Source organism: Variovorax sp. Soil_C_17 (assembly GCF_057657265.1).
The window spans coordinates 53,393-108,835 of sequence record NZ_JBDGIT010000008.1 but is presented as its reverse complement, the minus strand read 5'-3'; the positions used below and the strand labels follow the sequence as shown (position 1 = coordinate 108,835).

At 68.7% G+C, this 55,443-nt stretch carries 50 protein-coding genes and 2 tRNA genes (2 of these 52 only partly in view); 28 read left to right on the top strand and 24 right to left on the bottom strand.

Going from position 1 to position 55,443, the window contains the following annotated elements:
- Both AC3A6Y_RS27995 and AC3A6Y_RS27990 read right to left on the bottom strand, forming a co-directional pair.
- Positions 1–1,559, bottom strand: the 5' portion of a protein-coding gene (locus AC3A6Y_RS27995; protein WP_487871503.1) for a bifunctional alpha/beta hydrolase/class I SAM-dependent methyltransferase. 205 nt of this gene lie to the left of the window's left edge; 1,559 of the gene's 1,764 nt are visible here — the first part of the coding sequence; its start codon is at positions 1,557–1,559; its stop codon lies beyond the left edge, outside the window.
- Positions 1,556–2,194 carry a CDP-alcohol phosphatidyltransferase family protein gene (locus AC3A6Y_RS27990; protein WP_487871502.1) on the bottom strand — a complete coding sequence of 213 codons (639 nt, stop codon included), beginning with the start codon at positions 2,192–2,194 and terminating at the stop codon, positions 1,556–1,558. Before AC3A6Y_RS27990 ends, AC3A6Y_RS27995 begins: the two co-directional genes overlap by 4 nt.
- A 108-nt stretch (positions 2,195–2,302) precedes the next feature.
- Here AC3A6Y_RS27990 and ruvB point away from each other — a divergent pair, with 108 nt between their 5' ends.
- From ruvB to AC3A6Y_RS27965, 5 genes are all read left to right on the top strand, one after another.
- Positions 2,303–3,358, top strand: coding sequence for a Holliday junction branch migration DNA helicase RuvB (gene ruvB, locus AC3A6Y_RS27985; RefSeq protein WP_487871501.1), 1,056 nt, complete (start codon positions 2,303–2,305; stop codon positions 3,356–3,358).
- Positions 3,359–3,369: 11 nt separating this feature from the next.
- Positions 3,370–4,338 carry a CDF family Co(II)/Ni(II) efflux transporter DmeF gene (gene dmeF / locus AC3A6Y_RS27980; RefSeq protein ID WP_487871500.1) on the top strand — a complete coding sequence of 323 codons (969 nt, stop codon included), beginning with the start codon at positions 3,370–3,372 and terminating at the stop codon, positions 4,336–4,338.
- Positions 4,339–4,425: 87 nt separating this feature from the next.
- The gene (locus tag AC3A6Y_RS27975; protein WP_487871499.1) at positions 4,426–5,304 is read left to right on the top strand and encodes a UDP-2,3-diacylglucosamine diphosphatase; all 879 of its coding nucleotides are present in this window, start codon (positions 4,426–4,428) and stop codon (positions 5,302–5,304) included.
- 91 nt (positions 5,305–5,395) lie between these two features.
- Positions 5,396–6,607: a glycosyltransferase gene (locus AC3A6Y_RS27970; protein WP_487871498.1), complete on the top strand. Its 1,212-nt coding sequence runs from the start codon at positions 5,396–5,398 to the stop codon at positions 6,605–6,607.
- A 113-nt stretch (positions 6,608–6,720) separates the two neighbouring features.
- On the top strand, positions 6,721–6,924 hold the full coding sequence (locus AC3A6Y_RS27965) for a hypothetical protein (protein ID WP_487871497.1): 204 nt from the start codon (positions 6,721–6,723) through the stop codon (positions 6,922–6,924).
- A 75-nt stretch (positions 6,925–6,999) separates the two neighbouring features.
- Here the strand turns inward: AC3A6Y_RS27965 and AC3A6Y_RS27960 are convergent, their stop codons facing one another.
- The 3 genes from AC3A6Y_RS27960 to AC3A6Y_RS27950 form a co-directional block, all read right to left on the bottom strand.
- Positions 7,000–7,446: a hypothetical protein gene (locus tag AC3A6Y_RS27960; RefSeq protein ID WP_487871496.1), complete on the bottom strand. Its 447-nt coding sequence runs from the start codon at positions 7,444–7,446 to the stop codon at positions 7,000–7,002.
- 214 nt (positions 7,447–7,660) lie between these two features.
- A tRNA-Met gene (locus AC3A6Y_RS27955) sits at positions 7,661–7,737 on the bottom strand.
- A 33-nt stretch (positions 7,738–7,770) separates the two neighbouring features.
- A complete protein-coding gene (locus AC3A6Y_RS27950; protein ID WP_487871495.1) occupies positions 7,771–9,345 on the bottom strand; it encodes a vWA domain-containing protein in 1,575 nt (524 codons plus the stop codon).
- Between the two features lie 133 nt (positions 9,346–9,478).
- Between AC3A6Y_RS27950 and AC3A6Y_RS27945 the strand changes: the two genes are divergently transcribed.
- The gene (locus tag AC3A6Y_RS27945) at positions 9,479–10,147 is read left to right on the top strand and encodes a sigma-70 family RNA polymerase sigma factor (RefSeq protein WP_487871494.1); all 669 of its coding nucleotides are present in this window, start codon (positions 9,479–9,481) and stop codon (positions 10,145–10,147) included.
- On the top strand, positions 10,144–11,319 hold the full coding sequence (locus AC3A6Y_RS27940; RefSeq protein ID WP_487871493.1) for a hypothetical protein: 1,176 nt from the start codon (positions 10,144–10,146) through the stop codon (positions 11,317–11,319). The genes AC3A6Y_RS27945 and AC3A6Y_RS27940 overlap by 4 nt, the downstream gene beginning before the upstream one ends.
- A 1-nt stretch (position 11,320) precedes the next feature.
- On the opposite strand, the gene AC3A6Y_RS27935 is transcribed toward AC3A6Y_RS27940, so the two are convergent.
- Genes AC3A6Y_RS27935 through AC3A6Y_RS27920 form a run of 4 tightly spaced genes read right to left on the bottom strand, consistent with a single transcriptional unit; the run spans position 11,321 to position 15,791 of the window.
- The gene (locus AC3A6Y_RS27935; protein ID WP_487871492.1) at positions 11,321–12,100 is read right to left on the bottom strand and encodes an enoyl-CoA hydratase; all 780 of its coding nucleotides are present in this window, start codon (positions 12,098–12,100) and stop codon (positions 11,321–11,323) included.
- A gap of 49 nt (positions 12,101–12,149) precedes the next feature.
- Complete coding sequence (locus tag AC3A6Y_RS27930) at positions 12,150–13,943, bottom strand: M61 family metallopeptidase (RefSeq protein WP_487871491.1); 1,794 nt, start codon at positions 13,941–13,943, stop codon at positions 12,150–12,152.
- On the bottom strand, positions 13,943–14,653 hold the full coding sequence (locus tag AC3A6Y_RS27925) for a DsbC family protein (protein WP_487871490.1): 711 nt from the start codon (positions 14,651–14,653) through the stop codon (positions 13,943–13,945). Before AC3A6Y_RS27925 ends, AC3A6Y_RS27930 begins: the two co-directional genes overlap by 1 nt.
- 28 nt (positions 14,654–14,681) lie before the next feature.
- Positions 14,682–15,791 (bottom strand): FAD-dependent monooxygenase, encoded by a 1,110-nt coding sequence (locus AC3A6Y_RS27920; protein ID WP_487871489.1) that lies wholly within the window; start codon positions 15,789–15,791, stop codon positions 14,682–14,684.
- 70 nt (positions 15,792–15,861) lie between these two features.
- On the opposite strand from AC3A6Y_RS27920, the gene AC3A6Y_RS27915 reads away from it, so the two are divergent.
- From AC3A6Y_RS27915 to AC3A6Y_RS27905, 3 genes are read left to right on the top strand one after another with little or no spacing between them, the layout of a single operon-like run.
- Positions 15,862–16,746, top strand: coding sequence for an MOSC domain-containing protein (locus AC3A6Y_RS27915; RefSeq protein WP_487871488.1), 885 nt, complete (start codon positions 15,862–15,864; stop codon positions 16,744–16,746).
- Between the two features lie 58 nt (positions 16,747–16,804).
- The gene (gene ychF, locus AC3A6Y_RS27910; protein ID WP_487871487.1) at positions 16,805–17,896 is read left to right on the top strand and encodes a redox-regulated ATPase YchF; all 1,092 of its coding nucleotides are present in this window, start codon (positions 16,805–16,807) and stop codon (positions 17,894–17,896) included.
- A gap of 2 nt (positions 17,897–17,898) precedes the next feature.
- Positions 17,899–18,573: a glutathione S-transferase gene (locus AC3A6Y_RS27905; RefSeq protein WP_487871486.1), complete on the top strand. Its 675-nt coding sequence runs from the start codon at positions 17,899–17,901 to the stop codon at positions 18,571–18,573.
- 22 nt (positions 18,574–18,595) lie between these two features.
- On the opposite strand, the gene AC3A6Y_RS27900 is transcribed toward AC3A6Y_RS27905, so the two are convergent.
- Entirely contained in the window at positions 18,596–19,066 is a 471-nt protein-coding gene (locus tag AC3A6Y_RS27900; protein WP_487871592.1) for a YqaA family protein, read from the bottom strand.
- 166 nt (positions 19,067–19,232) lie between these two features.
- Between AC3A6Y_RS27900 and dusB the strand changes: the two genes are divergently transcribed.
- Genes dusB through purH form a run of 3 tightly spaced genes read left to right on the top strand, consistent with a single transcriptional unit; the run spans position 19,233 to position 22,141 of the window.
- Positions 19,233–20,291, top strand: a complete 1,059-nt coding sequence (gene dusB / locus AC3A6Y_RS27895) for a tRNA dihydrouridine synthase DusB (protein WP_487871485.1) — start codon at positions 19,233–19,235, stop codon at positions 20,289–20,291.
- Positions 20,292–20,320: 29 nt separating this feature from the next.
- Positions 20,321–20,557, top strand: a complete 237-nt coding sequence (locus AC3A6Y_RS27890; protein WP_068683508.1) for a Fis family transcriptional regulator — start codon at positions 20,321–20,323, stop codon at positions 20,555–20,557.
- A gap of 6 nt (positions 20,558–20,563) precedes the next feature.
- Complete coding sequence (purH, locus tag AC3A6Y_RS27885) at positions 20,564–22,141, top strand: bifunctional phosphoribosylaminoimidazolecarboxamide formyltransferase/IMP cyclohydrolase (protein ID WP_487871484.1); 1,578 nt, start codon at positions 20,564–20,566, stop codon at positions 22,139–22,141.
- A 151-nt stretch (positions 22,142–22,292) separates the two neighbouring features.
- Here the strand turns inward: purH and hemL are convergent, their stop codons facing one another.
- Positions 22,293–23,597 (bottom strand): glutamate-1-semialdehyde 2,1-aminomutase, encoded by a 1,305-nt coding sequence (gene hemL / locus AC3A6Y_RS27880; protein WP_487871483.1) that lies wholly within the window; start codon positions 23,595–23,597, stop codon positions 22,293–22,295.
- Positions 23,598–23,621: 24 nt separating this feature from the next.
- Entirely contained in the window at positions 23,622–24,587 is a 966-nt protein-coding gene (gene thiD, locus AC3A6Y_RS27875; RefSeq protein ID WP_487871482.1) for a bifunctional hydroxymethylpyrimidine kinase/phosphomethylpyrimidine kinase, read from the bottom strand.
- A gap of 109 nt (positions 24,588–24,696) precedes the next feature.
- On the opposite strand from thiD, the gene AC3A6Y_RS27870 reads away from it, so the two are divergent.
- From AC3A6Y_RS27870 to AC3A6Y_RS27845, 6 genes are all read left to right on the top strand, one after another.
- Complete coding sequence (locus tag AC3A6Y_RS27870; protein ID WP_007838397.1) at positions 24,697–24,867, top strand: rubredoxin; 171 nt, start codon at positions 24,697–24,699, stop codon at positions 24,865–24,867.
- 78 nt (positions 24,868–24,945) lie between these two features.
- Positions 24,946–25,344, top strand: coding sequence for a response regulator (locus AC3A6Y_RS27865; protein ID WP_106559656.1), 399 nt, complete (start codon positions 24,946–24,948; stop codon positions 25,342–25,344).
- Positions 25,344–25,709 carry a response regulator gene (locus AC3A6Y_RS27860; RefSeq protein ID WP_106559655.1) on the top strand — a complete coding sequence of 122 codons (366 nt, stop codon included), beginning with the start codon at positions 25,344–25,346 and terminating at the stop codon, positions 25,707–25,709. The genes AC3A6Y_RS27865 and AC3A6Y_RS27860 overlap by 1 nt, the downstream gene beginning before the upstream one ends.
- 28 nt (positions 25,710–25,737) lie before the next feature.
- Complete coding sequence (locus AC3A6Y_RS27855; RefSeq protein ID WP_487871481.1) at positions 25,738–26,268, top strand: chemotaxis protein CheW; 531 nt, start codon at positions 25,738–25,740, stop codon at positions 26,266–26,268.
- A 40-nt stretch (positions 26,269–26,308) separates the two neighbouring features.
- Positions 26,309–28,636, top strand: a complete 2,328-nt coding sequence (locus AC3A6Y_RS27850) for a methyl-accepting chemotaxis protein (protein ID WP_487871480.1) — start codon at positions 26,309–26,311, stop codon at positions 28,634–28,636.
- Positions 28,637–28,652: 16 nt separating this feature from the next.
- Positions 28,653–34,694 carry a hybrid sensor histidine kinase/response regulator gene (locus AC3A6Y_RS27845; protein WP_487871479.1) on the top strand — a complete coding sequence of 2,014 codons (6,042 nt, stop codon included), beginning with the start codon at positions 28,653–28,655 and terminating at the stop codon, positions 34,692–34,694.
- 18 nt (positions 34,695–34,712) lie between these two features.
- On the opposite strand, the gene AC3A6Y_RS27840 is transcribed toward AC3A6Y_RS27845, so the two are convergent.
- Positions 34,713–36,218, bottom strand: coding sequence for a cryptochrome/photolyase family protein (locus AC3A6Y_RS27840; protein WP_487871478.1), 1,506 nt, complete (start codon positions 36,216–36,218; stop codon positions 34,713–34,715).
- Here AC3A6Y_RS27840 and AC3A6Y_RS27835 point away from each other — a divergent pair.
- The 8 genes from AC3A6Y_RS27835 (at position 36,217) to AC3A6Y_RS27800 (ending at position 41,927) form a co-directional block, all read left to right on the top strand.
- Positions 36,217–36,816, top strand: a complete 600-nt coding sequence (locus tag AC3A6Y_RS27835; protein WP_487871477.1) for a YqgE/AlgH family protein — start codon at positions 36,217–36,219, stop codon at positions 36,814–36,816. The two genes, AC3A6Y_RS27840 and AC3A6Y_RS27835, sit on opposite strands and share 2 nt — an antisense overlap.
- An 11-nt stretch (positions 36,817–36,827) precedes the next feature.
- A complete protein-coding gene (gene ruvX, locus AC3A6Y_RS27830; RefSeq protein WP_487871476.1) occupies positions 36,828–37,250 on the top strand; it encodes a Holliday junction resolvase RuvX in 423 nt (140 codons plus the stop codon).
- 140 nt (positions 37,251–37,390) lie between these two features.
- Complete coding sequence (gene pyrR, locus AC3A6Y_RS27825; protein ID WP_487871591.1) at positions 37,391–37,822, top strand: bifunctional pyr operon transcriptional regulator/uracil phosphoribosyltransferase PyrR; 432 nt, start codon at positions 37,391–37,393, stop codon at positions 37,820–37,822.
- Positions 37,822–38,784 (top strand): aspartate carbamoyltransferase catalytic subunit, encoded by a 963-nt coding sequence (locus AC3A6Y_RS27820; protein WP_487871475.1) that lies wholly within the window; start codon positions 37,822–37,824, stop codon positions 38,782–38,784. Before pyrR ends, AC3A6Y_RS27820 begins: the two co-directional genes overlap by 1 nt.
- Positions 38,781–40,052 (top strand): dihydroorotase, encoded by a 1,272-nt coding sequence (locus tag AC3A6Y_RS27815; RefSeq protein WP_487871474.1) that lies wholly within the window; start codon positions 38,781–38,783, stop codon positions 40,050–40,052. Before AC3A6Y_RS27820 ends, AC3A6Y_RS27815 begins: the two co-directional genes overlap by 4 nt.
- Positions 40,053–40,068: 16 nt before the next feature.
- Positions 40,069–40,812 (top strand): lysophospholipid acyltransferase family protein, encoded by a 744-nt coding sequence (locus AC3A6Y_RS27810; RefSeq protein ID WP_487871473.1) that lies wholly within the window; start codon positions 40,069–40,071, stop codon positions 40,810–40,812.
- Between the two features lie 385 nt (positions 40,813–41,197).
- On the top strand, positions 41,198–41,578 hold the full coding sequence (locus tag AC3A6Y_RS27805) for a hypothetical protein (protein WP_487871472.1): 381 nt from the start codon (positions 41,198–41,200) through the stop codon (positions 41,576–41,578).
- 199 nt (positions 41,579–41,777) lie between these two features.
- Positions 41,778–41,927 (top strand): hypothetical protein, encoded by a 150-nt coding sequence (locus AC3A6Y_RS27800; RefSeq protein ID WP_487871471.1) that lies wholly within the window; start codon positions 41,778–41,780, stop codon positions 41,925–41,927.
- A 25-nt stretch (positions 41,928–41,952) separates the two neighbouring features.
- Here AC3A6Y_RS27800 and AC3A6Y_RS27795 read toward each other — a convergent pair whose 3' ends face one another.
- The 9 genes from AC3A6Y_RS27795 to AC3A6Y_RS27755 form a co-directional block, all read right to left on the bottom strand.
- Positions 41,953–43,050 carry an NUDIX domain-containing protein gene (locus AC3A6Y_RS27795; protein WP_487871470.1) on the bottom strand — a complete coding sequence of 366 codons (1,098 nt, stop codon included), beginning with the start codon at positions 43,048–43,050 and terminating at the stop codon, positions 41,953–41,955.
- 103 nt (positions 43,051–43,153) lie between these two features.
- Positions 43,154–43,228 (bottom strand) — tRNA-Arg (locus tag AC3A6Y_RS27790).
- A gap of 33 nt (positions 43,229–43,261) precedes the next feature.
- Positions 43,262–47,305, bottom strand: coding sequence for a translocation/assembly module TamB domain-containing protein (locus AC3A6Y_RS27785; RefSeq protein WP_487871469.1), 4,044 nt, complete (start codon positions 47,303–47,305; stop codon positions 43,262–43,264).
- Position 47,306: 1 nt separating this feature from the next.
- Positions 47,307–49,202, bottom strand: a complete 1,896-nt coding sequence (locus tag AC3A6Y_RS27780; RefSeq protein WP_487871468.1) for an autotransporter assembly complex protein TamA — start codon at positions 49,200–49,202, stop codon at positions 47,307–47,309.
- 68 nt (positions 49,203–49,270) lie between these two features.
- Positions 49,271–50,191, bottom strand: a complete 921-nt coding sequence (locus tag AC3A6Y_RS27775; protein WP_487871467.1) for a 2OG-Fe(II) oxygenase — start codon at positions 50,189–50,191, stop codon at positions 49,271–49,273.
- A gap of 157 nt (positions 50,192–50,348) precedes the next feature.
- Entirely contained in the window at positions 50,349–51,536 is a 1,188-nt protein-coding gene (locus tag AC3A6Y_RS27770) for a vWA domain-containing protein (protein WP_487871466.1), read from the bottom strand.
- 6 nt (positions 51,537–51,542) lie between these two features.
- Complete coding sequence (locus AC3A6Y_RS27765) at positions 51,543–52,151, bottom strand: GNAT family N-acetyltransferase (protein WP_487871465.1); 609 nt, start codon at positions 52,149–52,151, stop codon at positions 51,543–51,545.
- A 5-nt stretch (positions 52,152–52,156) separates the two neighbouring features.
- Positions 52,157–52,399 carry a hypothetical protein gene (locus AC3A6Y_RS27760; protein WP_487871464.1) on the bottom strand — a complete coding sequence of 81 codons (243 nt, stop codon included), beginning with the start codon at positions 52,397–52,399 and terminating at the stop codon, positions 52,157–52,159.
- Positions 52,396–53,238, bottom strand: coding sequence for an AAA family ATPase (locus AC3A6Y_RS27755; RefSeq protein ID WP_487871463.1), 843 nt, complete (start codon positions 53,236–53,238; stop codon positions 52,396–52,398). The genes AC3A6Y_RS27760 and AC3A6Y_RS27755 overlap by 4 nt, the downstream gene beginning before the upstream one ends.
- Positions 53,239–53,458: 220 nt before the next feature.
- On the opposite strand from AC3A6Y_RS27755, the gene AC3A6Y_RS27750 reads away from it, so the two are divergent.
- Positions 53,459–54,142, top strand: coding sequence for a c-type cytochrome (locus tag AC3A6Y_RS27750; RefSeq protein WP_487871462.1), 684 nt, complete (start codon positions 53,459–53,461; stop codon positions 54,140–54,142).
- Between the two features lie 82 nt (positions 54,143–54,224).
- Here the strand turns inward: AC3A6Y_RS27750 and pcaG are convergent, their stop codons facing one another.
- Both pcaG and pcaH read right to left on the bottom strand, forming a co-directional pair.
- Positions 54,225–54,830, bottom strand: a complete 606-nt coding sequence (gene pcaG, locus AC3A6Y_RS27745) for a protocatechuate 3,4-dioxygenase subunit alpha (RefSeq protein WP_487871461.1) — start codon at positions 54,828–54,830, stop codon at positions 54,225–54,227.
- A 20-nt stretch (positions 54,831–54,850) separates the two neighbouring features.
- A protein-coding gene (gene pcaH, locus AC3A6Y_RS27740; protein ID WP_487871460.1) for a protocatechuate 3,4-dioxygenase subunit beta crosses the window boundary here: on the bottom strand, positions 54,851–55,443 show its 3' portion. The gene runs 136 nt beyond the window's last position; only the last 593 of its 729 coding nucleotides appear in the window; the start codon falls outside the window, past its right edge; its stop codon occupies positions 54,851–54,853.

Here is a 55,443-nt window from a genome sequence, read left to right as displayed (position 1 = left end):
TAGACCAGGTAGCCGCGGTCCTCGACCGCGTCGCCCACGCCGGCCAGCGAGCGGCTCACCATCTCGTTGTCGGGGAAGAGCTCGTACAGCCCAGAAACCACCGCGAGCGTCGGCCGCGGCGTCACGCTCGCCAGGCTCACGCGGTCGAAGGCATCGGCCTGCACGAACTGCGCGCTGCCCTGCAGCTCCTTCTCGGCGATCAGCGCACGGCCGTCGCGCACGTTGATGTCGCTGTAGTCGCGCAGCAGGATCGAGCTTGCCTTGACCGGACTGCCCAGAACCGCGTCGAGCACGTAGCGGCCATGGCCGGCGGCGATGTCCATCAGGCGCACTTCGCGGTGCTGATCGGCCAGCAGCTCCATGGCCTTGCGCAGCAGTTCCTCGACGTGCAGCTTGCGCTGGCGGATGCCGCGCCAGCCGATGGAATCGAGGTAGGTCCGGTCGATCATCCGGCCCAGGGGGCCGGCGCCTTGCGCCTGGTTGCGATAGACGTAGTCCAGCGTGCTGCCCGAATCGAAGCCCGTTTCGTGGCCCAGCCGGACGCCGCGCGACAGCAGGCCGCCGAAGCGCAGGCTCGCGCGCGTGAGTCCCCAGTACGCGCCGCGCGGGGACAGCGCGGGCAGCGGCTCGGCCAGCGCGCGCGACTCGTCGGCGGTCGCGCCGCTCAGATGGGCGCCGCGCAGGTCCACCGGCGCCGGCGCCTGCTCGAACAGTTCCAGCACGAAGTCGCGGATCGCCTTCACGGCCGGGCCACGGTCCTTCTCGCCCAGCGTGTCGTGGAAGAAGCCGGGCAACTCCAGCTTGCGCTTGACCGCGCTGCCGAGCCGCTCGAAGAAATCGTGCTGGGGCTGCTGGTGCACCACCCAGTCGGCCCCGGAGATCAGCAGCTGTGTCGGCAGCGTGATGGCGTGGGCATCCGCCACCACGCGCTCCGCGGCTTCGTAGAGGCCCAGCAGGATGTTGACGGCGATCGGCCGCGAGATCAGCGGGTCGCTCTCGTAGCCGGCAATGCGCGCGGGGTCGTGCGTGAGGAACTTCGCCTTCACGTAGCTGTTGACGAAGAAGAGGCCGCGCAGCTTGTGCATGAGCGCGAGCCCGGGGCGCGCGAACGGAACATAGAGCTTGACCCGGAAGGCCGGCGAGGCGAGGGTGAGCCCGCGCACCTTGGGCGCGTAGTCGTGGGCCCAGGTCGCGACCAGCACTGCGCCCACGCTCTGTGCGATGACGTGGATGTCTTCCGGCGGCACGCCGTGCGCGCTGCCGATGTGCTCGATGAAGGTCTGCACGTCGCGCACCGACGTCGCGAAGCTGGGGCTGAAGCCGCGCTGCCCCGGCGAGCGGCCGTGGCCGCGCGCATCCCAGGCGAAGAAGTCGAAGCCGGGCAGGCCCAGCTCGTCCACCAGGTGGGCCATGCGCGCGCCGTGCTCGTGGCCGCGGTGGAACAGCACCACGGCGCCGCGCCGCGCGCCGCCGGTCGCGGGCCAGTGCCGGTAGAACAGCGAGACGCCGTCGTGTGTCTGGAATTGGTGTTCTTGTGGCACGCGGGGGGTGTCGCTCATGATGGGTTCGGGTCTCCTCGGCTGTGCGATGCGGCGCCGGCCTCGGCCAGCGCGCGCCGGATGCGATTGACGATCGTCCATGCCACCAGCACGGCCAGCAGTGGCATCAGCCCGGCGCTCCAGGCCGGCAACGGCCCGCCGAGCGCGACATACAGGCCCAGCGCGCCGAACACGAAGGCGCGGTCGCTCTTGCCGAGCGGGCCGTCGTAGCGGCGCGAGGCGCCCACCGTCGGACCCAGTGCCCCGGTGAACTCGGACAGGCCTGCCAGCACGATCACGGCGCCGACCCAGAAAGGGCTGAAGGGCGCGACCAGCGCGAAGGGCAGGTAGAGCGCCGCGTCCGAGAGCACGTCGGTCAGCTCGTTGAGAAAGGCGCCGAGCGCGCTTTGCTGGCCGTGCTCTCGCGCCAGCATGCCGTCGATGGCGTTGAAGGCCATGCGCAGGAACATCCACAGCGGGATCAGCGCGAAGGCGGCCGCGGAAGGTGCGGCGAAGAAGAGCCCGAGGCCGAGCGCGACCGAGATCACGCAAGCCGCGACCGTGACCTGGTTGGCCGTCACGCCCATGGCATGCAGGCGCCGGACCAGCGGGCGCAGCAGGGCCTGGAATCGCGGCTTCAGCTCGTAGATGGACACGCTCACTCTCCTCGGTGGCGCATTCTGCCGCAGGGGCGCGCGGCCCAAGCCCTGCGCCGACCCACGGCCTGCCGTTCGGCCGACTAAACTGTCCGTCCAGCCTACGCCATGACCATCCAGACCGACGACTTCGCCCCGGCCCCGCAACGCGTGGTCTCCGCCGCACCGGCCTCGCCCAACGAAGAGGCGATCGAGCGGGCCCTGCGCCCCAAGCTGCTCGACGAATACGTGGGACAGGCCAAGGTGCGCGAGCAACTGGAGATCTTCATCGGCGCGGCACGGCACCGCGCCGAGGCGCTCGATCACGTGCTGCTCTTCGGCCCGCCTGGCCTGGGCAAGACCACGCTGTCGCACATCATCGCGCACGAGCTGGGCGTCAACCTGCGCCAGACCTCGGGCCCGGTGCTCGAGAAGCCGAAGGACCTGGCCGCGCTCCTGACCAACCTGGAGCGCAACGACGTGCTCTTCATCGACGAGATCCACCGCCTCTCGCCCGTGGTGGAGGAAATCCTCTACCCCGCGCTGGAGGACTACCAGATCGACATCATGATCGGCGAGGGCCCGGCCGCGCGCAGCATCAAGCTGGACCTGCAGCCCTTCACCCTGGTCGGCGCCACCACGCGCGCCGGCATGCTGACCAATCCGCTGCGCGACCGCTTCGGCATCGTGGCGCGGCTGGAGTTCTACACGGCCGAGGAGCTGGCGCGCATCGTGCGCCGCAGCGCCGGCCTGCTCGCCGTGCCGACCGACGACGCCGGCGGCCTGGAGATCGCGCGCCGTTCGCGCGGCACGCCGCGCATCGCCAACCGCCTGCTGCGCCGGGTGCGCGACTACGCGCAGGTCAAGGGCGACGGCCGCATCACCGAGGCGCTGGCGCACAAGGCGCTGGCCATGCTGGACGTCGATCCGCAGGGCTTCGACCTGATGGACCGCAAGCTGCTGGAGGCCGTGATCCACCGCTTCGACGGCGGCCCGGTCGGCCTGGACAACATCGCGGCCAGCATCGGCGAGGAGCCGGGCACCATCGAGGACGTGATCGAGCCTTACCTGATCCAGCAGGGCTACCTGCAGCGCACGCCGCGCGGGCGCATCGCCACCCTGGCCGCCTACCGGCACCTGGGCGTCGCCGCGCCGCAGCGCGACGGCGACATGTTCGGCCACTGAGGGGCTTCCTCATGCACACCCGTGACCTCAGCGGCTGGCAGCACGAGCACCGCTTCCAGAAAGACAACCGGGCGGCCGAGCGCAGCACGCGGCTGGTGATGTGGATCACCGCGGCCGCGATGGTGCTGGAGATCGGCGCCGGCTGGTGGTTCAACTCGATGGCGCTCTTGGCCGACGGCTGGCACATGAGCTCGCACGCGGTGGCCATCGGGCTCAGCGCCTTTGCCTACGCGGCGTCGCGGCACTATGCCGGCGACCGGCGCTTCGCCTTCGGCACCTGGAAGATCGAGGTGCTGGGCGGGTTCGCGAGCGCGCTGTTCCTGCTCGGCGTGGCGGCGCTGATGGTGGTGGGCTCGCTCGAGCGGCTGTGGTCGCCGGCGCCGATCCACTACCAGGAGGCGATCGTGGTGGCGGTGGCCGGTCTGGCGGTCAACCTGCTTTGCGCCTGGCTGCTCGGCAGGACGCATCACCAGCACGGGCAGGGCCATGACCACGGCCACCATCACCACGCGCACGCGCACGCGCACGGCCATGGCCACGACCTGAACTTGCGCTCCGCCTACCTGCATGTCGTGGCCGATGCCGCCACCTCGGTGCTCGCCATCCTGGCGTTGGCCGGCGGTTGGCTCTATGGCTGGGGCTGGCTCGACCCGCTGATGGGCATCGTCGGCGCGGTGCTGGTCGCGAGCTGGGCGCGTGGCCTCCTGGTCGACACCGGCAAGGTGCTGCTCGACCGCGAGATGGACCATCCGGTGGTCCAGGAGATCCGCGAGGGCGTGGAGCAGGGCCTGGCGGATTCGCAGACTCGCATCGCCGACCTGCACGTGTGGCGTGTCGGCCAGGGCGCTTACGCGTGCGCGATCGCCGTTGTCACGCATTCGTCGACGCTGACGCCCGACGAGGTGCGGGCCACCTTCGCGATGCACGAGGAAATCCGGCACTCGACCATCGAGATCCACCGCTGTCACGCAAGCGCGTGACGCCGGGCCGCAACGTTCGCGGCCCTGTCACCGAAGCTTCACTGCGCCGCCATGGCGCCGTCATCCGCCCTGGCGACGATGACCCCCATGCAACGCGATGACGCCTTTCTCCGTGCATGGCGCGACACGGCCGGTGCCTCCCCCGGCCTGGAGGAGGACGACCTCACCCGTCCGCCCCAGCGCTATCGGACCCTCTGGATCTCCGACCTGCACCTGGGCACGCCCGGCTGCCAGGCCAAGGCGCTGCTCGACTTCCTGAAGCACACCGAGTGCCAGACGCTGTTCCTGGTCGGCGACATCATCGACGGCTGGCAGCTGCGACGCCATTGGTTCTGGCCGCAGGCGCACAACGACGTCATCCAGAAGCTGCTGCGCAAGGCGCGAAAGGGAACGCGCGTGATCTTCATCCCGGGCAACCACGACGAGTTCGCCCGCAAGTACCTGCACCACAACTTCGGCGGCATCGACGTGGCCGATGAATGGATTCACGAGACCGCCGATGGCCGCAAGCTCTGGGTCATGCACGGCGACCTCTTCGATGGGGTCATCCAGTGCGCCAAGTGGCTGGCCTATGTGGGCGATTCGCTCTACGAGTTCACGCTCAAGCTCAACCGCCACCTCAATTCGCTGCGCGCGCGCATGGGATTGCCCTACTGGTCGCTGTCGAAGTACCTGAAGCTGAAGGTCAAGCGGGCGGTCAGCTACGTGGGCGATTTCGAGGGCGCGGTGGCGCGCGAAGCACGCAAGCGGGGGATGCAGGGCGTGGTCTGTGGCCATATCCACCATGCCGAGCTGCGCGACATCGACGGCATCCTCTACGCCAACGACGGCGACTGGGTCGAGAGCCTCACGGCATTGGCCGAACATGCCGACGGATCGCTCGAGATCCTGCACTGGGCCGAGCACATGCCGGCCACGACGCGGGCCGGCCGCGCAGCTTCGCGGCACCAGCCGGCGCACGCGTGAGCGCCGCCCGGCCGCCCGAAGGCGCTCGCCCCCTCCTTCGCGAGGGGGTGGGCGCAGCACACCCCATGACCAGCCCGGGGGAGGTCATCCAATGACGCGGGCGCCGTCGCCGAAGCCGGCCTCCGCGGCCCACCGAACCGTCGACCTCGTGTACTTCAACGCCGGCGGCGGGCACCGCGCCTCTGCACTGGCGCTCGAGGCGGCGATCCACCGCGCGGGCCTGCCGTGGACCGTGCGGCTGGTCAACCTGCGCGAGGTGCTCGATCCGAACGACGGCTTTCGCAAGCTGACGGGCATGGACCCGGAGGACGTCTACAACAAGCGGCTCGCCCGCGGCTGGACGCTGGGGCTGACGCACGAGCTCAAGCTCCTGCAGGCGGTGATCCGCTGGGCCAAGCCGAAGCTGGTGCGCCCCCTGCAGCAGCACTGGCTGGCGACCGAGCCCGACATGGTCGTGTCGCTGATCCCCAACTTCAATCGCTCGCTGTGCGAGTCGGTCGCCGCCGCGCTGCCGGGCGTGCCCTATGTGACGGTGCTCACTGACTTGGCCGACCATCCGCCCCATTTCTGGATCGAGAAGGGACAGGACCAGTACTTCGTGTGCGGCTCGGCCAGGGCCGTGCAGCAGGCGCGTGCGGCGGGGTATGCGCAAGACCGCATCCATCAGACCTCCGGGATGATGATCCGCTCGGCCTTCTACGAGACCCGGCCGATCGACCGCGCCGAGGAGCGCCGCCGCCTGGGGCTCGACCCGGACCGCCCGACCGGCCTGGTGTTGTTCGGCGGGCAGGGCTCCAGGGCCATGATCGGCATTGCCAAGCGTCTGCCCGACATGCAGCTGATCCTGGCCTGCGGCCACAACGAATCGTTGGCCAAGGCCCTGCGTGCGCTACCGGCTCGAGCGCCGCGGGCGGTACTGGGCTTCACGCAGGACGTCGCGCACTACATGCAGCTGTCCGATTTCTTCATCGGCAAGCCTGGGCCCGGCAGCGTCAGCGAAGCGGTGCAGCTGCACCTGCCGGTGATCGTGGTGTGCAACAGCTGGACCCTGCCTCAGGAGCGCTACAACGCCCAGTGGGTGCGCGAGCAGGGCGTGGGGCTGGTGCGCTCGAGCTATGCCAAGGTGCCCGGCGCCGTGGAGGAACTGGTGCGCGATCTGGACCGTTATCGCGCCGCCACGCACAAGGTGCACAACCGTGCGGTGTTCGAGATGCCGGGCATCCTGCAGGGCATCCTGGCGCAGGCCGAGGCGCGGGTGACAGGGGAGGTGCAGATCGCGGAATTGATTCAAGCTGAAAAGTAGTACTTGCTTCTAGTCTTTATTCAAAAAAGGAGAACTTAGGTTTAAATATTTGGGTTAGCATCGGCCGCCGGTCGCAGCCCCGCGCTGCGGGGTGAAACCGAGGGTTCTCAAATATGAAGAAGACAGTGTGGATGGGGATCGCGGGCCTGGCCTTGGCGCTGGGCTTGAGCGCCTGCAAGAGCAACGGCACGGGAGCAACGGCGCCGTCGGTCAGCGCGCCGGCGAACGCTTCCGGTGTTTCGACCCCCGTGACGGCGACTTGGCGGCCGGCGGACAAGACCGCCGAGTTCCTCAGCGCGTTCCGCCGCCAGGAATAGTCCGGCGCCGGTTGCGGCGCGCCCCCAACGTCCAAGCCCGCTTCGAGCGGGCTTCTTCACGCCTGTGCTGCTTGTTCAGTGCGCGTTTCCGTGGACTTTTCGCGCGGAAGTGGCGTGGCGACGATGCCTGCCGGGGACCTGGGGGCGCCGGGCGGGCGCCGGCCAGGCGCCGGTGTGTTCGGCCGCGAGCCAGTTGATGTGATCCTGCCGCTTGAGGGCGAGCTCCACCGCAGCGCGGACCCGGGTGCGGCGTCGATCGATCCAGGCCAGCGGCATGGTCACGACCAGTCCCGCCAGCGAGGCGAAGGCGGCGATCAGCGCCGTCACGGTCAGCAGAAGCTGCAGGTCATGCAGGTCGAACCCGCCTGCGGCTGTCGCCGGCACGGCCGTGAGCGGTGGGGCGGGCGAGGGCGGAAATGCGAGCTCGATCCCGACGAGCGCGAAGACCGCCACCATCGCCAGCACGAAAGTCCAGGCAAAGAATCGCTGATAGCTGTTGTGGACGGGTCCGGGGAAATCCATCGTGCCCTCCGGCAAATGAAGGTGCTCGATGGTGGGAGGCGGCGCCTGAAAGCGTGTCGGACAAAGCGCACGTCGCTTGCCGGAGCGCGGCCACGTTACCGGGACTGGGCGGGGCCGCCCTGCGGGCGCCAGTGCCGCTGGCGGGGGGAACTCCCCGGGCAGACGCCGCGACATGAAAAAGCCTGCTATCGATTCGATAGCAGGCTTTCCTGGATGGTGGCTCTTCACGGACTCGAACCGCGGACCTGTGGATTATGATTCCATCGCTCTAACCGACTGAGCTAAAGAGCCGAGCCCAAAATTATAACGCGGCTTGCAAAGGCCTCAACCCGCCCTCGGCAGTTTCGCGAGTTCCTCGCTCACCAGCCGCACGATCAGCCGGTCCAGCGTCTGCACCGAATAATTGATCACGTCGTGCACGGTCTCGCGTCCGGGCCCGCTGCCCGGGTTGCGCGCCTCCCGGTAGGTCAGGAACACGAAGCGCCCGCCGGTGTACTGCGCGATCTGGCGCTGGATGTACTCCCCCTGCTTGTCCAGCCCGCTCGCACCCACGCTGAACACCTTGATGCCTTTGCCGAGCGCGACCATCATGTCCTCGTCGTACTGCGGCCCGCCGTAGTCCAGGTGCGGGGGCGCGTCGGCCAGCAGCACCACCATGCGCGTCGCGCCGGTGCCGCGCCAGCTCAGCCGATGCACTGTCTCGTGCAGCGCCTCGTTCAACGCCTCGGGATAGTCCCCGCCGGCATTGGCTTGCAGCGCATCGAGCACGGACTGGAAGGCGCTTAGATCGTTGGTGAAATCATGGCGGCGCACCAGGAATTCATCGCCGCGGTCCCGGTAGGCCACCAGGCCGAAGCAGATGTCGGGCCGGCTCGGCAGTCGGGCCACCTCGTTGGCGATGCTGCGCAGGCTGGCCTTGAGCTTGCCGATCTCGTCGCCCATGGAGCCGGTGGCGTCGACCAGGAAGACCAGGTCCAGCCGGGCGCGCTGCGGCGTCGCCATCTCGTCGATCACCAGTTCGACGGCGCTTTTCTGGCCACGGCGCAGAAAGGTCGTGCCCTGCCGGCCGTTCTTGCGCACGGCCACCTCGTAGACCGCGCTCCCCGAGGGATCGAAGGCCCGGGGATGCAGCCAGGCGCGGCCTGCCGCGTCCGTGCGCGCCCACATGGCGGCACCGCTGGCGGCTTGCACCGCGACCTCGGCGTCGGGCACCGGATCGCCGTGCCGGTTGCGCACCTGCAGCAGATGGCGCTCGCTCACATCGCGTTCACGGTGAGCGACCGGGGTGCGCTGGCGGAACTGCAGGTAGGTGCTGAAATCGGCGTTGTCATCCACCATGCCGGCGGTCACGGTCTCCTGAACCGGCCGCGGGCGCTGGCTCGGTTGCGGGCTGGGCGCGGGCGGCGCGAAGCGAGGCGCCGCCTCGGCCTCGGCGGGCAGCGCTTCCTTGGCGGCGGATGCGGGCGGGCTGGCGGGCGCCGGCATCGTGGCCGCTGCATCCGCCGAGGCCTCGCCGGACGCCATCCGGCGGGCCCGTTCCTCGCGGGCCAGCGAGGAGCGGCCGGTACCGTAGCCGCCCATTGCCGAGGCCTCGTCGCGCTGGCCCGCCACCCGGCCCGGCGTCTCGAAGGTCTGCACCGGGCGCGCGCAGTGCGTGGCCGAGGGCGCCTCGAAGTTCGGCACCGTGCGCGCCACCACCGGGCTGGGCCACTGCTGCGACGGGAAGCTCGGCGGCTCGGGCTGCGGCGCGGGCGTGGGCCAGCGCGCGGTGCCGGGCGCGATCTCGGTCGCGCTGCAGGCGCTCAGCAGGAACTGGGCGCACAGCAGCGCGGCGAGCGAGCGTTGGAAGAGGCGGGAAGGGCGGGAAGGGCGGGAGGGGACGGAAGGGCGGGAAGTCATCAGCGGCTCCGGTGGTTGATGCAGGCTGATACGGCGAGCACCGGCGCCGCGGGTTAACGCGGGACGTTTTTTTGAGCTATCGCTAACCCCGCGCGCCGCCGTCGCCCGTAGAAGGAGAGGTGAAAATCTGCCGATGCTTGCGCCACCCGCCGCGAACCCCGCCCTGCACGACACCATGCCGGACGACCAGCTGATGCTCGCCTATGCCGATGGCGACACGGGCGCCTTCGACGTGCTCTATGCGCGCCACGAGAGCGCGCTGTTCCGCTTCGTGCGGCGCCTCATGGGCATGCGGCTGGCGTCCGAGGTCGAGGAGGTGTTCCAGGAAACCTGGATGCGCATCATCGCGGCGCGACAGGGCTTCTCGCCGCAGGGCGCGAGCTGGCGCACCTGGGCCTTCACCATCGCGCACAACCTGGCCATGGACCGCCTGCGCCTGAGCGGTCGGGAAGTCGCTTTCTATGCCCACGACGAAGACGGCGACGGCCTCGAAGCCGCACGCCTGTTCAGCCGCGGCCTGGTGGGCGGGGGCGGAGCGTCTTCCGATGCCGCGCATCCCTCGGCCGAAGAGCAGGCCTTCTGGCGCGCCGCCGGCCGACGCCTCCTGGCCTGCCTGGACGAACTGCCCGACGAGCAGCGCTCGGCCTTCCTGCTGCACCACGAGGAAGGCTTCACGGTGGAGCTGATGGCGGAAACGCTCGACGTCAACTTCGAGACGGTCCGCAGCCGCCTACGCTATGGGCTCAAGAAGCTGCGCGGCTGCATGGAGCGCTACCTGGTGGTGCTGGAGCGTCGGGCATGAGCAGCACGATGGATCAGGGCGACGGCGAGTTGCGCGACGAGGCGCTGCATCGCGCGCTGCTGAACGCGCCGGACCACACGGCAGCGCCGAACTGGCGCCTGCGCAAGGCGATCCTCGACCATGCGCACGATGCGGTGACGCCTTTTGCGGCCGCGGCCGAACCGGAAGGGCCGGCGCGGACGTGGTGGCAACGCTTGCTGGGCCTGGGCGGGCAGGGCGGTGGTGCGCGCATGCCCTGGAACGCCGCCTTTGCGACCGTGCTGGTCGGCGTGCTGGTGACGGTGCTCTGGCAGCGCGAACCGGTGCCCGGCGCACGGCCCGCCGGCGAGGCGCAGGTCAGCGCACCCGCGCAGCGCAGCGAGGCGCCCGCAGCGCCGGCGTCCCCGCCGCCGGCTGCACCGTCGCCGTCGCCCGCACCCTCGCCTCAGGCGCCGGAACGGGCGCTGCCGTCGAGCCAGGACATCGTCGGCGGCGCGGCGCCTGTGCCGGAAGCGCCGGCGGAATCTGCCACGGCTCCGGCGCCGGCTCCGGCGAAGGGTGCACGCTCCTCGCGCTCGGCGGAACGCCCTGCACCCACGCCCGCACCCTCGGAGCTTGCGCGCCGACAAGCCGACGACGCCGCGCTGTCCGGATCGGCCGCCGCAACGGCGAAGGAGGCGAGAAAGAAAGAAGCTGCCGCGCCCGCAGCCGAGCCCGCGCCCGCTGCCGCACCACCCGCTGCGGCACCACCCCCGCCCAGTGCATCGCCTGCACTGCCCACCTTCTCCGCGCTCTCGCAGTGGAGCCGCATCACCATCACGCAGCGCGGCGGCGCGAGCCGCACCCTGTCCCGCGCCGAGGCGCAGGACCTCAACGCCCTCCTCGGTTCCGCCGCGATCTCGGCCATCGGCTCGCAACCGCTGGCCGGGACGCCCGAGTGGCGAGTCACGCTGGAGCGCAGCAACGGCGATGTGATGGCGACCTTCGAACTGGGCCGCAACCAGGTGCGTTGGCGCGAGGGACGCGGGGCAGCGGCGACGGGGATGCCCTCGGCCTCGTCTCTGGCTGCCTTGCGCGAGGCCCTGCAGCACGCGGTGGAGCCGCCGGCGCAGCCATCGTCACCGCCCCAGTGGCGCTTCAAGCCGCAGCCGCCGGCCGAACCCGAGCCGGCGCCGGCCGCACCGAGCCGCTAGCTCATTCGTGCTTGAAGGCCGCCTTGCGCTTGTTGACGAAGGCGTCCATGCCTTCCTTCTGATCGGCGGTGGCGAAGAGCGCGTGGAACAGCCGGCGCTCGAACATCACGCCATCGGAGAGCCCGCTCTCGAACGCGCGGTTGACCGATTCCTTGGCCGCCATCACCGCCACCTGCGAGAAGTCGGCAATGACGAGCGCGGCGCCCAGCGCCTCGTCCATCAGCTTGTCGTAGGGCACCACGCGGCTCACCAGGCCCGCGCGCTCGGCCTCGGCCGCGTCCATCATGCGGCCGGTCAGCGCCATGTCCATGGCCTTGGACTTGCCTACCGCGCGCGGCAGGCGCTGCGTGCCGCCGGCGCCGGGAATCACGCCCAGCTTGATCTCGGGCTGGCCGAAGCGCGCGTTGTCGGCGGCGATGATGAAGTCGCACATCATCGCCAGCTCGCAGCCGCCGCCCAGCGCGAAGCCGCTCACCGCCGCGATCACCGGCTTGCGCACGCTGCGGATGGTCTCCCAGTTGCGCGTGATGTAGTCGCCCTTGTAGACGTCGGTGAAGCTGTAGCTGGCCATGGCGCCGATGTCCGCGCCCGCGGCGAAGGCGCGCTCGCTGCCGGTGACGATGATGCAGCCGATGGCCGGGTCGGCGTCGAAGGCCTTGAGCGCATCGCCGAGCTCGGTCATCAGCGCGTCGTTGAGCGCGTTCAGGGCCTTCGGCCGGTTCAGGGTCACGATGCCGACCTTGCCGGCTTCGGTGCGGACTTCGATGTTTTCGTAGCTCATGGGGGGTCTCCTGAGGGAACAAAGCGGGGAAGGTGCGTCGACGGCTGTTTTACTGCGGTGCCAGCCAGCGCGCGATCTTCACGGGATCCTGCGCGGCCAGCCGCCAGGTGGTGACGCCGGTCGGCAGCGTGAGCGGCAACCGAAGCAGCCGCCGGTCGCGCGCCACCAGCGCCGTGATCTTCTTGAGCGGCCCGAGGTAAAGCCCCAGGTCGTCGAGCCGGGCGATGCGCCAGCCCTGTGCCGGACGGTCCTTGGCGGCGGCGAGCTCGATGCCGATCCACTCGTCGTTCGCCGAAAAGCCGGCCTGCTCGGCCGCACCGCCGCGCAGCACCATCTTGACATGCACGCTGCCGCCGGCCTCCGCCACGCGCAGGCCCAGCTCCTGGGCGCGCTGCGCCGGATCCTCGTTCGCGGCGACGCCGTGCCGGCCCAGCAGATCGGCCAGCGGCAACTCCTCGGTCGAATGGACCCAGCGGGCGATCTCATCGGCGTACGAGCGGCCGCCGACGGCTTCGAGGGCCGCAGCGAAGTCGGCCTCGCCCACCGGGCCGCCACCGCTGCGCTTCCACAGGAGCCGCATCACGTCGTCGAGCGAGGCCTGGCCCTCGGCGCGCAGCGTCAGGTCGAAGCACAGCGCCACCAGTGCGCCCTTGGTGTAGTAGCTGATGGTGGTGTTGGCCGTCTGCTCGTCCTGCCGGTAGTACTTGACCCAGGCGTCGAAGCTGGCCTGCGCCACCGATTGCACATGGCGGCCCGGCGCCTGCAGCACCTGGTTGACGGTCTTGTTGACGAGGCGCAGATAGGCCGCATCATCCAGGCGGGCGGCGCGGCGCAGCAACAGGTCGTCGTAGTAGCTGGTGAAGCCTTCGAACAGCCACAGCAGCTGCGTGTAGTTTTCCTGGCCGTAGGCGTAGCGTTCGAACTCGGCCGGGCGCAGCCGCTTCACGTTCCAGGTATGGAAATACTCGTGGCTGACCAAGCCGAGCAGCGTGGTGTAGCCCTCGCCCTGCTTCTTGAGGCCAAGCTGCGGCAGGTCGCGCCGCGTGCAGATCAGCGCGGTCGAATGGCGGTGCTCGAGGCCGCCGTAGCCCTCGTCCACGGCGTTGAGCATGAAGACGTAGCGGTCGTGCGGCGGCTTCGGCCCGCCGCGCTTCCCGACCTTGGCGCCGTGCCAGAAGCGCATCTGCGTCTCGCAAATGGCGCGGGTGTCGGCGATCAGCCGCTCGCCGTCGAAGGAGGGCTGCGCGCCGGCGACCACGAAGCGGTGCGGCACTCCGCAGGCCTCGAACTCGGCACTCCAGAAGGCGCCCATCTCGACCGGGCTGTCGGCCAGCTCGTCGTAGTTGGCGGCGATGTAGCTGCCGAAGCCCTGGCGGTCGGTCTTGGCCGGCTTCAGGGCGGTGGCGCAGGACCAGCGCTCTTCATTCGGCGAGCGCGCGGGCGCAACGATCTCGATGCCGTGCGGTTCATCGGCCTGGCCCTCGACGCGCAGGCACAGGCTGGTGCCGTTGAAGAAGCCGCGCGCACTGTCCAGCCAGGCGGTGCGCACCGAGTTGTCGAAGGCGCAGACCTGGTAGCGCAGCTCCAGCGGCTTGCCCGGAACGCCATCGATCTGCCAGCTGTGCTTGTCGAGCTGCTGCACGGCGAGCTTGCGCCGGCCCTGGCTCGCCTGCAGCTGCTGGAGGTTCTTCGAGAACTCGCGCACCAGGTAGCTGCCCGGAATCCAGACCGGGAGCGAGACGCGCTGGCGTGCGGCGGGCCGTTCGATGCGCAGGGTGATGGCGAACAGGTGCGCGTTGCGATCCGCGCATTCCACGCGGTAGTGGATGGCCGGCCCCGCCATCAGTTGATCGCGGCGAGTTGCTTTTCGACCTGCGCTGCGGGGATCGCTCCCGGTGCGCGCGTGCCGTCGCTGAAGATCAGCGTCGGCGTGCCGGTGATGTTGTACTTCTGGCCGAACTCGCGGTTGCGGGTGAGCGCGGAGGTGTCGCATTCGGCCGCCTCGGGGGCGATGCCGCGTTGCATCCAGTCGGCCCAGGTTTTGGCCTTGTCCTTGGCGCACCAGATGTTGCGCGATTTGGTCACCGAGTCGGGCCCCAGCACCGGGTAGAGGAAGAGATGGATGGTCACGTTGTCGACTTTCGCGAGGTCGCGCTCGAACTGCTTGCAGTAGCCGCAGTTCGGGTCCTCGAAGACCGCCAGCTTGCGTTTGCCGTTGCCGCGCACGATCTTGAAGGCGTCCTTCACCGGCAGCTTGTCGAAGGCCACCTCGCTGAGCTTCTCGACGCGCTCCTCGGTGAGGTTGCGGCGCGCCTTGACATCGATCAGGTTGCCCTGCAGCAGGTAATTGCCCTGCTCGTCGGTGTAGAAGATCTCGAAGCCGTTGATGCGCACTTCGTAGAGCCCGGGCATCGGGGCCTTGCGGATCTCGTCGATCTTGGCGAACTGCGGGATGCGCGCGGCCAGGTTCTGGCGGATCTCGGCTTCGCCGGCCATGGCGCCCAGGCTGCAGCCGAGTGCGAGCGCGGCAAGAAGTGCGGATGCGGGTTTCATGATGGTGGTCTTGCTTGCGAAATTCAGTTCATGCCAGGCCCATGGCCTGCTTCGCGATCCAGTTCTTGATGAGCCGCGTGCGATCGAAGCCGCGCATGCCCCAGTTGCGCAGGGCCGGCAGCGGGTCGGCGCTGTGCGCGAAGAGCTGCTGCAGGCCGTCGGTGGCGAGGCTCATGGCCAGCACCTCGGCCCGGCGGGAGCGTTCGTAGGCGCGCAGCAACCGGGCGTCGCCCACGCTGCGCCAGTAGTCGCGGTTCTTGATCACGTTCGCCAGCGCGGCGGCATCGGCCAGGCCCAGGTTGAGGCCCTGGCCCGCCAGCGGATGCACCGTGTGCGCCGCGTCGCCGGCCAACGCCCAGGCATTGCCGTCGGCGAGCCGGCCGGTCCAGCGGTCGGCGATGGCGCGCTGCAGCGGCCAGGAGGCGCGATCGCTCACCACGCGCAGCGCGCCCAGCGCGCCGTAGCTGGCCTCGTGCAGGGCGGTGTTGAACTGGTCGGCCGTCAGCGCCAGCAGCTCGGGTGCGCGCAGCTGGTCGACCGACCACACCAGCGCAAGCTGCTTGTCTTGCATCGGCAGCAGCGCGAAGACCTCGCCCCGGTCGTTGAACCATTGGCGCGCGGCGCCGTCGTGCGGCTCGTCGGCAACCAGGCGGGCGGCGATCGCGTGCTGCGGATAGCGCGTGACCTCGTAGCGCACGCCCAGCGTTTCGCGGGTGGCGCTGATGCGGCCTTCGCAGACGACCGTGAGCGGCGCCTGCACGGGCTCGGCCACGATGTCGATGCGGGACTGGAAACGCACGGCATCGGTGAGCTGTTGTTCCAGCGCCGGCACGTCGACGATCCAGGCCAGTGCCTCCACCTTCTGCCGCGCTGCGTGGAACTGCACGCGCCCGCCTTCGTCGCCGTGCACCAGCATCTCGCGCACCGGCGTGGCATGCGGCGCGTCGGGCCAGCCGCGCAGGGATTCGAGCAGCGCCTTCGAGGCCGCGTTGAGCGCGTAGGCGCGCACGTCCTGGGTGCCGGTCGCGGCGGAAGGCGCCACCAGCGCCACGCGCACGCGTTCGCGCGCCAGCAGCAGCGCCAGCGTCCGGCCGACGATGCCGGCGCCGCGAATGCAAACCTCGGGAGGAAGAGCCATCGGGGCATTGTAGGAGGCCGATGTGCCCGCCGTGCGGGACAATCGCCCCCTTCAGCCCAAGGACTCCCCCGTGACCGTTCCCGCCGACTTCGACCTCCAGGCCACCATCGCACGCCTCTTCGTCTACCCCATCAAGTCCTGCGCCGGCGTGGAGCTGCCCGAGGCGCTGCTGACCGAGACCGGCCTGGAATTCGACCGCGCCTGGATGGTGGCCGACGCCGAGGGCGAGTTCGTCACCCAGCGCGAGTTGCCGCGCATGGCGCTGATCCGGCCGCAGATGAAGCATTCGGAGATGGTGCTGCGCGCCCCCGGCATGCTGGCGCTGCACATCGCCTTCGACCGGGTCGAGCAGCCGGTGCGCGTGCGGGTCTGGAAGGACGAGGTGGCTGCCTACGACATGGGCGAGATCGCGGCCCAGTGGTTCAGCGACTTTCTGTCGCAGCCCGGCCGCCCGCAGAAGCTGCGGCTGGTGCGCTTCGATCCCGAGCAGAAGCGGCTGTCGAACATGAAGTGGACCGGCGGCGCCGAGGCGCAGAACCAGTTTTCGGATGCGTATCCCCTGCTGGTGGCGAGCGAGGGCTCGCTGGCCGAGCTCAATGCGCGACTGGCGGCGCAGGGCCATGCGGCGGTCGGCATCGAGCGCTTCCGGCCCAACATCGTGCTCGCCGGCATCGAGGCGCACGACGAGGATCGCATGGAGATCCTGCATGTGGGCACCGGCGAGGGCGAGGCGCAGCTGCGGCCGGTGAAGCCCTGCACGCGCTGCCCCATTCCCGACATCGATCCGGCGACCGCCGAATCCGGTAGCGAGGTCGGCGACACCCTGCGCAGCTACCGTGCCGATCCGCGCGTCGATGGCGCCATCACCTTCGGCATGAACGCGATCGTGCTGCAGGGCATCGAGCACATGCTCCGTCGCGGCCAGCCGGTCGGCGCCAACCTGCGCTTCGAGTGAGGGCGAATCGGCGCGCCTAGAATCCCCGGTTCCCCCAAAGCATCCTGAAAGTCCCGCCATGAGTCTCCAGTGCGGCATCGTCGGCCTGCCCAACGTCGGCAAGTCCACCCTCTTCAACGCCTTGACCAAGGCCGGCATCGCGGCCGAGAACTATCCCTTCTGCACCATCGAGCCGAACGTCGGCGTGGTCGAGGTGCCCGATACCCGGCTGGGCCAGCTGGCCGAGATCGTGAAGCCGGAGCGCGTCGTGCCGGCCATCGTCGAGTTCGTCGACATCGCGGGCCTGGTGGCCGGCGCCAGCAAGGGCGAAGGGCTGGGCAATCAGTTCCTGGCCCACATCCGCGAGACCGACGCCATTGTCAATGTGGTGCGCTGCTTCGAGGACGACAACGTGATCCACGTGGCCGGCAAGGTCGATCCGATCTCCGACATCGAGGTGATCCAGACCGAGCTGTGCCTGGCCGACCTGGCCACGGTCGAGAAGGCGCTGCAGCGTCACACCAAGACCGCGCGGTCGGGCGACAAGGAGGCGATCAAGCTGGTCGCGCTGCTCGAGAAATGCCAGGCCGCGCTCAACGAGAACAAGCCGGTGCGCACGGTCGAGTTCAGCAAGGAGGACAAGCCGCTGATCAAGCAGTTCTCGCTGATCACCGCCAAGCCCGCGATGTTCGTCGGCAACGTGGCGGAGGATGGCTTCGAGAACAACCCCTTCCTCGACCGCCTGCGCGAGTACGCGGCCGCGCAGAACGCGCCGGTGGTGGCCATCAGCGCCAAGATCGAGTCCGAGCTGGCCGACATGGACGAGGAGGACAAGAAGATGTTCCTCGCCGAGATCGGACAGGAGGAGCCGGGCCTCAACCGGCTGATCCGCGCGGCCTACAGCCTGCTGGGCCTGCAGACCTACTTCACCGCCGGCGTGAAGGAAGTGCGCGCCTGGACCATCCACATCGGCGACACCGGCCCGCAGGCGGCCGGCGTGATCCACACCGATTTCGAGAAGGGCTACATCCGCGCCCAGACCATCTCGTTTGCCGACTACATCGCCTACAAGGGCGAGCAGGGCGCGAAGGATGCCGGGAAGATGCGGGCCGAGGGCAAGGAATACGTCGTCAAGGACGGGGACGTGATGAACTTCCTGTTCAGCGCCTGAACATGATCACGGTCCACCACCTCGACAACTCCCGCTCCCAGCGCGTGCTGTGGCTGCTCGAAGAGCTCGAGCTGCCCTACGAGATCGTGCACTACCGGCGCGACCCCAAGACCATGCTTGCGCCGCCCAGCCTGCGGGCGGTGCATCCGCTGGGCAAGTCGCCGGTGGTGACGACGGCCGACGGGCTGGTGCTCGCCGAGTCGGGGGCGATCCTGGAGTCGCTGATCGAGCGCCATGGCAGCGGCCGCATGGCGCCGGTGGCGGGCACGCCCGAGGCGCTTCGCTATCGCTACTGGATGCATTACGCCGAGGGCTCGGCGATGCCGCCGCTGTTGCTCAAGCTGATGTTCGACCGGATCGAGAAGGCGAAGATGCCCTTTTTTGCCAAGCCCATCGCGAAGGGCATCGCGCGCAAGGCGAAGGCGGCTTTCATCACGCCCAACATCACGAACCACCTGAACTTCATGGAAGCCGAGCTCGGCAAGAGCGAATGGTTTGCTGGCGCTGACTTCTCCGGCGCCGACATCCAGATGAGCTTTCCGGTCGAGGCTGCGGTGGCGCGTGGCGGGCTCGATGCGAAGCGGCCGAAGCTGATGGCCTACCTCGAGCGTATCCACGCGCGGCCTGCGTACCGGCGCGCGCTGGAGCGCGGCGGCCCCTACGCCTTGCTGAGCTGAACCGAGTGCGCCGGCGGCGCGTTCAGTTCGGCCAGATGTAGAGGAGCGCCACGGTCATCGTGACGTAGCGCAGGAACTTGCCGATCGCCATGTAGAGCACGCAAGGCCAGAAGGAAAGCTTCAGCCAGCCCGCAACCGCGCAAAGCGGGTCGCCCACCAGAGGGAGCCAGGCCAGCAGACAGGCCTTGGGTCCCAGTCTTTCGAGCCACGTCAGCACACGCATGTGATGCTTGGAGTGCGAGTACTTGTCCGCCACCTGGTGCGCGCCATAGCCTATCCACCAGTCGACGATGCCGCCCAAGGTGTTGCCCGCAGTCGCGACGAAGACCGCCGGCCAGAACAATTCGGGATTGAGCTTCAGCAGGCCGAACAGCGCCGGCTCGGAGCCGACCGGCACCAGGGTGGCCGAGACAAAAGCGGCGACGAAGAGGGTGCTGAGCCCGTATTGCGGAAGCGCGAGAAGCGCAAAGAAGGATTCGAGCCAGGCTTGCATGTGCGCCGCAGTATAGAAAGACGCGGCGATATGTGGTGCAGGCGTATAGATCGTCGAACCTCGGAAGCCCGCAGACAAAAGTGCAAATCGTTGCAGCGGCGGCTTCGCGGCACCGCTACAATCGTGCCTCATTTTTCAGCAGCCCCGGCGCTCGCCACTTTCCTCCATGACCCTGCAGATCGGCAACATCGTGCTGGAGAACCGTCTGTTCGTCGCGCCCATGGCGGGCGTGACCGACCGGCCCTTCCGCATGCTGTGCCGCGAGCTCGGTGCAGGCTATGCGGTGAGCGAGATGGTCACGTCGCGCAAGGAGCTGTGGAACTCGCTCAAGACCTCGCGCCGTTCCAACCACGAGGGCGAGCCGGGCCCCATTGCGGTGCAGATCGCCGGCACCGATGCGGCCATGATGGCCGAGGCCGCGCAATACAACATCGATCGCGGCGCGCAGATCATCGACATCAACATGGGCTGTCCGGCCAAGAAGGTCTGCAACAAGTGGGCCGGCTCCGCGTTGATGCGCGACGAGCCGCTGGCCCTCGAGATCGTCGAAGCGGTGGCGCGTGCCGCGGCGTCGCACGACGTGCCGGTCACGCTCAAGATGCGCACCGGCTGGAGCGAGGACCATCGCAACGCCGTCGCTCTGGCGCGGCGCTTCGAGAGCGCGGGCGTGCGCATGCTCACCGTGCATGGCCGCACGCGCGAACAGGGCTACAAGGGCGAGGCCGAGTACGACACGATCGCCGCGGTCAAGTCGGCAGTGCGCGTGCCGGTGGTCGCCAACGGCGACATCGACTCGCCCGAGAAGGCGCGCCAGGTGCTGGCGCTCACCGGTGCCGATGCGCTGATGGTGGGCCGGGCGGCGCAGGGGCGGCCATGGATCTTCCGCGAGATCGCGCACTTCCTCGCGACCGGCACGCAGCTCGCACCGCCGCTGGTGGCCGAGGTGCGGCGCCTGCTGCTCGAGCATCTGCAGCAGCACTACGCGCTCTACGGCGACTACAGCGGCGTGCGGAGCGCGCGCAAGCACATCGGCTGGTACGTGCGCGACCTGCCGGGCGGCGAGCAGTTCCGCAGCGAGATGAATGCCATCGAGGATTGCGATGCGCAGTGGCGCGCGGTCGCGGAGTTCTTCGATGTGCTGGCGGCACGGATGGACCGCATTCCGCCCGACGAAGGCGGCATCGCGCGAACGCCCAGCGACGAGCAGGCAGACGCGTTGGCATGACATGAACAAGAAAAGAAGAGCAGAGGGCCATGAGCAAGAAACACATTGAAGACTGCGTGCGAAGCAGCCTGGACAGCTACTTCCGCGACCTGCGCGGCACCGAGCCCGACGGCATGTACGACATGCTGGTGCGCGTGGTCGAGAAACCCCTGCTCGACGTCGTGATGACGCGGGCCGAGGGCAACCAGTCCAAGGCCGCCCAATGGCTGGGCCTGAACCGCAACACGCTGCGCAAGAAGCTGGTCGAACACAAACTCCTGAAATAAGCCCCAATGGCACTGACCGCACTCATCTCCGTTTCCGACAAGACCGGCATCCTCGAATTCGCGCAAGCCCTGCATGGCCTGGGCGTGCGCTTGCTGTCCACCGGCGGCACCGCCAAGCTGCTGGCCGACGCCGGCCTGCCCGTGACCGAGGTGGCCGAGCTCACCGGCTTCCCCGAAATGCTCGACGGCCGCGTGAAGACCCTGCACCCCAAGGTGCATGGCGGCCTGCTGGCGCGGCGCGATGTGCCGGCGCACATGGCGGCGCTCGCGCAGCACGGCATCGACACCATCGACCTGCTGGTGGTCAATCTCTATCCCTTCGAGGCCACGGTCGCCAAGCCCGGCTGCACGCTGGAAGATGCGATCGAGAACATCGACATCGGCGGTCCCGCGATGGTGCGCAGCGCCGCCAAGAACTGGAAGGACGTGGGCGTGCTGACCGACGCCTCGCAGTACGCGCCGGCGCTGGCCGAGCTGAAGGCCGAGGGCCAGCTCAGCCGGAAGACGAAGTTCGCCTTCTCGGTGGCCGCCTTCAATCGCATCAGCCAGTACGACGGCGCGATCAGCGACTACCTCTCCGGCCTGCAGGAAGACGGCAAGCAGGCGCTGTTCCCGGCGCAAAGCAATGGCCGCTTCATCAAGCTGCAAGACCTGCGCTACGGCGAGAACCCGCACCAGCAGGCCGCCTTCTACCGCGACCTGTACCCCGCGCCCGGCTCGCTGGTGAGCGCGAAGCAATTGCAGGGCAAGGAGCTCAGCTACAACAACATCGCCGATGCGGACGCGGCCTGGGAATGCGTGAAGAGCTTCGACACGCCGGCCTGCGTGATCGTGAAGCACGCGAACCCCTGCGGCGTGGCGATCGGAAAGGACGCGCACGAGGCCTACTCCAAGGCCTTCAAGACCGACCCGACCTCGGCTTTCGGCGGCATCATCGCCTTCAACCGGCCGTTGGACCGCGCCGCCGCCGAGGTCGTCTCGAAGCAGTTTGTCGAGGTGCTGATGGCTCCCGGTTATGCGCCCGAGGCACTGGAAGTGTTCAAGAGCAAGGTCAACGTGCGCATCCTAGAGATCGCGCTGCCGCCCGGCGGCAAGTCGGCCTGGGAGCAGGGCCGCAACGCCGTCGACGTCAAGCGCATCGGCTCGGGGCTCCTCATGCAGACGGCGGACAACCGCGAGCTGTCGATCGAGGAGCTCAAGGTGGTGACGAAGAAGCAGCCGACGCCGCAGCAGCTGCAGGACCTGCTGTTCGCGTGGAAGGTCGCGAAGTACGTCAAGAGCAATGCCATCGTGTTCTGCGCCGACGGCATGACCATGGGCGTGGGCGCGGGCCAGATGAGCCGCCTCGATTCGGCGCGCATCGCAAGCATCAAGGCGCAGCACGCGAACCTGTCGCTGCAAGGCACGGCGGTGGCGAGCGATGCCTTCTTCCCGTTCCGCGATGGGCTGGACGTGGTGGTGGATGCCGGCGCGAGCTGCGTGATCCAGCCCGGCGGCTCGATGCGTGATCAGGAAGTGATCGCTGCTGCGGACGAGCGCGGCGTGGCCATGGTGTTCTCGGGCGTGCGCCACTTCCGCCACTGAGCCCGTCGGCGCAGGGCGAGAAAAAAGGCGGCTCGTGCCGCCTTTTTCTTTTCTCCGTTCGACGCCAAGACATTACTTCAGCTGGAAGCTGCTCGAGCCGTAGAGGCGCTTCTCGATGGTCGGCACGCGGGCGATGTGGAGCCCCCGGGTTCTAGTCCTCGATGGCTGCTTGGGTCTTTCCGAAGATCCGGCGGGCAGCTTCGATGGTGGCAGCGATGTCTTCCTCGCTGTGGGCGGCGCTGACGAAGCCGGCTTCGTACAGCGCCGGCGCAATGTACACGCCGCGATCGAGCAGGCCGTGGAACAGCGCATTGAACCTGGCGCTGTCGGTCGTCATTACGGCGCCGTAGTTCTGCGGCAACGCATCCATGAGGAAGAAGCCGAACATGCCGCCCTCGCTGTCCGCGCTGAAAGGCTGGCCCTCGGCGGCCGCAGCGGCCTTGAGCCCGTCGACCAGCGTGCGGGTCTTCTTGGAAAGCGATTCGTAAAAGCCGGGCTTGGCGATTTCCTTGAGCGTCGCCAGGCCGCAGGCCGTGGCCACCGGGTTGCCCGACAGCGTGCCGGCCTGGTAGACGGGGCCGAGCGGCGCCAACTGCTCCATGATCGCGCGCGGCCCACCGAAGGCCGCCAGCGGCATGCCGCCGCCGATCACCTTGCCCAGCACCGTGAGGTCGGGCCGGATGCCCAGCACGCCCTGGGCGCCATGCAGGCCGACGCGAAAGCCGGTCATGACCTCGTCGAACACCAGCAGTGCGCCGTGCTGCGTGCAAAGCTCCCGGCAGCGCTGTGCGAAGGGCGCGCTCGCGCGCACGAAGTTCATGTTGCCTGCAATGGCCTCGATCATCAGGCCGGCGGTCTCGTGGCCGTGCAGCGCGAAGGCTTCCTCCAACTGCGCGAGATTGTTGTACTCGAGCACCAGGGTGTGCTGCACGACCTCGGGCGGCACGCCGGCCGAGGTCGGATTGCCGAAAGTCGCCAAGCCAGAGCCCGCCTTGACCAGCAGCGCGTCGGCATGTCCGTGATAGCAGCCTTCGAACTTGATGATGTACTTGCGGCCCGTGGCGCCGCGCGCCAGCCGCAGCGCGCTCATTGCGGCCTCGGTGCCCGAGCTCACGAGGCGCACCATCTCCATCGAGGGCACGAGCGCGAGGATGGCTTCGGCAAGCTCGATCTCGCGCTCGGTCGGCGCGCCGAAGGAGAAGCCCTCGGTCACCGCGCGCTGCACGGCCTCCACCACCGCGGGATGTCCGTGGCCCAGGATCATCGGCCCCCACGAGCCGATGTAGTCGATGTAGCGCTGGCCGGCGGCGTCCCAGAAGTAGGCGCCCTGGGCACGTTTGACGAAGCGCGGCGTGCCGCCGACAGCCCGGAAGGCGCGCACCGGCGAATTGACGCCGCCGGGGATCACGGCGCGGGCGCGCTCGAAGAGCAGCTCGTTGGGATCGGTGTTCTGCATTGGGCGAATCTGGGGAGAGCTCATTCAGTGTCTTGTGTCGTGGGGGGGCAGGGCGAAGTCCACGGGTGAGGCGGCCTCCTCGTTGTCGGCGTCCTCTTCTTCTTCGGGCTGGGCCCAGAAGAGGCGGTCCGGCAGGACATGGCCCATACCCGGGCGAAAGCCCGCGTCGAGGCAGCGGTCCATGTAGCTCAGCGCCTCGGTGGCGGCGGCGGCCAACTCGGTGCCGCTGGCCAGGAGCGCAGCCAGCGCGCCCGAAAGCGTGTCGCCGGCGCCGGTGAACACGGCGTCGAGCCGCTCGTATTTTTCGCTGGCGAGCACCGATTGCGGCGAGGCCAGCACGTTGTCGAAGTATTGGTCGGGCAGCACCATCCCCGTCACCAGCGTGTAAGGCACGCCAACCTCGCCGGCGGCGCGTGCAATGTCGCGTGCGGTGGGCGGGCGCTCGCCGGCCCAGTCGGGCAGCAGCCAGCGCCACAGCGTGCTGTGATTGCCGACCAGCACCGTGGTCTGGGGCAGCACCAGGTCGCGGAAGGCGTCCAGGTAGGCCTCGATCTGCGCGTCCTCCCACCAGGAGAGATTGGGCATGTAGGCGACCACGGGGACTTCGGGGTAGTCGGTGGCAGTCTCTGCCACGGTGCTCAGATTCTCGGGAGAGCCGACGAAGCCCACCTTGATCAGCTGCACCTCCACGTCCTCCAGGATGGTGCGCGCCTGCTCGGCGACGGCCTCTTCGTCGAAGGGGAAGTGGTCGAAGATCTCCGCGGTGTCGCGCGCATAGGCGCCGGTCACGACCGGCAACATGTGGGCGCCGACCGAGGCGATGGCCACGGCGTCGCAGGCGAGCCCGCCGGCACCGCTGGGGTCGTTCGCGTTGAAGACCAGCACGCAGGGCGGATTCGGTTCGCTCTCGGCGCTGACTTCGTCGCTGGTCGGGTCGGTAAGATCGCTCACTTTGTGGTCTTGCTCCGGTGGTAATAAGGAAGTTGTCATGCGCAGCGAGGCCCCGGAGATGGTGGCGTATCTGAGACGCTTATCACGCGATTTCGAGATACGTTTGGATACGATCGTTGCATTCTATGAACAGGGACTTTAAGCTGCGATGAATACGAAAACCTGGATGTGCCTGATTTGCGGGTGGATCTATGACGAAGCGGTAGGGGTGCCAGAGGATGGTATTGCGGCCGGCACGGCATGGGCAGATGTTCCGATGAATTGGACCTGTCCCGAATGCGGGGCGCGCAAGGAAGACTTCGAGATGGTTGAAATCTGAAGCATGGCATAGGGCCGTGCTTCTTGGCGCCCCGCGAGGGACGTTTCGGTCTTAGAGTGTCATAAAGGAGCGGCGAGAATGAGCTCGAACGGATCCGGTTACAAGGTTCTCGTCATCGACGACAGCAACACCATTCGGCGCAGCGCCGAGATCTTCCTCAAGCAGGGCGGCCACGAGGTGCTGCTGGCGGAGGACGGTTTCGATGCGCTGTCGAAGGTCAACGATCACAAGCCGCACCTGATCTTCTGCGACATTCTCATGCCGCGCCTCGACGGTTACCAGACCTGCGCCATCATCAAGCGCAATGCCCACTTCTCCAATGTCCCCGTCGTGATGCTCTCGTCCAAGGACGGCGTGTTCGACAAGGCGCGCGGCCGCATGGTCGGCTCGCAGGACTATCTCACCAAACCTTTCACCAAGGACCAGCTGCTGCAGGCGGTGCAGCAGTTCGGTGTCGTTTCGCAGGAAGTGCAGTAATGGCCATTCGCAAAGTGCTCGTCGTCGACGACTCCAAGACCGAGTTGATCTTCCTGACCGATCTTCTCCAGAAGAACGGCTTCTCGGTGAAGACTGCCGAGAACGCCGAGGACGCCATGCGTCGCCTCGAGGAAGAGCAGCCCGATCTCATCCTCATGGATGTCGTGATGCCGGGCCAGAACGGATTTCAGCTCACCCGCGCGATCGCGCGCAACCCGCAGTACGCCTCTGTGCCCATCATCATGTGCACCAGCAAGAATCAGGAAACCGATCGGCTCTGGGGCATGCGCCAGGGGGCTCGCGACTACATCGTCAAGCCGGTCAATGCGGCCGAGCTGATCGCCAAGATCAGCGCGCTGGCCTGACCGGCGGTTCTTCTTTTTTCTCTCGTTCATGGCCAACCGCGACGCCCTACGCGCTTTCCAGTCCCGGCTTGCCAGCCGCCTGCAGGCGGCCCGCACTTCGGGTGTGTCCGCCTCCTGGCTCGCGGTAGAGGCTGGCGAGGCGAAATACCTGTTTCCGCTCGGGCACGCCGGCGAGATCTTCCCCTGGACCCCGCCGCAGGCGGTGCCCTACGCACAGCCCTGGTTCCTGGGCGTCGCCAACCTGCGCGGCGGCCTGTACGGCATCGTCCAGCTGTCCACCTTCGCTTCCCGCGACGCCGCGCCCGCCGGCGGCGATTCGGCGCGGGCCCAATCGCGCTTGGTGGCGCTCAACGAAATGCTGGAAGTCAACTGCGCCCTGTTGATCGACCGGCTGGTGGGACTGCGCGGCGTGGAAGCCTTCATCGAGTCGCAGGCGCCGGATGGCGACGCCCCCGCCTGGCTGGGGCATTCGTACACCGACGCCGCCGGTGAGCGCTGGCAGGAAATCAACCTGCAGGCGCTGTCGCAGCAACCGCAATTTTTGAGTATCGGCGCCTGAGTGCAGCGCCTTGCACCGACCATTACCTGAAGGACCGACCGTGAGCTCGATCGCCGACAAGTTCAAGAAATTCCTGCCTGCGGGTGGTGACGCCATGCGTGTCGACAGCGGGTCGACGTTGTCCCTGGATGGCGCCGAAACCGTGCAGCCCGAAGAAAAGACGGTGCGCATACGACACGACTCGACGTCGGAGACGCCCGAGTCGTTGGTTCTCGCCATGGACGCCGCCAACGACCATTCCCCGGCTGTCACGATCGACAACGACCCGGTGCTGTCCGAGACGCCCGGCGCCGCGCCCTCGCAACCGGCGGCCGGCGGCGGCTCGCTGCGCTCCAACCCCGCGCGCCAGCAGCGCGTGCTGGCGATCGTGCTCGCCGCGGTGGTGCTCTTGCTGCTGTTGGTGGCCGGCTCCGCCATCCTGCGCGCCGAACGGCTGGCGCAGCAGGTGGCCTCCACCGGCCAGTCGCTGATGCAATCGCAACGCCTGGCCAAGTCGGTGTCGCAGGCGCTCGTGGGCAACGTCCCCGCCTTCACCGAGGTCAAGGAGAGCGCGGACGACCTGACGCGCCGCGTCCAGGGCCTGGCCAATGGCGACGACGCGCTCAAGCTGGAGCGCGTGGGGAGCCAGTACGAAGCCGAACTCGGCAAGATCACGCCGCTGGTCGAGCGTGCCGACAAGAGCGCGAAGGCCGTGCTGGCCCAGCAGAAGATCCTGACCCAGGTCGGCACCGCGCTGCGCGACATCAACCGGCAGTCCTCCGACCTGCTCGAAATGACCGAGACCGTGGCCTCGCTGAAGATGCAGCAGAACGCCACGCTGCCCGAAATCTCGGCCGCCGGCCAGCTGGTGATGCTCACGCAGCGCATCGGCAAGTCGGCCAACGAGTTCCTGACGGTCGAAGGCGTGAGCCCCGACGCCGTGTTCCTGCTCGGCAAGGACCTGAACACCTTCCAGGAAGTCACGCGCGGCCTGCTCGAGGGCAATGCCCAGCAGCGCCTGCCTGGCACGCGCGACGCGCAGACCCGCCAGCAGCTCGAGACCATCCTCAAGACCTATGAGCAGACCCGTACGCAGGCCGGCGCCATCCTGGGCAACCTCCAGGGCCTGGTGGCCGCACGCGAGGCACAGGCCGCGATCCTGGCCGACAGCGAGCCGCTGCGCACCTCGCTCAGCGACCTGCAGGAAAAGCTCTCCGCGCGCACCGGCCTCGGTGCCGGCACGGTGGTGATGCTCTTCGTGCTGTCGCTGGCAGCCCTGGCGCTGGCCGGCGCGATCGGCTTCGTGCAGGTGCGCGAAGGCCGCGAGCGTGCACTGGCCGCCGAACGCGAGCGCATTGCCGCCGAGCGCGCCAGCGAGGACGCGGGGCGCGTCAACGCTGCCAACCAGGCGGCCATTCTGCGACTCATGAACGAACTGCAGACGGTGGCCGAAGGCGACTTGACGCAGGAAGCCACCGTGACCGAGGACATCACCGGCGCCATCGCCGACTCGGTGAACTACACGGTGGAAGAGCTCCGCCTGCTGGTGGGCAACGTGCAGAACACGGCCACCCGCGTGGCGCAAACCACTTCGCAGGTCGAAAGCACCTCGACCGAGCTGCTGGCCGCCTCGACCGAGCAGCTGCGCGAAATTCGCGAAACCGGCCAATCCGTGCTGACGATGGCGGAGCGCATCAACGGCGTGTCCTCGCAAGCGCAGGAATCGGCCACTGTGGCGCGCCAGTCGCTGCAGGCCGCGTCTTCGGGCCTGCAGGCCGTGCAGAACGCGATCGGCGGCATGAACTCCATCCGCGACCAGATCCAGGAAACCTCCAAGCGGATCAAGCGCCTCGGCGAATCGTCCCAGGAGATCGGCGAAATCACCGAGCTGATTTCGGACATTACCGAGCAGACCAACGTGCTGGCCCTGAACGCCGCCATCCAGGCCGCGTCCGCCGGCGAAGCCGGCCGCGGCTTCTCGGTGGTGGCGGAAGAAGTGCAGCGCCTGGCCGAACGCTCCGCGGACGCCACGCGCCAGATCTCGGCGCTCGTCAAGGCCATTCAGACCGACACGCAGGATGCGGTGGGCGCCATGGAGCGCTCCACGCAGGGCGTGGTCGAGGGGGCCAAGCTCTCCGACAACGCCGGTACGGCGCTGTCCGAGATCGACCGCGTGTCGCGCCGCCTCGCCGAGCTGATCGAGCAGATCTCGCAGTCCGCGTCGCGCGAGGCCGATTCGGCCAACGTGGTGGCCGCCAACATCCAGCACATCTTCGCCGTGACCGAGCAGACCGGCGAAGGCACGCGCACCACCGCCCAGCAGGTGCGCGAGCTCTCGCACATGGCCGAGGAATTGCGCCAGTCGGTGGCTCGCTTCAAGATTGCCTGAACCCCGAGCAGCCAACGTGTCGACCCAAAGCCCCGCAACAGCTCCGAAAGCCGGTCACGCGCCGGCACATGAAGATCTCGGGCCGCTGGCCTGGGTGCTCGGAGAAATCCAGAAGTCGCTCGACAACGCCAGCAAGACGTTGAAGCGCTTCGCGCGCGAGTCCGGCGGCAGCGTCGAGGCCGACACCGCGCCCTTGCGCCTGGCCCGGCAGCAGTTGCACCAGGCCGTCGGCGCGCTGCAGATGGTGGGGCACTCGGCGCCTGCGCTGGTGCTGGGGGCGATGGAGTTCGCTGTCCAGAGCTTCGTCACCGAGCCGGCGCGCTGCACCGAAGGGGCGGCCCAGAAGATCGATCGCGCGGGCTTCGCCGTCGCCGATTTCCTCAATGCCCTGCTGGCGGGCAAGACCGTGTCCTCGGTCGCCCTGTTCCCCCAGTACCGCGATGTGCTCGAGCTGGTGGGCAACGAGCGCGTGCATCCGGCCGACCTGTGGGACATGAACTGGCGCTGGGCCGAGATCAAGCCCTCGCCCACCCAGACCGCGATGGTGTACGACCCCGCGGTGCGCTCCAAGCTGGACCGGGAGGTGCTGAAGATCGTCAAAAACGGCGACGATCACGCCGCGCGCCGGCTCCAGGCCCTGTGCCTGAGCCTGGGCCGCGGCGCCTCGGTGCCGCGGGTGGCCAGCTTCTGGACGCTGGCGGCCGGCTTCTTCGAGGCGCTGGCGCTGGCACTGATCCCCGCCGACGCCCATGTCAAGCGCGCGGCATCGCGCGTGCTCTTGCAGTACGCCACCCTGGCGCGCGGTGACAACACCGTCTCCGACCGCCTCGGCCAGGACCTCCTGTTCTTCTGCGCCCAAGCCGTGCCCGGTTCGCGCGACGAGGCCGCCACGCTGCGCGCGGTGCGCGTCGCCTGGGGCGTGGCCAGCGAGCAGAAGGTCGACTACACGATCGAGCAGTTCGGCCGCTTCGACCCGCAGGTGCTGATGCAGGCGCGCAAGCGCATCGAGAGCGCCAAGGAGATGTGGTCGGCGCTTTCCGGAGGCGACGTCTCGCGCACACGCCAGGTGGCCGACACCTTCGTGCAGCTCGGCGAGTCCCTGCAAAAGCTGCATCCACCCAGCCAGCCGATGGTGCAGGCCTTGAACAACGCGGTCGATGCGTCCATGCGCTCGGGCCAACCGCCGGCCACCGAGCTGGCGATGGAGGTGGCGACCTCGGTGCTCTACCTCGAAGCCGCTTTCGAAGATCTCGATCCGCATGATCGCCAGCTGACGGCGCGGACCGTCCAATTGGCCGGCCGGATCGAGCGCGCGCGCGAAGGCGGCCGCTCGGAACCGCTCGAGCCCTGGATGGAGGAGCTCTACCGCCGCGTCAGCGACCGCCAGACCATGGGCACCGTCGTCGGCGAGCTGCGCAGCCACCTCAGCGAGCTCGAGAAATCGCTCGACCAGTTCTTCCGCAGGCCGACCGAGAAGGGCCTGCTGCGCACCGTACCGACGCAGTTGCTGCAGATGAAGGGCGTGTTTTCGGTGCTCGGCCTTGAGCAGGCCGCGCAGACCGTGCACCGCATGCGCGAGAACGTCGACCGCCTGCTGGCGGAGGAGCCGTCTTCCACCGACGCCAAGGACTTCGACGCGCTCGGCAACAACCTGGGCGCGCTGGGCTTCCTGATCGACATGCTGAGTTACCAGCCGGCGCTGGCCAAGCGGCTGTTCGTGTTCGACGCCGAAGCCGGCGAGCTCAAGCCGCTGATGGGCCGCCAAGCCGCCGAGGCGGCCGCGCCCGAGGTGGCGGCGTCCGTCTCCTTCGCCTCGGCCTCCGGGCCGGTCTCCGTCACCGATTCCGTGCTCAGCGTGGAAGAGGTCGATGCCCAGATCGCGGCCAAGCTCGCCGCCCTGGCGACGCCGGCGCGCAAGGCACCGCCGCCGCCGATCGAGGAGGTCAGCCGCCCGGCCGCGAGCTGGACCGCCAAGATCACGGGCCCGGCGCCGCTGGAGGCCCTGCCCGATACCGAAGTGCGCGAGCTGGAGGAGGACGACCTCCAGAACATCTTCCTCGACGAGGCTCGAGAGGTGCTGCACAACGGCCTGGCCGCCGTCTCGGCGCTGGGCTCGCGCCCGGACGACAACGGCGAACTGACCGTGCTGCGCCGCGCCTTCCACACGCTCAAGGGCAGCTCGCGAATGGTCGGGCTGATGGATTTCGGCGAAGCCGCCTGGTCCTTCGAGCAGGTGCTGAACACTTGGCTGGCCGACCAGCGTCCGGCAACGCCGGAACTGCTCGCCGGCACGCGCCGTGCGCTGACCGACTTTGCAAAATGGGTCGAAGCCATCGCCGCCAACGAGCCGCACGGCTGGCAGTCCGCGCCCTTCTGCAGCGTCGCGGAATCGCTGCGCACCGGCGAGCCGATCGCGCCGCCCACCCCTGTGGCGGATGCCGACACGCTGGTCGCCGCAGCGCGCCACATCGCGGGCGAGGAGATCATGGTCGAAGCCAAGGCTGTGCCCGAGACGCAGCCCGAGCTCCAGCCACTGCCCCTGCCGGACCTGCCCGATCTGGACCTGGGTCCGCTGACCTTCGACGCGCCGGAATTCGCGCCGCCTGCTGTCCGGACCGAACCAGCGAGCGCCGAGGCGCCGGAGCAGCCCGCCACCGACGACGATTTCGCTTCGACCGACTTCCTGGACTTCGACAGCAAGTCCACGCCACTGGTCGAAGAGCCGCAACTGCCGGCCGAGCTGGAAGAGATCGACTTCCTCGAGACCGCGCACGTGAGCATCGAGCCGGCGTTGCCGATGCCGGACGACGAGCCGCCCGTCGGTCCGGAGTCGCATTCGCTTCCCGTGCCGCTGCTGAAGGAGCCGTCGGCCGACGAGACCCCGCGCGAAGCCTTGCCGGAGCTCTCGCTGGAACTGCACCTGGAGCCGGCGGAAGGCCCGACCGAGGAGCCGCAGATCGCAGCGCAGGTCCAGGCGGAGCCGGAGGTGGTGGCCGCCGCGCCCGTGGTCATGCCGGAGCCCGCCGCCGAGCCGCAGTCCGAATTCAATCCCGAGACTGCACGCGAACCCGAACCCGAACCGGAACCGGAACCGGAACCGCTCGCCGAGGTCCCCGCGTTTGCCGCAGCGATCCCCGCCGACAGGCTGCCCGTCCCCGGCGCCGACGACCAGGTCAAGGTGATCGGGCCGCTGCGCATCGGCATCGCGCTCTACAACGTCTACCTGGTCGAAGCCGACGAGTGGTCGCGGCAGTTGGCCCATGAGGTCGGCGAGTGGGCGCTCGAGTCGAACCAGCGCGTGCCGGAATCGGCCATCAACCTGGCCCATTCTCTGGCGGGCAGTTCGTCGACCGTCGGCTTCCAGGGGCTGTCGGACATGGCGCGCTCCTTCGAAGCCGCGCTGCAGCACCTGTACATGCAGGGCCGCGGCACGCCGGCACAGGGCAAGGTTTTGGTTGCGGCGGCCGACGAGCTGCGCCGCCTGCTGCACCAGTTCGCGGCCGGCTTCCTCAAGGAGCCCGCCGACGCGACGCTGCAGGCATTGCGCGAGGTCGCGGCGTCGCCCATGCCGCTCGAGATCGGCGACAGCGCCGAAGGCACTGTGGTGGCCGCGCCGCGCACCGGCAGCGGCGACGTGTCGCTCGACGAGGGCGAGGACGCGATCGACGTGGCCGATGCGGTCGACGTCGACCTGTTCCCGATCTTCGAGGAGGAGGCGGCAGAGCTGCTGCCGCAACTGGGCACCGCGCTGCGCGAATGGTCGCAGCACCTGGACGACCCGGCGCCGCGCGCCGCTACGTTGCGCACGCTGCACACGCTCAAAGGCAGTGCCCGGCTGGCCGGCGCCATGCGCCTGGGCGAGCGCGCCCACCGCATGGAGTCCGAGATCGAGGCCATCGGCTCCTCGGGCGCCGATCGCGCTTCGGTCGAACAGCTGCTGACGCGCTTCGATGCCTTGCAGGGCACCTTCGATGCGCTGCGTGCGGCCGACAACGAGTTGCAGAGCGAGCTGGCCCAGCGGGCCGTTGCCGCGCCGGCCTCGGCACCCGTCATCGAGGCGCGCGCCGAAGCGCCGCAAACGGACGCCCGCGAGCCCGTCTCGCCGACGGGCGGCGAGGCCGCCGAAGAAGTCTCGCGCCCCACGCTGCCGATGCCTTCGCCCTCGGCGCTCACGCCGCTGCGCCCGCTCTCCAGCCAGGCGGTGCGCATCCGCACCCACCTGCTCGACCGCTTGGTGGCGCAGGCCGGCGAGGTCATCATCACGCGCTCGCGCCTGGAGGCCGAGATCGGCCAGCTGCGCAGCTCGCTCGGCGACCTGACCGGCAACCTCGATCGCCTGCGCCAGCAGCTGCGCGACATCGAGGTGCAGGCCGAGAGCCAGATGCAGTCGCGCCTGGCACAGGCCAAGGATTCGCAGCAGGGCTTCGATCCGCTCGAGTTCGACCGCTTCACGCGCGTGCAGGAGCTCACGCGCATGATGGCCGAGTCGGTCAACGACGTGGCGACCGTGCAGCGCACGCTGCAGAAGACCGTGCAGGCGACGGAAGACGACCTCAGCGCCCAGGCGCGCCAGACGCGCGAACTGCAGCGCGGCCTGCTGCGCACGCGCATGGTGGAGTTCGAGGGCATTTCCGAGCGCCTCTATCGCGTGGTGCGGCAGGCTTCCAAGGACACCGGGAAGCAGGTGCGCCTGGACATCGTCGGCGGCAGCATCGAAATGGACCGCGGCGTGCTGGACCGCATGACGCCCGCTTTCGAGCACCTGCTGCGCAACTGTGTCGCGCACGGCATCGAAGACGTGGCGGCGCGCGAGAAGGCCGGCAAGGAGCCGAGCGGCCTGATTGCCATCGAGCTGCACCACGAGGGTAACGACGTTTCGGTGAGCTTCCGCGACGACGGCGCCGGACTCAACCACCGGCGCATCGTCGAGCGTGCGCGCGCGCTGGGCCTGATTGCCGCAGACCACCAGCCGAGCGAGGACGAGGCAGCCGAGCTGATCTTCACTCCCGGCTTCTCGACCGCCGAGCAGGTGTCCGAGCTGGCCGGCCGCGGGATCGGCATGGACGTCGTGCGCGCGCAGGTCGCGGCGCTCGGCGGCCGCATCGAGATCCAGAGCAAGCCGGGTGAGGGCACGCAATTCAAGCTGGTGCTGCCGCTGACCACCGCCGTGACGCACGTGGTCATGCTGCGCGCCGGTGCCACCTCGATCGGCGTGCCGTCGAACCTGGTCGAACTGGTGCAGCGTGCCGGTGCCTCCGAGCTCGAGACCGCCTACCTGCATCAGCGCTATCCCTTCGGCGGCGACCACGTGCCCTTCTTCTGGGCCGGTGCACTCCTGCAGTCCTCCGCGCGCAGCGAGCGCGGGACCGCCAAGACCAACACCATCGTCATCGTGCGAAGCGCGGCCCAGCGGGTGGCCCTGCACGTGGACGAAGTCTTGGGCAACCAGGAAGTGGTGGTCAAGAACCTCGGTCCGCAGCTCTCGCGGCTGCCGGGCATGGCCGGGATCTCGGTGCTGGCTTCCGGTGCGGTCGCGCTGATCTACAACCCCGTGGCCCTGGCGGCGGTGCATGGCGAGCAGGCGCGGCAGTTCCAGGCCAGCGGCGCATCGGCCGCCGCGCCGGTGCACGGCGCGGGTGCCGTGGTGGCGCCGACGGCGCCGCCGCAGATCCCGCTGGTGCTGGTGGTCGACGACTCCATCACCGTGCGCCGCGTCACGCAGCGCCTGCTGCAACGCGAAGGCTACCGCGTGTCGCTGGCGGCTGACGGCCTGCAGGCGCTCGAGCGCCTGCAGCAGGAGCGGCCGGCGGTGGTTTTGTCGGACATCGAGATGCCGCGCATGGATGGCTTCGACCTCGCCCGCAACATCCGCGCCGATGCCTCGCTGGCCGGCTTGCCGATCATCATGATCACCTCGCGCATCGCGGAAAAGCACCACGACCATGCGCGCGCGCTGGGCGTCAACCACTACCTCGGCAAGCCCTATGCGGAAGACGAGCTGTTGCGGCTGGTGCGCCACTACACCAGCGCCGAAACGCCGCAGGCCATGGCGGCCTGATCAGGTCCGGGCGGCGCTTCAGGCGCCGCCCTTCTTCTTTCCACCCTTCGCCTCGCGCACCACGGCATAGCGCTGCAGCGTGCGCTCTCGCGCCTCGGCGTGATCCACGATCGGGCCCGGATAGCTGTCGCCCAGCCGCACCCCGGCCGCTTCCAGCTCCAGCGGCGCCGCAGTCCAGGGCGCGTGGATGCTCGCGTCCGGCAGCTTCGCCAGCTGCGGCAGGTAGCGGCGGATGAACTTCCCTTCAGGGTCGAAGCGCTCGCTCTGCGTGATCGGGTTGAAGATCCGGAAGTAGGGCTGCGCATCGCAGCCGCTGGAACTGGCCCACTGCCAGTTGCCGTTGTTGGACGCCAGCTCGAAGTCGTTGAGCTGCAGCGCGAAGTAGCGCTCCCCGCGCCGCCAATCCAGGCCCAGGTCTTTGCAGAGAAAACTGGCCACGACCATGCGCAGGCGGTTGTGCATGTAGCCGCTCTGGTTGATCTGCGCCATCGCGGCGTCGACCAGCGGATAGCCGGTGCGTCCTCGGCACCAGGCCTCGAAGAGCGTGTCGGCGTGCTTGCCGTGGTGCCACTGGATCCGGTCGTACTCCGCCCGGAAGCTCTTGCCCTCGCCGACCTGGGGGTGGTGCGCGAGGATCTGGAAGAAGAAGTCGCGCCAGATCAGTTCCCCCAGCCAGGCCGAGGCGCCGGCGTCGCCCTGCAGAGAAAGCTGGTGCGCCACGCCCGCGAGCTGCCGGATCGAGACGGTGCCGAAGCGCAGATGCACGCCCAGGTAGCTGGGGCCGCGCACGGCCGGATAGTCGCGCGCCTGGTGGTAGCGGTCGATGCGCTGGAAGAAATCCTCGAACAGGGCCGCACCGCCCTGGCTGCCGGTCGGGATCTCCAGGTCGGAGAGGTTGCTCTTGCGGAAGCCGATCTCGGTCAGCGCCGGTACCGGCGAGCGGTGATTGGCGGGCGCAGGCGCCAGCGCATCCGCATGGCTGCGCACGGGGTAGGGCTTCAGGTAAAAGGCGTCCACCTTGGCCAGCCAGGCGCGCCTGTAGGCGCTGAACACGGTATAGGGCTGGCCGGTCTTCGTCAGCAGTTCGTCCCGGTCGAAGACGGCCTGGTCCTTGTAGGTATGGAAGCTGATGCCGCCGTTGGCCAGTGCGCCCAGGACCTTGGCGTCGCGCGTCAGCGCCGCGGGCTCGTCGTCGCGGTTCGCGAATACCGCCTGAACCTCCAGCGCGCGCGCGAGCGGTGCGATCTCGTCCTCGGCCACCGCGTGGCGCACGATCAGCCCGCCGCCCAGGGCGTGCAGCTCGGCCTCCAGCTCGACCAGCGATTCGCGGATGAATTCCACCCGCCGATCCGCGCGCGGCAGCGCATCGAGGATCGCCCGGTCGAAGACGAAGACGCAGAGGAGTTGCCGACAAGCCCGCAGCGCGTGGTAGAGCGCTGCGTTGTCGTCCACCCGCAGGTCGCGGCGGAACCACATGAGGCCCTTGGCGTAGGTCTTGTCGGCGGCCAGTAAAATCGGCGGCATGGCCTCCGATTCTGCCCCGATGAACCTCACGCATCACTTCCTGATCGCGATGCCGGGTCTGACGGACAAGGCCTTCAGCCGCAGCGTGGTCTACCTTTGCGAGCACAGCGAGCGCGGCGCGCTCGGCCTGGTGATCAACAAGCCCAGCGACATCAACCTCGGGGTGCTGTTCGAGAAAATCGAACTTCGCCTGTCACGCCCCGAGCTCGGCAGTGCGCCGGTGTTCCAGGGCGGCCCGGTGCAGACCGAGCGCGGCTTCGTGCTGCACGAGCCGGTGTTCGGGGAGGGCGAGAAGCCCGACGAGTCGGTCTACGCCTCGACCATGACGATTCCCGGTGGCCTGGAAATGACCACCTCCAAGGATGTGCTGGAGGCCCTGGCCACCGGCGCCGGCCCACGCAAGGTGCTGGTGTCGCTCGGCTACGCGGCCTGGGGCGAGGGCCAGCTGGAATCCGAACTGGCCGAGAACAGCTGGCTCACCGTGGGCGCCGACCCGGAAGTGATCTTCGACACGCCCATCGAGCAGCGCTACGACAAGGCCCTGTCGCTGCTGGGCCTGCAGGCCTGGACGCTGTCGCCCGAAGCGGGACATGCATGAGGGGTCCGGCAATGCCCGACAGCGCTGCCCCCCCTGCTTCCGTTCCCTCCCATTTTCAAAGCTTCCTGGCCTTCGACTTCGGGCAGAAGCGCACCGGCGTCGCGAGCGGCAATCGGCTGTTGCGAAGCGCGACGCCGCAAGCCACCATCCGGGCCGAAGGCGATGCTCGCTTTGCGCAGGTCGAGGCCCGCATCCGCGAGTGGCAGCCCGACGCGCTGGTGGTGGGCGTGCCCTATCACCCGGACGGCGCGCCGCACGACAACACCCGCGCTGCGCAGCGTTTCGCGCGCCAGCTGAAGGGCCGCTTCGGCCTGCCGGTCTTCGAGGTCGACGAGCGCTACAGCACCACCGAGGCCCTGGCGTCGGGCGCACGCGATGCCGACGCGGCGTCGGCCTGCATCATCCTTGAACAGTTTCTGAGGAACCTTCCGTGAATACGATTGCGAGCAACGAAGGGCCGCCCCGAGGGGCAAGCGCCCCCCGAGGGGGCAGCGAGGACACGCGAGTGCCCGGCGTGAGGGCTTTGAATGCCGAAGCGCTCTACCTCGAGCTGCTGAGTGGCGTGAAGCCCTTGATGCGCCCGGATACGCGCCTGGTCGGCGTCACCTCCGGCGGCGCCTGGCTGGTCGAACGGCTGCAGAAGGACCTGGGCCTGCCCGGCGCGCCCGGCATCATCTCCTCGGCCATGCACCGCGACGACTTCGCGCGCCGCGGCTTGGCCGCGAGCGCGCAGACCTCGCTGCCCTTCGACGTGAACGGCGCCGACGTGCTGCTGCTCGACGACGTGCTCTACACCGGGCGGACCATCCGTGCGGTGCTCAATGAGCTGTTCGACTTCGGTCGGCCGGGCTGCGTGCGGCTTGCGGTGCTGGTCGACCGCGGCGGCCGCGAACTGCCGGTGGCGGCGGACTTCGCGGCTGCGCGGCTCGAGTTGCCGGCTTCCAAGTCGCTCGCCCTGGCCCGCGACGAGAAGGGCGTTTTCAGCTTCGAGGTGGAGCAAGCCTGATGCTTTACAAACGCAATCCCCAGCTCAACAAGAACGGCGAACTGATCCACCTGCTCTCGATCGAAGGCCTGCCCAAGGCCATCCTCACGCAGATCCTCGACACCGCCGCCAACTTCACGAGCGTGAGCGACCGCGAGGTCAAGAAGGTGCCGCTGCTGCGCGGCAAGAGCGTGTTCAACCTCTTCTTCGAGAACTCGACGCGCACGCGCACCACGTTCGAGATCGCGGCCAAGCGGCTGTCGGCCGACGTGATCAACCTCGACATCGCGCGCTCCTCCGCGAGCAAGGGCGAGTCGCTGCTGGACACCATCGCCAATCTGAGCGCGATGGCTGCCGACCTGTTCGTGGTGCGACACAGCGAGTCGGGCGCGCCCTACCTGATCGCGCAACACGTGGCGCCCCATGTGCACGTGGTGAACGCCGGCGACGGGCGGCACGCGCACCCGACCCAGGGCTTGCTCGACATGTACACCATCCGCCACTACAAGAAGGACTTCGCCAACCTCACGGTGGCGATCGTCGGCGACGTGCTGCACTCGCGCGTGGCGCGATCCGACATCCACGCACTCACCACGCTGGGCTGCGCCGAGGTGCGGGTCGTCGGCCCCAAGACGCTGGTGCCGGGCGACATGGCGCAGATGGGCGTGCGCGTGTGTCACACGCTCGAGGAGGGCATCAGGGACTGCGACGTGATCATCATGCTGCGGCTGCAGAACGAGCGCATGAGCGGGGCGCTGCTGCCCTCGTCGCAGGAATTCTTCAAGACCTACGGCCTGACGCCCGGGAAACTGCAGCTCGCCAAGCCCGATGCGATCGTGATGCATCCGGGCCCGATCAATCGCGGCGTCGAGATCGACTCGGCGGTGGTCGACGGGCAGCAGAGCGTGATCCTGCCGCAGGTCACTTTTGGAATCGCCGTCCGCATGGCCGTCATGAGCATCGTGGCAGGTAACGAAGCATGAGAATTCTGATCACCAACGGTCGTGTCATCGATCCGGCCACCGGCCTCGACAAGAAAGCCGATGTGGCCATTGCCGACGGCAAGCTGCTCGCCATCGGCAGCAAGCCGGCTGACTTCGACGTTGAGCGCGTGCTCGATGCGCAAGACTGCCTGGTCGTGCCGGGGCTGGTCGATCTGGCGGCGCGCCTGCGCGAGCCCGGCTACGAGCACGAGCGCATGCTGGAGAGCGAGATGGCCGCGGCCGCGGCAGGCGGCGTGACCAGCCTGGTCTGCCCGCCCGACACCGACCCCGTGCTCGACGAGCCCGGCCTTGTCGAAATGCTCAAGTTCCGCGCCGAGAAGATGCGCAGTGCGCGCCTGTTCCCCCTGGGCGCGTTGACGCGCGGCCTGAAGGGCGAGGTGCTCACCGAGATGGCCGAGCTGACCGAAGCCGGCTGCATCGGCTTCAGCCAGGCGGATGTTCCGCTGAACAACACGCAGGTGCTGCAGCGCGCGCTGCTGTACGCCAGCACCTTCGGCTACACGGTGTGGCTGCGGCCGCAGGACCGCGACCTGGGCCAGGGCGTGGCCGCCAGCGGCCCGCTCGCCACACGCCTGGGCCTGTCCGGCGTGCCGGTGGCGGCCGAGACCATCGCGCTCTTCACCATCATCGAGCTGATGCGCGCCACCGGCGCGCGCGTGCACGTGTGCCGTCTGTCGAGTGCCGCCGGCGTGGCGCTGGTGCGCGCAGCCAAGGCCGAGGGCCTTCCGCTCAGCTGCGACGTCAGCATCAACTCGCTGCATCTGGCCGATACCGACATCGGCTATTTCGACAGCCGTGCACGGCTCAATCCGCCGTTGCGCCAGCAGCGCGACCGCGACGCGCTCTCGGCGGCGCTGGCCGACGGCACCATCGACGCGCTGGTGTCCGACCACACGCCGGTGGAGGCCGATGCCAAGACGCTGCCCTTCGCCGAGAGCGAGCCGGGCGCCACCGGGCTCGAGCTGATTCTGCCGCTGGCCCTGCAGTGGGGCGAGCAAAGCGGCGCCGGGCTGTTGCGCGCGATCGAGGTGGTGAGTGCTGCGCCGGCGCGGCTGATCGGGGCCGCCGAAGCAGGGCGCCTGGCGCAGGGCGGGGCGGCCGATCTCTGCGTCGTCGATCCCGCGCTGGAATGGCAGGTGTTGCCCGAGGCGCTGCGCAGCCAGGGCAAGCACACTCCGTTTGGCGGCTATGCCTTGCGCGGGAAGGCGCGCCACACGCTCGTCGGCGGCCGGCTGGTCCACGGTTGAGGTCGAACGCCGCCCGATGCAGTCCTTGTCGGCGTTCCTGAAGCTCATACGCGCGCTGGCCCATGCGCATGTCGGCTGGTGGACCATCCGCTCCAGATTCCCCAAGCTTTCCCAGGCCGAACGCGAGCAGCAGGTGCAGGCGTGGGCGGCGCGGATGCTCGCGATCATGGGCGTCCGCCTGGTGGTGCAAGGCACGCCACCCGAGGGTGGGCCGGTTCTGGTGGTGAGCAACCATGTGTCATGGCTGGACATCCTCACCGTCCACGCGGCGCGGCATGTGCGCTTCGTCTCGAAGTCGAATGTGCAGCACTGGCCAATGATCGGCACCCTGGCCAATGGCGCCGGAACCCTCTACATCGAGCGGGAGCGCCGGCGCGATGCGCTGCGCGTCGTGCACAGCATGACGGAGGCGCTGAGCCGGGGTGACGTGATCGCCGTGTTTCCCGAGGGCACCACTGGCGGCGGCAGCGCCGTTCTGCCTTTTCACGCCAATCTGCTGCAAGCCGCCATCTCCTCGGGCGCCCCCGTGCAGCCCATGGCGCTGCGTTTCGCCGATGCCGCCAGCGGTGAAACCAGCCTCGCGCCGCGCTACATCGACGACGACAACCTCGCCACCTCGCTTTGGAAAGTGTTGAAGGCGCCGACGCTGCTCGCGATCGTGCGCTTCGGCGAGCCCCAGCCCTCCTGGGGCCGCGACCGGCGTGCCTGGGCTCTTTCGCTGCACGCAGACGTGCAGGCCTTGTGGCGAGAGACGCACTGAAGGCGGCCAAAAAAACAGCGCCCCGCAGGACGCTGTGCAACGGCGCCAGGGGCGCCGGGGAGGAGGAAACTGTTGGGGCCGCTTTTTGCGGGATTCAGTCAAAGAGGTCGAAAGACCTGTAGGGGACCTTTTCGATTGCAGTTGATGCAGCTTAGCGGCCGGCCGCCCGTCCTTCCTGCCGGAGAAGGCAATGCGCTTGCGTGGGTCGGCACCTACAGAGAGAACTGCCGGCAACCCGGTCCCAGGGCTTCGTCGAACACCTCGGTCGTGAAAGATTCGCCAGTTCCCGCAGGCCGACGCCCGTGAATCTCACCAATTGTTGCGAACTATCTCTCGCGCACGCTGTGGCCGGCATCATCCCGCTCTCTCAGCGATTGGACGAGCCATGGACACAATTCTTCTGGTTATTGCGATCAACTTTCTTGTCGTGCCTTTTCTGCAGGAGGCGGAGGCCCTGGGCCGAAACCGTCGGCGCTTCCCCACCTTCCCCCATATCCTGCGCCTCGCGCATGTGCGCAAGTCACACTGGCTGCGGCCGTTTTGCATCGGCGCCTTGCTCCTCCTGGCCTTCGCTGTGCTGAGGGCGCAGAGCGGGCAGGTCGAAGGCCTGACCGTGGTGGCCCACTTCACCCTCATGCAACTCGTGCTGTGGACAGTGGTCGCGCTGAGCGTGCGCAAACAGGCCCGCAGCCCCTCCCAGGCGCGGACATCGGTCGACGAACTGCCCGGCCGTTCCAGCCCCGCACTGCTGCCGCGCCGCTCATGAAACCCGTCGGCGGATGGCGCCTGCCGGCATGCCGGCCGCTGCTTCTGCTGCCCCTCGTCCCCTCGTCCTGGTCGGCTGTCAGTTCCGCAGCGAGCCGCGGCCGCTGTCATCCGAAGCACTGCCCCCGCCCGCCTTCATCGATGCGCCCGCGCGTTGCACAGCGGCGCGCGCCCGCTTCGGCCTCGGCCGGCGCATCAACATGCCCCTGCTCGAGGAAATGCGCCTGCGCACTGGCGCGCGCGTTGCGCAAGCGGCGCTGGCGACGGATGCACAGACGCCTTTCGACGCCGCCCGCCTGATCGTTGAAATCGAGGAAAGTGGCCGCGTCGTGGGCGTGCGCTGCGCGTAAGTCGGCACGCAGGCTCGCGAGTTCTTCAGGAGGGCGCCCCATCGGCGCCGATGAGCGGACGCGGCAGCAGGCCCAGGAAATGGTCGAGCATTTGGTAGTGGTCGTCCAGGAGCCGGTCTTCCAGGCCCGACAACGCCTCAATCGGGATCCACTCGGCAGCGGCCGCGTCGTCGTCAGCGCGCACGCGGGGCAGCGTCTGCCGGTCGCCCAGGTCGAAAAAGTGGCCGTGCGTGATGGTGCGGCCACGCTGGCTGCGATCGGGGCGATCGAACACCTCCGTGCTGACGAGGCAGGCGAGCAAGTCGGCGGGAGGCAGGTCCAGGTGCGTCTCCTCCTCGAGCTCGCGCAGCGCGGATTGCAAGGTGGTCTCCCGCGCTTCCAGGAAGCCGCCCGGCACGGCGTGCAGTCCCTTGCCGGGCGCATGGCCGCGGCGAATCAGCAGCACGTGCCCGCCGCACTTGACGACGCAGTCCACCGTGACCAGCACCACCGGGTAGGGCGCCACCGACCACGCGGCGTCGTGCTGGCGCAAAAGCTCCCACTCTTGCGCCAGCGCCGCGTGCAGCGGCGTTTCCATCCAGGTGCGCACGTGAGCGAGCGTCGCGGCCGGCAGTGCGCGTGCCAGCACCTCGGGTGCTTCCTTCGCGCCGCTGAAGATCGCATTGCGCACGGCGGTCGCGCTCGCGCAGTGCACGCGCGGCTCGGCCTGCAGCGTCCAGCCGTCGAAGCCGTGAAGATAGTCGCGCGTGGCGTCCTTGACATGACCGACCAGCACCGTTCCGGCGGCGGATGCGGGCGCCGCGCCCTGTTCCGCGAGCGCCGCATCGATGGCCAGGCGTACTTCTGCGAACCACCGCTCCTCGTCGAAGTGGTCGCGCAAGGGCACGAAGCACACGCGCTGTCGGTCGGTCTCGGCGAGCGCCACGCGGATCATCTCCGCACGTTCCTGCCACGTGAACGGGTTCTTCGGCGAGCGCGCCAGGAAGGCCGAGCCGATCACCACCACGACGCGCGGCGCCGCATCCAGCGCCTTACGCAGCAGCGTGTGGTGGGCGTTGTGGAAAGGCTGAAAGCGGCCGATGAGGACGGCGAGCTCGTGCGTGGCGGGAAGGCGTGTGGTCATGTGGCGAAAGCGGGAGGTGGGCCTGCCATTCTGGCCGGATATCGACGGCTTCTGGCCAAGCCAGCCCGCGCGCCAGGGCCCCAGGATCGTTGATCCGGCCTGGTGGTGCCCTCGACAGGAATCGAACCTGTATCTGAGTCTTAGGAGGACCCCGTTCTATCCATTGAACTACGAGGACGAAGGCGGTGGCGACTTTACCAGTTCATCGCGGTCAGTCGTATTTCACGGTGTAGATCAGGTCGATGCCGCTTTGCTGGCCGGCCTGGCCGCGCAGGGTGAGGCGGCGCGTGAGGTCGTAGAAGACGAACAGCGAACCCAGCGTGCTCGACAGGCTGCGCTCGTAGGTCAGGTAGAAATCCTTCGACAGGCGCTTGCCCAAGGTAACCGCCGATTCGCGCACGTCGCCGCCGCTGTCCGGCCCCTTGAAGCCGATTTCGTCCAGCCCGAAGCGGCTTGCAAGACCGCCGCCGTGGCTGCCCGAACCGAGCCGGCCCAGCAGCGCCAGCGCGGCCTGTTGCAGCAGCAGTGATTCGCCGCCGCTGGTGGCCGAGGCGCGGCCCAGCACCACCCACGACAGCGTCTCCGCGTCCGACAGCGCCGGCTCCGAGTACAGGCGCACGCGCGGCGACTGCGCGGTCCCCGTGATCTGCACCCCGGCACGCTGCGAGATGTTGGGCCGGAGGGCGAGGACGTCGAGCGCCGGGTTGTCGTAGGGACCGTTGAAGCGGGCGATGCCGGTCTCCACGTCCAGCCGCTGGCCATAGGCACGGTACTGGCCCTTCACGGTACGCACCTCGCCGGTGATGCGCGGCGGCGCGTTCAGCGCGGTGCTGCGGATGTCGAGCTTGCCCTCGAGCCGCGTCGTCAGGCCTCGCCCCTGCACGGCGAAGTCCTCGCCGAGGTCGAAGCCGATCGCGATGTCCGGCGGCTTCGCGGTCTGCGCCCTGGCGGCTTGCGCGTCTGCGCCGGCTGCCCGGCGCTTCGCGGCTTCGGCCTCCTGGCGGTCCTTGGCAGCCGAACGCACCACCACGTCGCTGCCCAGGCTGGGCGCACTCTCGTCGGGCAGGATGATCACGGCGCGATCGGTCTTGAGATCGCCGCGCACGCTGAATTGCCCGTTGTCCAGCCGCGTCATCAGATCGCCCGAGAGCGTGACCTGACGGTCGGTGCGCACCAGCACCCGCAGTGCGCGCAGTTGCGTCTGCATGGCCATGCGGATGCCGGTGCCGCCGGCCGGGGCCGCGCCCCAGCTCAGCTCGCCGCGGGCCGACAGCGTGCCGCCCCCGGCAGCCGCGGCGCTGGCGGCGGTGCTGATGTTGCCGCTCTGCCCCGGGATGCGGGTGCTGCTGCCGGTGCCGCCCTGGAGGGTGAACTCCGTGATCTCGATGCGTTCGCCGGCCAGCGACGCACGCAGCCGCCCGTCGCGCAGATCCAGCCCCTCCACCAGTGCGCGCAGTGCCAGCCGGTCGGCCGACAAGGTGCCATTCCACCGCGGCAGCGCACGGTTGCCCGAGAGCGAGGCGTCGGCCTCCAGCGTGCCGGCCACGCGCCAGCCGGGTGGCGCCAGGATCGACCAGACGCCGAGGTTGGGCAGCCGTGCCGTCACGCGGCCGGCGAGCGGCGCGTCGGGTGCCCATTGCCAGCCTTCCGCGCGGTGCAGCACGCGGGTGCTGGCCTCGGCGCGGATCTGGCCGGCGCGCTCGCTGTCCCAGGCCAGGGTGGCGCGCACGGTGTCGCCCTCGGCGTCGAGCCCGAGTTCGGCCTGGCGCAGGCCGGCCGGGGTGCTGGCGCCTTCGGCGGCCGCGTTCATCTTGCGCTCGCTGGCGGTACCGGTGCCTCGGCTCTCGATGCGAGTGACCAGCGCAGCCTCGCCGGCCTGCACGCGGATGTCGCCGCTGGCGCGCGCGAGCCGGACGCGCGCGCGCAGCGCGTCCCCGGCGTCGATGTCCCAGTCGCCGTCGAACAGCAGGTCGCCGCTGAGGCCCATCTCGGCCAGCGTGGCGCTGCTGCCCATCGCCTCGGCCCAGGCCATCGGCAGGCCCTTCAGCCGGCCCTGCGAACGCAGGCGGAAGGCGCGGGTTGGCCCCGCGCCGCTGTGGCTGTAACGAAGCGGCTCCCACTCGACGCGCACGGTGCCCGGCACCGGACCGCGCAGCGTGGCGGCTGCGGCCGAGGCCTCCACCTCGACGCGGCCGGCGTTGCCGCTCGTCACGGTGGCGGCCAGCGTGCGATCCAGCTCCAGTGTCCAAGGCCCGGGCCGCTGGGTGTCTTGCGCCTGCAGCCGCAGGCTGGCGATCGAGGCGCGCCACTGCCTCGCGCGTTCCAGCCCACCGCTGGCGCGCGTGTCGAGCGTGAGCTTCTGCGTGCCGCTCACGGCTTCGCCCTTGAGTGCGAGCGTGGCCTGGGCGAGGCTGCCGGCCAGCTCGGCCTGCAGGCCACGCAGCTGGAGCTCGGTGGCCGGCCCGTGGTCAGGCGGCGCCAGCCTCAGTGCCAGGCGCGGGACGGAGAGCGTGGCCTTGAGCGTCGGCTCGGCGCTGCCGCGGGCCGCCGGTTCGCTGGCATTCTGCAGCCGGCGCTGCACGGCCTGCCAGCCGCCCTGCCAGGTGGCGTCGAGCTGCGCACTGCCGTCGGCCCTGCTGCCCGCGAACACGGCCGAGAGCTCGGGCAGGCCTTCCACCCAGCGCTGCAGGGTGGCGGCATCGTCGACACGGGCCTGGAGTTCGCCGCCGCCGCCGGCCGGTGCGATGCGGCCCTGCAGCCGGGCAGTGCCGCCCGGCATCACCAGCTTGAGATCGCCACTGCCGCCCCGCTCGGCGACGCGCAGCTGAAGCTTGCCTTCGAGGGTGGCGTCGGCCGCCTGGATGCGCAGCGTGCGCAGGTCCAGCACCTCGGCTTGCCACTGGCCGCGTGCCAGGGCGCGATCGAGGCGCAGGCCCTGCAGCGCCTTGCTGCCGGCGCCACCCGCAGCCTGCAGCGCGACGTCGAAGAGCAGCGCCTCGCCGCGCTGCTCGGCGCTGAGGCTGCCGCTCAACGGCGCGCCGGTCAGCTCGCTGTGCAGCGCGCCCGGGCGCACGCCGCGCACGCGGGCGCGCGCCTGCCACGGCGCCGGCGCGGGGCTCCAGCGGCCGTCGGCCTCGATGCGGCCCCCGCCGGCGCGCACCACGGCCTCGGGCAGAGTCCAGGTGCTGCCGTCGAAGCTGGCGCCGGCCTGGACCTGCTCGATGGGCAGCTGGCCGCTGTCCCAGGGGCCGGGCTTCGCATTGCGGATGTCGGCGCGGGCCTGCCAGACCGCGCTGCCGCCAGGCGCGCTGGCGTCGGGGCCGGCCTCGATCTCGCCCGTCAAGAGGGTGCTCGGCGCCCCGGCCCACAGGACGGCCGCGTCGAGATTTTGAAGCTGCGCCTTGGCATCGATCACGGGCTGCGGCTGCCAGGGCGCGATGTTGGCCTGCAGCTGCGCCTCCATCGGCGCTTCGGCCACGGGCTCGGCGGGCTTCAACCGGGCGCTCACGGCCAGCCGGGCATCGGTGGTCGCGAGCGTGCCCTTGGCACTGGCCTCGGCCAGCACCTCGATGGTGCGGCCCTCGGCCAGCGGCGCGCGCACCCGGCCCTCGATCGCAGCGTCGAAGGCCATCGGCGCCGGGCCTTGCAGCGTGACCCGTGCGCCGTAGTGGCCTTCGGCGATGTCCACGCCATCGATCGCCAACTGGTGTTCGTCGCCGGCGTAGCGATAGCGGCCCGACAGCTTGTCCGCCTGGAAGGCGGGCGGGCCGGCCCAGCGCAATTCGTCGATGCGAAAGGGCAGGTCCACCTCCACCGGAAGCACGATCGGCTCCAGCGGCTCGATGGGCTTGTCCTGCACCGGCCCCCGGCGCTCGATCAGCAGCCGCGCCGCATGCACCTCGCCGAGCTGCACCTTGCGCTTCAGCAAGGGTGCAAGCTGCCAGCCGATGTCGGCCTCGTGCACTTCCACCGCCAGGCTTTCGCTCTGCCAGCGCAGCCAGCCGATGCGTCCGCCGGTGCGCAGCGAGCCACTGACTTCGCGGCTCTCCAGGCTCTGGCCGGCAGGCAGGTAGCGCGCCGCCCGCGCGAGTGCAAAAGCCAGCGACTGGTTCGAACCCAGCCACCACCAGGCGCCGGCGGTGAGCGCGCCCACCAGCAGGACCAGGGCGAGCAGGCTCCAGGCCAGGGCCCGCAGCGCCCGCCGGCTGCGCGAGCGCGCGGGCGTGGGGGAGGAGGGCTGTGCGTCCGATCGCATGTCAGAAAGTGAAGCCCAGCCGCAGGTGCAGCCTGAACTTCTTGGTATCCACGCCGTAGGCCACGTCGGCCTGCACGGGTCCGACCGGGCTGCGCCAGCGCGCCCCCACGCCGATGCCGACCTTCGTCTTGAGGTCGCCGGGCCGGTCGGCGACGGCGCCGGCGTCGATGAAGACGGCGCTCTCCCACTCGGTCAGCTTGCCCTGGTAGACGAAGGGCCGCTGCCACTCGACGCTGGCCACCGTCATGTAGCGGCCCGCGACGATCTGGCCGTCAGCACGCCGGGTGCCGATCTCGCGGTAGCCATAGCCGCGCACGGTGGTGTCGCCGCCGGTCAGGAACATCAGGGTGGAAGGGATTTGCGCTCTGTCCTTCGCGGTCACCGCGCCCGCCTCTGCGCGCAGCTGGAGGCGGCTGCTGCGGGCCGCGCTGGCACTGTCGTCCTTGCCGGCCCAGTCCAGCGGCACGATGCCGAGCCAGCGCCCGTAGACGCGGGTGAAGGGCAGGTGATCGCCGGTCAGCGTGTAGCCCGCACCGAGCTCCAGCGCCAGGCCATGGCCGCGCGTCGGCACGCCCGGGTCGTCGAAGTAGCGTCCCGTCCAGCCCCAGTTGACCGACAGCGCCGAGGCCGACGGCGGCGCATCGACGCCGCGGTTGCGCGCATAGTCGTACTGCAGGAAGTAGGTGTTGTCGATGTGGTCGCTCGACTTGCCCACGCCGCCGCGCAGCCGCCCGCTGTCGACCTCGTAGCTGCCGGAGGTCTCGCTCTTGAGCTGGCCGGCGGCGAACCGGCGCCAGCCCTTGTCGTCGGGCACGTCGTTCCATTCGGTGCCCAGCGCCTGCGTTTCGCGATCGACCGAGAGCTTGGAGACCGCCCGCCAGCCCAGCAGGGGCATGCGGTTGTGGATGTGGTCCAGCGACAGCCGCGGCCCGCTGTCGGTGGTGAAGCCGACGCCCATTACCACTTTCTGCAGCGGTGCCTCGCGCACCTGGGCGACGACGGGCGCCCACAGCGGGTTGCTGCCGTCGGTGTCCAGCGTGAGAAAGACCGAGTCGTAGTAGCCGCTGCTGGCCAGGCGCTGCTGCGCATCGAGCAGCTTCTGCTGGTCATAGTCGCTGCCGGTGGGTACGCGTGCGATGCGGCGTGCGGCGTCGGCGTCGTAGCGCTCGCTGCCGCGCACTTCCAGCGGGCCGAAGCGGTAGGCGGGGCCCGAGCTGTAGTCGACGCGCAGCCGGGCCTGGCCGCGGTCGGCATCGATCTCGGCGCGGCTCAGCGCCACGCTGCCGGTCGGGAAGCGCTTGGCCGTCAGGCTGCGCAGCGCGGCCGACTTGGCGTTGTCCCAGCCGAGCTGAGTAAAGACCTGGCCGGTGCGCAGCGGCCAGTCCTTGCGGATGGCCTCGCGCTGGGGCTCGGCGGTGGGATCGGTCGCGATGGGGCCGCTGAAGTCGATCTGCACCTGGTGCACCCGCGTGGGCTCGCCCGGATCGACCATGATGCGCACCTCGCGCGGCGCCCTGGCCTCGGGGGTCTCCTGCAGTTCCAGCGTGAGCGTCGGCGTGAAATAGCCGAGGGTCCCCAGCAGCTCACGCGCATTGCCTTCGGCCGCCACCATGAGGCGCGAGAGCTCGGCCGCGCCCAGGTCGTCGATCTGGCGATAGCGTTGGATCTCCAGGTTGCGCTCGAGGTAGTCGCGCACGGTGTCGGGGGCTTTCACCGACACGCTGAAGGCTTCGCGCGCGCCGGCCGGCTTCTCGCCGCCGACGGGCTTGGCGCCTGTTTCGGTTTCGGCCGGCTCGCTCTTCGGCAGCAGGCTGCAGCCCTGCAACAGCAGAAGCAGGCCTGCACAAAAAAACGCCGGCATCCACGCCGGCGCGAGCGACCGAAACACCCTGAGCATGCGGCCATTTTGACAGCACGCCCCGGGAGGCCCCCGTAGGCGGGAGCCGCGGAGAGCAACTCGGAGGCTCAGGCCCGGCCGGTGACCTTCCGTGCCAGCAGCCAGATCACCGGCGGCGTGATCATGCGGGCGACGGCCTTGGCGCGGTCCATGCTGTGCATCTTCATGAAGACCGAGGCCGATTCGTCGCCATGCTGCTTGCCGGCCAGCGGGCTGCTGTAGTAGTAGGCGGCGACCGAGCGGCGCGGGCGGTCGTCCGGGGCCTGCAGCGGCTTGGTGTGGCCGTGGTAGCTGATCGGGCCGTGCGGCAGCAGGATGGTGCGGCCGAACTCGGGCTGCACGGTGGTCACGCAGCGGTCGTGCTTCTTGTCCCAGAGCTCCAGGCCCGAGCCCCAGTCCGGGTTCCATCCCTTGTTGAGATAGGTGATGAAAACCATCTCGTTCTTCAGCCCGAGGTGCCGGTGGCGGTTGAAGTCGCGATGCACGGCGAAGGTTGCGCCCGTGCGGCTTTCGTGCAGGCCGCCGCCGAACAGCTTGGGGTCGGGCAGCAGGTAAGGCACGCCGGTCAGGGATGAAAGCCAGTCGATGAACCAGCCCGAATGGACGATGTCGAAATACAGCTGGGTCGCCGGACCCAGCGTCGGCCCGAGCACCGAGCGGCGGGTCGATTCATAGCGGCTCTTGACCTCGGCCCAGCAGTTGACGGGCTGGGCATCGAATTCCTCGGCCACCAGGTCCAGCAGAGCCGGGTTGAACAGGTTCTCCAGCACGAGGTGCGGGAAGGGAGAGGCGGCCATCAGAGTGTTGCGCAGGCGATCGCGCTGGTCCGGCGAGAACAGGGCGCGATCGACCAGCTCGGCGCGCGGCAGGTGCACGCCGCGGATGCTCACGAAGTCGCCGGGGGGGTGGAAGCGCGGATCCTGTTCCGCCGCAGGCAAGGGTTGCTCGAGAACCGGCGGGTCGAGCGGCAGCGAAAGAACGGCAGACATGGCAACACCTCCTGCGGACCGGCGTCGACAAGACGCTTTTATTTGAATCCTTAGGTGTTAACTGTAACTCGGCGTCTTCGAGTTGTGACAACTTTTTTCGCAATAATCCACCCCAGAACGCTAGCACCTCCGGTCTAAGCCGGGTGGCGGCGCCCGCCTATTTGGAGAGGAGTCGCATGGCTTCCTCGAGCCCCTTGAGGGTCAGCGGGTACATGCGGTGGGATACGAGTTGTTGCATGACCGCGATACTTTGGCGGTATTGCCAGACGCCCTGCGGTTCGGGGTTGATCCAGGCGAACTTGGGGAAGGCATGGGTGAGGCGCTGGATCCATTCGGCGCCCGCCTCCTCGTTGTTGTATTCGACGCTGCCGCCCGGCTGCAGGATCTCGTAGGGACTCATGGTCGCGTCGCCGACGAACACCAGCTTGTAGTCCTTGTTGTACTTGCGAATGATGTCCCAGGTGGCGAACTTCTCGGAGAAGCGCCGCCGGTTGTTCTTCCACATGAAGTCGTAGACGCAGTTGTGGAAGTAGTAGAACTCCAGGTGCTTGAACTCGGTCTTGACGGCCGAGAACAGCTCCTCGACGCGCTGGATGTGCTCGTCCATGGTGCCGCCCACATCCATCAGCAACAGCACCTTGACGTTGTTGTGGCGCTCGGGCCGCATCTGGATGTCGAGGTAGCCGGCGTTGGCGGCAGTCTTGTGGATCGTCTCGTCCAGGTCCAGCTCGTCCTCGTGGCCTTCGCGCGCGAACTTGCGCAGCCGCCGCAGTGCGATCTTGATGTTGCGCGTGCCCAGCTCCTGGCTGTCGTCGTAGTCCTTGTAGGCGCGCTGGTCCCACACCTTCACCGCGCTCTTGTTCTTGCCCGCGCCGCCGATTCGGATGCCCTGCGGGTTGTAGCCGCCATGGCCGAAGGGCGAGGTGCCGCCGGTGCCGATCCACTTGCTGCCGCCCTCGTGGCGCTCCTTCTGCTCCTCGAAGCGCTTCTTGAGCGTTTCCATGAGCTCGTCCCAGCCCATCTTCTCGATCTTGGCCTTCTCCTCGGCCGTGAACTCGCGCTCCAGCGTCTTGCGCAGCCAGTCGAGCGGCACTTCCTTGGTGAAGTCGGTCACCAGCTCCACGCCCTTGAAGTAGGCCGCGAAGGCACGGTCGAACTTGTCGTAGTGCTTCTCGTCCTTCACCAGCGCGGTGCGCGAGAGGTAGTAGAAGTCGTCGAGCCCGAAGGCGCCGTCCGAGTTCGGGCCGACCACGTCGGCCTGCAGCGCTTCGAGCAGGCTCAGGTATTCCTTGACGGACACCGGCAGCTTGGCCGAGCGCAAGGTGTAGAAGAAGTCGATCAGCATGGCGAATCACTCCCGGGTTTCAGGGCGCGGCTTGTCCAGCAGGTAGAGCAACTGGGCTCGCACCTCGGGCCACTCGCCCGATCGCAGGCTGTACATCACGGTATCGCGGATGGTGCCGTCGCGGCGCAGCGCATGGCCGCGGATCACGCCGTCCTTGCGGGCGCCCAGGCGCTCGATGGCGCGCTGCGACGCGTGGTTGAAGTTGTCGGTGCGCCAGCCCACCACGTGGCAGCCCAAGGCGTCGAAGGCGTGCGTCATCATCAGCAGCTTGCAGGTGGTGTTGACGTGCGTGCGCTGGCAGCGCCCGGCATACCAGGTGTAGCCGATCTCGACGCGCTTCACCGCGGGAAGGATGTCGTGATAGCTGGTCGAGCCGAGCACCGTGGCGCTGGCCTCGTCGGTGACGGCGAAGGCGAAGCGGTGGCCGGCCTCGCGTGCGGCCAGGGCCGTCTCGATGTAGGCGCGCGTTTCTTGCGGCTCGGGCACGGAGGTGACGCGGATCTTCCACAGCTCGCCGTCGGCGGCGGCGGCGCGCAGGCCGTCCTCGTGGTCCAGCGCCAGCGGCACCAGCGCGATGCCGCGCGACCTCAGCGTGACCGGCTCGACAAATGCCATCTTCCTCAACTCCTCGATGAACCGTACTTTCGCGTGAACCAGGCCCGCGCGAGCTGCGCGCCGGCGCCGCCGCCCAGTCCGATCAGCAGGATGCCGAACACGGCACTGTTGCTGTAGCCGGAGCCGAAGGCATCCAGCCCGAGGGCCAGGCCGAGCCAGCGGCCCAGGAGCGCGCCGGCGATGAACAGGACCGCCTGTGCCAGGCCCAGCAGCATCAACTGGCGAGTGGAGGGGCGGCCTTGGTTCATCGGTTGTGGCGTTGCATGAAGACCAGCTTTTCGAACAGCGTCACGTCCTGTTCGTTCTTGAGCAGCGCCCCCACCAGCGGCGGGACCGCGACCTTGTCGTCCTTGCTCTGCAGCGCCTCGAGCGGAATGTCCTCGGCCACCAGCAGCTTGAGCCAGTCCAGCAGCTCCGATGTCGACGGCTTCTTCTTCAGGCCCGGCAGGTTGCGCACGTCGTAGAAGGTCTTCATGGCCGAGGCCAGCAGCTCCTGCTTGAGCTTGGGGAAGTGCACCGCCACGATGCTCTTCATGGTCTCCGCGTCGGGGAACTTGATGTAGTGGAAGAAGCAGCGGCGCAGGAAGGCGTCGGGCAGCTCCTTCTCGTTGTTCGAGGTGATGAAGACCACCGGCCGGTGCTTCGCCTGGATCAGCTCGCGCGTCTCGTAGCAGTAGAACTCCATGCGGTCGAGCTCGCGCAGGAGGTCGTTCGGGAATTCGATGTCGGCCTTGTCGATCTCGTCGATCAGGAGCGCCACGGGCTCATCGGCAGTGAAGGCCTGCCACAGCACGCCCTTCACGATGTAGTTGTGAATGTCCTTCACGCGCTCGTCGCCCAATTGCGAATCGCGCAGCCGGCTCACTGCGTCGTACTCGTAGAGGCCCTGCTGGGCTTTGGTGGTCGACTTGATGTGCCACTGCAAGAGCGGCAGCCCGAGCGAGCCCGCCACCTCTTCCGCGAGCATCGTCTTGCCGGTGCCGGGCTCGCCCTTGACGAGCAGCGGGCGCTTGAGTGCGATGGACGCGTTGACCGCGAGCATCAGATCCTGTGTGGCGACGTAGTTGTCGGAACCCTTGAATTTCATGGATGACGTAGAGCAGAGGGGGTGGGTGAAGGACTCAACATTCCATGCATCTGCGTCGCGCAACGCCTTAGTCCACTGAATCACTGAAATGACACCCGCTGTCGCGCGCCATTTCAATGATTCAGTGGACTGGTGCCTCACGCACGGGGCCGCCGGGAGCCCCCGCATATAATCAAATGTTGACTAGAAAACCAGTTCTCCACGAGATTGTGCGCGCAAAATGAACAAGTTGTTGTCCACGGTGTTTGCCCTCGCTGTCGCTTGCGTGACGGTCTCCGCCCAAGCCCAGAAGGTCACGGGCAATGCCGAAAACGGCTCGAAGAAGGTGGCGATGTGCGTCGGCTGCCACGGCATCATCGGCTACCAGGCCAGCTTTCCTGAAGTTCACAAGGTCCCGATGATCGCGGGCCAGAGTGCCAGCTACATGATCTCGGCCCTCACGGCCTACAAGGGCGGCGACCGCAAGCACCCGACCATGCGCGCCATCGCCGACTCGCTGAACGAGCAGGACATCGCAGACGTCGCAGCCTATTACAGCCAACTGGGCGTCCAGGAAGGCGATGCCCCGCCGGCCGCCGCGGCCAAGCAGCCCAGCGAACGCGTGCAGGCTTTGATCTCGCGCGACAAGGACAACGCCTGCACCAAGTGCCACGGCGTCAACTTCAACACCCCGAACGACGGCACGGTCCCCAAGCTGGCCGGCCAGCACGCCGACTACCTGTACGTCGCTCTCAAGTCCTACAAGATCGAGAAGCACGCGACCATCGGCCGCTCCAACGGCGTGATGAGCGGCCAGGCCAAGAAGTTCAGCAACACGGAGCTGAAGGACCTGGCCAGCTACATCGGCTCGCTGCCCGGCGAATTGAAGACGGTGCCGGACTCGAAGCTGCACCACGCCAGGTAAGAGCGCATCGCTCACGATAAAAAGCCCGCTGCATCGCAAGCGGGCTTTTTTGCATCGGGTCGTGCGCCGCTCGAGCGCCGCCTCAGACGTCGAAGAACACCGTCTCCTGGGCACCCTGCATGTGGATGTCGAAGCGGTACGTGACCTGCCCACCCGTCTCGCTGCGCTGCGCGATCAGCGTCTGCCGCCGCTCGGCCGGCACGCTGGCCAGTACCTTGTCGTCGGCATTCGCCTTCGCCTCGTCGCTGAAGTAGATGCGCGTGAAGGCGTGCAGCAGCATGCCGCGCATCAGCACGATCACGTTGACGTGCGGTGCCTCGCCAGCCGATTCGGCGCCGGGCTTGACGGTGTGGAACACGAAGCGCTTCTGCGCATCGGTGCCCGTGCCCGCGCGGCCGAAAGCGCGGAAGCCGATGGCCTGCGCCTCTTCCACCGACTGCGGGTAGGCGCCGGTGCCGTCCGGCTGGCTGATCTCGACCAGCGCATCGTCGATCGGCTTGCCGTCGCCGTCGATCACCCGGCCTTCGATGCGGATGCGCTCACCGCGTGCGTTGTCCAGCGCGAGCACGGCGTCGAAGGGCTGGTCGAAGTCGTAGCCGTACTGGGTGGCCGTGAGGCCGTAGGCGAAGTAGGGGCCGACCGTCTGCGAAGGGGTCTGGCCGAAGTTGGTTTCGAGTGCGCTCATCATGGTGCGTTGTCTCCTGTGCTTCAGCGGGTTTCGAAAGGCGTCTCGTCGGCGCCGCGCAGCACCATGTCGAACACGTAGCCGAGCGCGTAGCCCTCTTCGGTGACGTCCAGGCTGAAGTCGGCGATCAGCCGGTTGCGCACCTTCTCCGGCGTGCCCGTGATCATCGGGTCGTACTGCTGCAGCGGGTCGCCGGGGAAGTACATCTGCGTCACCAGCCGGCTCGCAAAATGCTCGCCGAAAAGCGACAGGTGGATGTGCTGCGGCCGCCAGGCGTTGGGATGATTGCCCCACGGGTAGGCGCCCGGCTTGATGGTGAGGAAGCGGTAGCGGCCCTCGTTGTCGGTGAGGCAGCGGCCGGCGCCCAGGAAGTTGGGGTCCAGCGGCGCGTCGTGCCGGTCCACCTTGTGCACATAGCGGCCGCAGGCGTTGGCCTGCCACAGCTCCACCAGCGTGTTGCGCACCGGCCGGCGGCGTTCGTCGAGCACCTGGCCGGTGAGGATCATGCGTTCGCCCAGCGGCTCGCCATTCTTGCGCGCGTTGCGGGTGAGGTCGTTGTCCAGCTCGCCGATGCTGCTGTGGCCGTACACCGGCTGGCGCAGCTCGCCCAATGAAG

Coding starts and splice junctions, on each gene's coding strand:
- ruvB (WP_487871501.1), top strand. CDS start 2,303: ATGACCATCCAGACCGACGACTTCGCCCCGGCCCCGCAACGCGTGGTC.
- dmeF (WP_487871500.1), top strand. CDS start 3,370: ATGCACACCCGTGACCTCAGCGGCTGGCAGCACGAGCACCGCTTCCAG.
- AC3A6Y_RS27975 (WP_487871499.1), top strand. CDS start 4,426: ATGCAACGCGATGACGCCTTTCTCCGTGCATGGCGCGACACGGCCGGT.
- AC3A6Y_RS27970 (WP_487871498.1), top strand. CDS start 5,396: ATGACGCGGGCGCCGTCGCCGAAGCCGGCCTCCGCGGCCCACCGAACC.
- AC3A6Y_RS27965 (WP_487871497.1), top strand. CDS start 6,721: ATGAAGAAGACAGTGTGGATGGGGATCGCGGGCCTGGCCTTGGCGCTG.
- AC3A6Y_RS27960 (WP_487871496.1), bottom strand. CDS start 7,446: ATGGATTTCCCCGGACCCGTCCACAACAGCTATCAGCGATTCTTTGCC.
- AC3A6Y_RS27950 (WP_487871495.1), bottom strand. CDS start 9,345: ATGACTTCCCGCCCTTCCGTCCCCTCCCGCCCTTCCCGCCCTTCCCGC.
- AC3A6Y_RS27945 (WP_487871494.1), top strand. CDS start 9,479: ATGCTTGCGCCACCCGCCGCGAACCCCGCCCTGCACGACACCATGCCG.
- AC3A6Y_RS27940 (WP_487871493.1), top strand. CDS start 10,144: ATGAGCAGCACGATGGATCAGGGCGACGGCGAGTTGCGCGACGAGGCG.
- AC3A6Y_RS27935 (WP_487871492.1), bottom strand. CDS start 12,100: ATGAGCTACGAAAACATCGAAGTCCGCACCGAAGCCGGCAAGGTCGGC.
- AC3A6Y_RS27930 (WP_487871491.1), bottom strand. CDS start 13,943: ATGGCGGGGCCGGCCATCCACTACCGCGTGGAATGCGCGGATCGCAAC.
- AC3A6Y_RS27925 (WP_487871490.1), bottom strand. CDS start 14,653: ATGAAACCCGCATCCGCACTTCTTGCCGCGCTCGCACTCGGCTGCAGC.
- AC3A6Y_RS27920 (WP_487871489.1), bottom strand. CDS start 15,791: ATGGCTCTTCCTCCCGAGGTTTGCATTCGCGGCGCCGGCATCGTCGGC.
- ychF (WP_487871487.1), top strand. CDS start 16,805: ATGAGTCTCCAGTGCGGCATCGTCGGCCTGCCCAACGTCGGCAAGTCC.
- AC3A6Y_RS27905 (WP_487871486.1), top strand. CDS start 17,899: ATGATCACGGTCCACCACCTCGACAACTCCCGCTCCCAGCGCGTGCTG.
- AC3A6Y_RS27900 (WP_487871592.1), bottom strand. CDS start 19,066: ATGCAAGCCTGGCTCGAATCCTTCTTTGCGCTTCTCGCGCTTCCGCAA.
- dusB (WP_487871485.1), top strand. CDS start 19,233: ATGACCCTGCAGATCGGCAACATCGTGCTGGAGAACCGTCTGTTCGTC.
- AC3A6Y_RS27890 (WP_068683508.1), top strand. CDS start 20,321: ATGAGCAAGAAACACATTGAAGACTGCGTGCGAAGCAGCCTGGACAGC.
- purH (WP_487871484.1), top strand. CDS start 20,564: ATGGCACTGACCGCACTCATCTCCGTTTCCGACAAGACCGGCATCCTC.
- hemL (WP_487871483.1), bottom strand. CDS start 23,597: ATGCAGAACACCGATCCCAACGAGCTGCTCTTCGAGCGCGCCCGCGCC.
- thiD (WP_487871482.1), bottom strand. CDS start 24,587: ATGACAACTTCCTTATTACCACCGGAGCAAGACCACAAAGTGAGCGAT.
- AC3A6Y_RS27870 (WP_007838397.1), top strand. CDS start 24,697: ATGAATACGAAAACCTGGATGTGCCTGATTTGCGGGTGGATCTATGAC.
- AC3A6Y_RS27865 (WP_106559656.1), top strand. CDS start 24,946: ATGAGCTCGAACGGATCCGGTTACAAGGTTCTCGTCATCGACGACAGC.
- AC3A6Y_RS27860 (WP_106559655.1), top strand. CDS start 25,344: ATGGCCATTCGCAAAGTGCTCGTCGTCGACGACTCCAAGACCGAGTTG.
- AC3A6Y_RS27855 (WP_487871481.1), top strand. CDS start 25,738: ATGGCCAACCGCGACGCCCTACGCGCTTTCCAGTCCCGGCTTGCCAGC.
- AC3A6Y_RS27835 (WP_487871477.1), top strand. CDS start 36,217: ATGGCCTCCGATTCTGCCCCGATGAACCTCACGCATCACTTCCTGATC.
- AC3A6Y_RS27840 (WP_487871478.1), bottom strand. CDS start 36,218: ATGCCGCCGATTTTACTGGCCGCCGACAAGACCTACGCCAAGGGCCTC.
- ruvX (WP_487871476.1), top strand. CDS start 36,828: ATGCCCGACAGCGCTGCCCCCCCTGCTTCCGTTCCCTCCCATTTTCAA.
- pyrR (WP_487871591.1), top strand. CDS start 37,391: ATGCGCCCGGATACGCGCCTGGTCGGCGTCACCTCCGGCGGCGCCTGG.
- AC3A6Y_RS27820 (WP_487871475.1), top strand. CDS start 37,822: ATGCTTTACAAACGCAATCCCCAGCTCAACAAGAACGGCGAACTGATC.
- AC3A6Y_RS27815 (WP_487871474.1), top strand. CDS start 38,781: ATGAGAATTCTGATCACCAACGGTCGTGTCATCGATCCGGCCACCGGC.
- AC3A6Y_RS27810 (WP_487871473.1), top strand. CDS start 40,069: ATGCAGTCCTTGTCGGCGTTCCTGAAGCTCATACGCGCGCTGGCCCAT.
- AC3A6Y_RS27805 (WP_487871472.1), top strand. CDS start 41,198: ATGGACACAATTCTTCTGGTTATTGCGATCAACTTTCTTGTCGTGCCT.
- AC3A6Y_RS27800 (WP_487871471.1), top strand. CDS start 41,778: ATGCCCCTGCTCGAGGAAATGCGCCTGCGCACTGGCGCGCGCGTTGCG.
- AC3A6Y_RS27795 (WP_487871470.1), bottom strand. CDS start 43,050: ATGACCACACGCCTTCCCGCCACGCACGAGCTCGCCGTCCTCATCGGC.
- AC3A6Y_RS27785 (WP_487871469.1), bottom strand. CDS start 47,305: ATGCGATCGGACGCACAGCCCTCCTCCCCCACGCCCGCGCGCTCGCGC.
- AC3A6Y_RS27780 (WP_487871468.1), bottom strand. CDS start 49,202: ATGCTCAGGGTGTTTCGGTCGCTCGCGCCGGCGTGGATGCCGGCGTTT.
- AC3A6Y_RS27775 (WP_487871467.1), bottom strand. CDS start 50,191: ATGTCTGCCGTTCTTTCGCTGCCGCTCGACCCGCCGGTTCTCGAGCAA.
- AC3A6Y_RS27770 (WP_487871466.1), bottom strand. CDS start 51,536: ATGCTGATCGACTTCTTCTACACCTTGCGCTCGGCCAAGCTGCCGGTG.
- AC3A6Y_RS27765 (WP_487871465.1), bottom strand. CDS start 52,151: ATGGCATTTGTCGAGCCGGTCACGCTGAGGTCGCGCGGCATCGCGCTG.
- AC3A6Y_RS27760 (WP_487871464.1), bottom strand. CDS start 52,399: ATGAACCAAGGCCGCCCCTCCACTCGCCAGTTGATGCTGCTGGGCCTG.
- AC3A6Y_RS27755 (WP_487871463.1), bottom strand. CDS start 53,238: ATGAAATTCAAGGGTTCCGACAACTACGTCGCCACACAGGATCTGATG.
- AC3A6Y_RS27750 (WP_487871462.1), top strand. CDS start 53,459: ATGAACAAGTTGTTGTCCACGGTGTTTGCCCTCGCTGTCGCTTGCGTG.
- pcaG (WP_487871461.1), bottom strand. CDS start 54,830: ATGATGAGCGCACTCGAAACCAACTTCGGCCAGACCCCTTCGCAGACG.